This window comes from Vreelandella mediterranea, assembly GCF_970647075.1.
In genome coordinates, this window is record NZ_OZ310198.1 from 1639926 (window position 1) to 1697185 (window position 57260).

Consider the following 57260-nt stretch of genomic DNA (forward strand, 5'->3'; position numbering starts at 1 on the left):
AGTTGAAGAAAATTGGATTAGTGGGTGGGCTAGGCTGGGTGTCTACACTCGAGTATTACAAACATATAAATATTTTGACCAATCAAGAATGTGGTGGCCACAAAAGTGCCCACCTCTTAATCGAAAGCCTTGACGAGGGATTGTTTCTCGAAAATCAAAATAACGATCCAACAGAAAAGTTGTGCGAGAAAATGATTCTCGACGCTGTAGAGGTGCTTGTTTCAGGAGGCGCGGAGGTGGTTGCGTTATGCGCGAATGGGTTACACCGTTTTATGTGTTCTATAAAAGCCAGGTATGACGTCGAATTGGTGGATATTAGAGATGCAACTGCTAAATCCGTTCAAAGAATGGGGTTGGATCGTGTGGGTCTTATGGGCGTACAAAAAACCATGGAAACAGAGTTCTATAAAGGTGTTCTTCAAAGCTCTGGCATTGAAACCATAGTGCCCGGGCCGTCCTCTAGAAAGTACGTTCATCAGAAAATCGTATCTGAATTAGTGCTAAATGAATTCAGTGAAGCAACAAGGCATGGTTTTTTATCCGTCATAGACGAATTGGTTGAGCAAGAGGCGCAAGGTATAATTCTAGGTTGTACTGAAATCCCATTGTTAATAAAAAATTCAAAGTATAAGGGTGTTCCTTTGTTTTCAACGACGGAAATTCATTGCCGTGAGATAGTGGAAAGAGCACTCCATTAGTATCGTCCTTACGAGGTTTTAAGACGGGCTTCCAAAGCGGGGTGCTATAATTCTTAATTGAATGGGGTGGTGAGCGTGTTTATAGCCGCTTGATCGGTAGCGGGTGGCCGTCCTCGAAGATATCGACTTACGAACGAATCGATCCAAAGAGCCGCTCATGCCTGCCATTCCTATTATTATCATCTCATTGTTCTTCTTTCTCGGCGGCGTCGCGCATTTCGTACTGACCGATATCTTCGTTCTGGCCATGCCGGATTATCTGGGCTATCACCGCGAGCTGGTGTTGATCAGCGGCGTGTTCGAGCTTTTGGGCAGTATCGGCATTCTGGTTTCTCGAACTCGGCGGCTGGCAGGTTGGGGGCTAATCGCGCTGATGGTGGCGGTGTTTCCCGCCAATGTGCATATGGCGCTGCACCCCGAGCAATTTCCGGCCATTCCCCTGTGGCTTTTGTATCTTCGCTTGCCGCTGCAGGCGCTGTTCATCGGCTTCGTCTGGTGGTCCATCCGCCGAAAGAGCGTCGAATGAAGGACGTCTGTTTCTTTGCGTATTTCGAAGAGAAATGACCGTTCAGCTGTGAGCGCAAATGAAATCGTTCTGGCATGAACAGACACATGCATTAGGCTGAAAGCATGAGGCATTTCATCGCTTCCAGCCCTTATGCAGCTTTCTGGAACCTTGATCGGCCTCTTAAGGCGGCCCGGGGCCCTCGGGGCGCCCACCTGCAACGTGCCATCAGGAATAGATCACCATGGCGACGAAATCGAAAGGTAACGGCGGCGGGAAATCCACTAACACGAATGCCCCGATAAGATCGATCGCTTGCGGGTCGGAACGGCTGCTGATGGCCGCGCTCGAGCGAGGCGGCAATTGCCTGGAAACCGGCCGGTACCTGGTGAGCTATCGCGAGGGGATGCTGGATGAAGGGATCAAGGTGCTGAAGGATCAGCAGTTTCGCGTAGCCGATGCGCGGGATTTCAGCGAACAGGTGGCCAACCTGGAAGAGGCGGGCGATGCGGAAGTGATGGTGTTTCCCGAGCTGGGCGTGGCGCTATTGGGTGGCGATGCGCTAGAGCTGCGGGAGATGCGCAGCGACGACAAGCTGTTCGCCCAGAGCGCCATCGCATCGATCGAACCGGAGTACTTCACGTTTTCGGAAAGCGCCGAGTATCTGCGGGGCTTTCTACGCGCGGCCAATGCCATCGCCGAGGACCTGGGTCAGCTCGACGAACAGGGCAGCCAGCCCTTCGAGCCGGGCGCCGATGAAGTTACCTGGGGGGTGGCGCAGTGCCGCGTGCCCCAGAGTGCCTGGACCGGTGCCGGCATCAAGGTGGCGGTGCTCGATACCGGCATCGACCCGGGGCATCCGGATTTTGCCGGCCGCTCGATGTTCGGGCGCTCCTTCGTCGGTGAACCCGTGCAGGATCTTCACGGCCACGGTACGCACTGTATCGGCACCGCGTGCGGGCCCCGCGCGATGAATGGGCGTACACCCGCTTACGGCGTGGCCTCGGCCGCCGAGATCTACGCCGGCAAGGTGCTGACCAACTCCGGAGGCAGCGCCGGGGGGAGCGTGCTCTCGGGGATGAACTGGGCCGTCGCCAACCGCTGCGAGGTGATCTCCATGTCGCTGGGCGGTCAAAGCCCGGTGCAAACGGCGTTCACCCGTGCCGGGCAAGCCGCGCTACAAAGCGGCTGCCTGCCCATTGCCGCGTCGGGTAACGAAGGGGCGCGTACCGGCTCCCCGGCCAATTCGCCGACCATCATGTCGGTGGCCTCGCTGGACCCGAACCTCGCTCGTTCCAACTTTTCCAACTTCGGTAAGGTCGAGATTGCCGCCCCGGGGCGGGACGTGTTCTCCGCCTGGCCTCGGCCCCAGAATTACCGCACCATTAGTGGCACCAGTATGGCCACGCCTCACGTGGCGGGCTGCGCCGCGCTCTGGGCGCAGTCGGATGCCTCGCTTCGCGGAACCGAGCTATGGCAGCGGCTGGTCGCCTCGGCGCGGCGTTTGTCCGGCTCGCAAGCTTACGTTGGTGCGGGGCTGGTGCAGGCGCCCTGAATGCAGGGATAATGACGAATACAAGAGCCACGGCGGCCGCGCTCGGCGCGGCCGCTTACGTAGTGCCGGGAGGTCACGATGCAAAAAGTCGAGTTCTGGATCGTTACGCTGTCGAGTGAGTACTCGATGAGTGATATGGCGACCCATTTGCAAGAACAGGGGCTTCAAATCAAGGAGCAGTTGGATGCAATTGGCTGTATCACCGGCGAGGCGGACAGCGCCGCGGCGGAGCGTATTCGCTGCCTGGAGGGCGTGATCGATATCGCCCCGGATACGCCGCTGAATATCGGCCCGCCGGACGCCGACCAGACCTGGTGAAAATACCTCGACCAAGACTTAACCCGCTAGACTGATGGCACGCCACTTTTGCAGACAGACACGTCAGACAGACACGGATGACCGCCATGACCCACGACTGGCTCGCCTTCGCCAAGTCCCTTCGCTCGATCGCCCAGACCGGGCAGACCTACACCACCAACAAGTACGAGCTGGAGCGCTACCGGCAGCTCGAGACGCTGACCAACCAGATGTTTGCCGTATTGGGTGATGTGCCCGTCGAGAAGGTCGAAAACCTGATCATCCCGGACAAGGGCTACGCCACGCCCAAGGTGGACGTGCGCGGCGCGGTGTTCGATGAAAAAGGCCGGGTGCTGCTGGTGCGCGAAATCAAGGATGGCCTTTGGACGCTGCCCGGCGGCTGGGCGGATGTGAACGAAGGCCCGAGCGAAGGCGTACTCAAGGAAATCTTCGAGGAGTCCGGGTATCGAGCGAGCAACCCGCGCCTTGCCATGCTCAAGGATCGAAGCCTGCACCCCTACGCTTACTACTCGCCGGATCACATCTATAAGCTGTTCTACGTATGCACGTTAGAAGGCGGCGCATTCGTGGCCAATAACGAAACCGATGCGGCGGCGTTTTTCCCTCTCGATGATTTGCCGCCGCTTTCCGAAGGGCGCACCTTGCCCACCGATATTCATGAGTGCTGGACGTTTGCCGAATCCGGCGCGCCGGGGATCTACAGCGACTAACCCGCGCGCCCATTCCTGGCGTTGGTGCTAAAGCTTTTCCAACACGTCGAAGTGATCGCACCCGGCGATATCGTTTCGCGTGACCTCTACGCCCGCCGCCTCCAGTGCGGCGACGAAATTGGCGGCCTGCTGGTGAAATGCGGGCGGGTCGTTTTCGGCAATCACCACTTGGCAGGGCGGTAGCCCGCTTAGCGGGCCAAACTGAGGGCTGAGCGCCCGCGCCTGGGCGTGGCTCAGGTCAAGCGGGGCATTCACGTAGGTATCGACCAGCGGTGTCAGATCAAAAACGCCGCTGACCAGCACCAGCTCATCGATGGGAACGCCGCTGCGGGCGGCCACCCAGTAAGCCAGTTGGGCACCAGCGCTATGTCCGCCCAGGGTGATCGACCAGGTCCCGCCGCTTTCTGCAAGCCCTTGATACGCGGCCTCCAGGCCTTGAATACACTGCTCGATCATCGCCTCGATAGTGGCGCCGGGCGCCAGCTCATAGCTGATCGAGGCAAACGCCATGCCCCGGGCCAGGTAACGGTGAGCGAGAAAGTCCGTGGCCGTGTTGTCGAGCTCCTGCCAGTAGCCACCGTGAATGAATACCATCAACGGCCAGGGGCCTTCGCCCTGGGGGAGGAAGAGGTTGAAACACGCCGCGGGGGAGTTGCCTGGGCTGATCGTCACCGGACGGTGATGGGCTGAGAGCTCGCGCCCGGCGGCGGCCTGACGGGCGAGGGTGGCTTCGAAATCCCGCGCGAAGTGGCTCGGGGAATAGGCAGTATCCTGGCGTGTCTTACTCATGTCGTTCTCTCAGGTAACGGCGCCGCGCACGTGAAACTGCGGGTCCTTGTACTCACCGCTTTCGACCACGTCGCGAAACTGGCCGGCAGCTTGCCATACGTCTTCATAGCTTAGGTAAAGCGGAGTGAAGCCAAAGCGCATCAGGCCGGGCTCGCGGTAGTCGCCGATCACACCGCGGGCAATGAGCGCCTGTACGATGGCGTAGCCGTTTTCAGTATCGATCAACGAGATCTGGCTGCCGCGGCTTGCGGCCTCAGGGGTAATGTCATCGATGCCGTGGGCCTTAAAAAGATCGCCCAGACATTCACGAAACAGGTCCGTCATCGCGAGACTTTTTTCGCGCAGAGCCTGCATGTCGACATCATTCCAAAGCGCCAGCGAGGCCTCGAGCGCCGAATAGGCAAGGGCCGAGTGGGTGCCGGTACGAAAGCGCGATATGCCCCCGGCGGGGGTGTAGTCGGTTGCGAACTTGAAGGGCTCTGCGTGGCCGTGCCAGCCGGAAAGCGGCTGCCAGCCACCATCCTGAATGTCGCCTCTGACGTAAACGAAGGCCGGCGCGCCCGGGCCGCCATTCAAGTATTTGTAGGTACAACCGACCGCGAAGCGCGCACCGGTTTCGTTAAGCTCGACGGGCAAGGCCCCGGCGGAGTGGGCGAGATCCCAGATGACCTCGGCGCCCTGGGCGTGGATGAGCTTCGTCGTTGCGGCCATGTCGCGCAGCTTGCCGGTACGGTAGTTCGCCTGGCTAAGTACGACCACCGCCACCCCCTCGAGGTGCTCGGCAAGGTCCGCATTTTCGGGGAGAAAGCGGTGCTCGAGGCCACTCACCTGGCAAAACCCCTGGGCGATGTAGCCGTCGGCCGGGAAGTTGCTCTCCTCGGAAAGCACCGCCTGGCGTGTCGCCGGGGCTTGCCTGGTGATATAGCCCAGCAATTTGAAAATATTGAGCGTGATATTGTCGGTGACGATCACTTCATTTTGGCTGGCGCCGATGACCGGGGCCAGTAGGTTACCCAGGCGCTCCGGGGCGTCGAACCACCCCTGGTTCCAGCCCTTGATCAGCTCGTCGCGCCATTGATCGAGCGTATCGCCCACGGCTTTTCTGGCCGCCTGTGGCTGGGCGCCTAGCGAGTTGCCGTCAAGGTACAGCATGCCCTCGGGTAGAGCGAAGTGCCCCTTGAAGGCGGCCAGCGGGTCGTTGCGATCGCGCTCTTGTACACTTTGCAGGCTTACACCGTTATAGCTATCACTCATGACACATCTCCTGCTAAATCGAATAGCGCTTCTTTCAAGGCTTTCGCCTTCGGAGTCAGATCGTGGTTCTAACGCTCCAAAGCTCGGGGAAGAACTGCAAATCCAGCGCCTTGACGAGATAATTGACGCCTGCAGTGCCGCCGGTACCGCGCCGGTAGCCGATAATGCGCTCCACGGTTTTCATATGGCTGAAGCGCCAGCGCTGGAAGTTGAATTCTACGTCCACCAGCTTTTCGGCCAGCTCGTAAAGGTCCCAGTACTGCTCGCTTTGGCGATAGATCTCGGTCCAGACTTTTTCGACGTCCGGACTCGCCTGGTAGGGCACGCTCCAGTCACGCTCGATTTTATCCGCCGGTATGGCGAAGCCGCGCCGCGCTAAAAGCTGCAAAACGACATCGTAAATGCTCGGCGCGTGAAGCGCGTCCTGCAGCTTTTGGTAGTGTTTGGGTCTGGCGCGGTGCGCCTCGATCATTTTGGCGTTCTTGTTACCCAGCAAGAATTCGATTTCACGGTACTGGTAGGACTGAAATCCGGAGCTTTGGCCGAGGCTGTCGCGAAAACTCGCGTAGTCCGCCGGGGTCATGGTGACCAGCACTTCCCAGGCCTTGATCAGTTGCTCTTGAATACGCGCGACCCGGCTGAGCATTTTGAAAGCGGGCGACAGATTGTCCTGGGCGATGTGCGCCGCGGCGCCCTGGGCTTCGTGCAGGCAAAGCTTGATCCAGAGCTCGGACACCTGGTGAATCACGATGAACAACAGCTCGTCGTGCTCATCGGATGCCGGGTTCTGGCAAGCCAGCAGTGCTTCCAGGTCCAGGTACTGGCCGTAGCTTATGTCCTGGTCCCAATGAATGGCTTCGTTATCGACAGCGTTTTTAGACGTGGTCATGAGGTTGTCGCCTTGGCAGCGGTGAGTGATTGCGCCTCGGGTTCGCCCAAATCCCAAAAGACCCCCACGGCCATTTTGAGCCCTTGCTCGACGATGGTTTCCAACAGGTGCTCGTTCGGCGCGTGCTGATTACAGGAAGGGTAGGAGTGGGGCAGCCATACCGTGGGCAGCGTTAGCACGTCGGCAAAGCAGTGGTTAGGAATGGTGCCGCCCAGGTTGGGAAGAATATGAATGGGCTCGTTCAAGGTCTGCTCGGCGGATTTGGCGACGAAGCCGACCCAAGGGTGGTCGGCGTCCAAGCGGGTGGCGGCGTAACCGCCGAGCATTTCAAGGGCCACCTCTTCGAATCCGTGCATGTCCAGGTGCTGGCGTAGACGGTCTTCGATCGCTTTCCAATCGGTGCCTTTCACAAAGCGCAGCTGTAACACCGCCTCGGCAAGTTCCGGAATCGCGCCCACCGGTTTATCCGTACGCCCGGCGCTCAGCCCCAGAATCTCCAGCGTGTTGGCGCCGTACAAGCGCTCGCCGCCGCTGAGCGCGCGCTCACCCCAGCAGGGGTTGATAACGGGGTCGAGGGCGCCGCCGCCGACCGGCAAATGGCGGATCAGCTTGCCCACACCATCGGTAATGGCTGGCGCTTTCATGAAGTCGGCGAGCACTTCGCCCTTTTGTGATACAAGCGTGGCCAGGGCGTTACTCAGCACCACCGCGGGGTTGGTGATGACCCCGCCCCAGTTACCCGAGTGGCGCCCCCCGTTGCCGGTGTTGAGCGACAGCTTGAACTGGAGCACCCCGCGCGAGCCCAGAAAGAGTGTGGGCATGTCGTCGCGAATACGCGGGCCGTCCGAGGCGAGAAAAAGGTCCGACTTGAGCGCATCACGGTAAAGGCGGCAGGTCTCCTCGAGCCCCGGCGAGCCGATCTCTTCGCTCATTTCAAAGAGTATTTTGACGTTGTAACCAAGCTTGCCCTGCCGCGCCTTGAGGGTCGCTTCAAGTGCGGTCAGGTTGACGCTATGCTGGCCCTTGTTGTCCGCCGAGCCGCGGCCATAAATGTGGCCATCGATAAATGTCAGCGCCCAGGGGTCGATGTCGCTGGACCACTGCGTTTCTTGACCGTCGGTCACATCGCCGTGCCCGTAGAGCAGAAGCGTCGAGAGCGACGCATCCTCGATACGCTCGCCGATTAGCAGCGGCGGCATGCCCTCTTTGGGGTTATCGATCACGCGGCAGGTGAAGCCAAGCCCGCTCAAGAAGGGCTCGATCTCGTCATCCAGGTAGCGCTCGAGCATCTTTTTACATTCGGCGTTCTGGCTCACCGTGCGCATGGCGACTCGCCGCGCCAGAGTTTTGTAAAAGTTGCCGTTCGAGAGCTCTTCCAGGGCCAAGTGGATGGCATCTTGCCGGTTCGAGCAGGCGCTCGTTTTGGCAGGTTGTTGCTCAATCGAGTGCGCAATCGTCATGGCGGGCCTCGGCTAAAGGGGCAAGTAAGTACGAGAAGCCTAGTGCTTGCTCCGATTTGCCACAATTATTAATATATCAAGTTATATTTATGTTAATTAGAAACCATTAGTGCCTTGCCAGGCGCGTTCTCATAATGGGCGATGACCCAGGAGTGGCCATGCTGGAACTCAACTTACGCTACTTTCAAAGCGTGGCTAAAACCGGCTCGCTTTCCGCGGCGGCGGAAGAGCTGCACGTGGCGGTATCGGCAGTTAGCCGCCAGATCACCAACCTGGAGCAGCGCCTGGAGCTAAAGCTCTTTATCCGCCAGCCCCGGGGGATGGCGCTGACCGAAGCGGGGAAGCTGCTTCAAGCCTACGCACTGCGTAATCAGTTGGAGCTCGAAAGCGTGGTCGACGAGATGCGCAGCGCCACCACCCGCCAGCGCCAAACGATTAGCGTGGCCTGTCCGGACGGCATGGCGTGGCACTTTCTGCCCAGCGTGATTGCCCGCTTTATCGGCGAGCATCCCGAGATCGGCTTCGATCTTCAGGTGGTCGAATCCGCGCGCGCCTCGGAGCTGGTCAAGCAAGGCAGCGTGGATATCGCGCTGACCTTCAGCCTGTCGGTGGATATTGGCGTGCAGGTGGTATCGAGTCACAGCGCGGCGATTAGCGCGCTGATGTCTGCCCAACACCCTTTGGCGCAGAAGCCCTCGCTCCAGGTAAAGGATTTGAGCGACTACCCGCTGACCATGTCGGTCACAGGCTCGACGGTGCGCCATCTGTTCGACGTCGCGTGCAGTCTGGCCGGTGTCAAGCTTCACCCAAGCGTTGCCTGTAATACCCTGGGCGTCACCTGCACGATGGTCAGCGAGCATCCGGGCATGATCGGGCTTTGCAGTGCGGTGTCGGTCAGTGGTCGAACCCAGGAAGAGGGCTTGGTGCTAAGGCCGTTCGAGGAGCCCCAGCTTTCACAGCGAAGTCTTCAGGTACAGGTCATGGCCGAGCGCCAGCTTCCGGAGCACATCGAAACGTTTTTGCGGTTTTTGGAAGAGCAGCTGGCAAAGGCGGGGGAAACACCTTCGCCGGGGCTTACCTGACGAAGGTGTTTTAGGGGTAGGCAGGCGCTTGCGTTAAAACGGACCGTAGTCGATGGCCACGGCCACGCCCACGAAGAGCGCCCCGGTCACGACCCAAAGCGACACCAGCGGCAGGACGAACTTGAACCACTCCACGTAGGAGACCCGAGCGATCGCCAAACACGCCATCAGTGTGCCGGAAAGCGGCGTGACGATATTGGTGACCGCATCGCCCAGCTTGAAGGTGATGAACGTGGCCTGACGGGTCACTTCGAGCATGTCGCCGATGGGCACCATGATCGGCATCACGATCGCCGCCTGGCCGGTGCCCGAGGTGATCAAGCCGTTGAACAGCAGGTTGAAGCCATAGAGAAGTTCCATCGCGACGACCTTGCCGTGGCCATCCAGCGAGGTCGCCACGCTATGCACGATGGTATCGATTAGCTCCGCCTGCCTGAGCAGCACGATCACCGCCGCGGCCACCCCGATGACCAGCGCCCCGTAAAGTACCTCGCCGGCGCCGGCCATCAATCGCTTGATAAAGGCGTTGGGCGAGATTCGGGCGATCACCGCGGTGAGCACACCCATCATCAAAAAGGTCGCGGAGAGCTCGGGAATGCTCCAGCCGTGGTTGAACGCGCCAAAAATGAAAAAGCCGAAGCCGAACACGAAAAGCGCCAGCACCAGCTTGTGGGTCAACGTAAAGGTGGTGGCCTCTTCGGGCTGCTGGCTATCCTGCGCCGCATCGACGAATTCCGCGCCCATTACGCTGGCCGCCGGGTCCGCTTTGACGCGCCTGGCGTAGCGGCAGATATAGGCGGCAGTCATGCCCAGAAAGACGACGAAAATCACCCCGCGATACACAAAGCCGGAAAACAGTGGAAGCTCGGCGATGGTTTGGCCGGTCACCGTCACGGTGGGATCGAAAACGCCGGCACCGAAGCCGGCGTAGGAGCCCAAAAAGATGATCGCCACGCCGACCACCGGGTCGAGTTTCATCGAGCGGGCCAAATAGAGTCCGATGGGAATAAAGGCGATGGCCAGGTTGGCGCCCACACCGACGGAGGCAAGGGTGGCGAAGGTGGCGCAGAAAATGAAAATAAGCACATTCTGGCGGCCTTTCGCCAGCGCGATCAGCCGGTGTATACCCGCACTGATCGCCCCGGTGGATTCGATCACCTTGAGCACGCCACCGACGATCAAAATCAGAAATATCAGCGTCGAGGCCGCCACCAGACCGTTATGCATGGCGGTGAACAGGTCCATCACGTTCAGCGAATCGGCACTGATATAGCGAAAGCTTTCGGTATCGACCTGGGTCAGGCCGTTTTCGACGGTTCTTTCATAGGTACCGGCAGGCACCACGTAAGAGGCGACGAGCACCAGCACCATAAAGCCAAATAAAATGATGAACACATCCGGCATGACGCGTTTTTTCTTGCCCCTGGCGCTTGCCTCGGTCGAACGCAACGTCTCTTTCATTTATCTCTCCGCTTCCAGCGTTGTGGTTTTAGTGTGCAGGCATGCTTCGGGGATTTTTAATTATCATTGCACGTAAGGGCGGCCCCCCCTGGCATCAGCCCTGCGTAGGTAGCCGAAAAGGCCAGCAGGCTAGACGCTAAAAGAGGGTAACCATTTACGTGCGGTTTATCCAAAAGGCCGTTAAACGGCGGGCGGTTGCGCCGCAGGTTGCCGAAAATCAAGCTACCAGGTAAGCCAAAGGGCGGCAATTGTGTATTTGACAAGCCTGCTTTCTGTTTTATGCAAGCGAGGCCTCTAAACCCTGCGCCGCTACTGGTCAACCCTCAACGTGAAACCTAAAAGCGCGTTAGCCGTCTCACAACATACTTCGCGTTCGGGCGCTCAACCGTAGGCTATAAAGGCTCGCTATGTCGTCTTCCGTTTATCTTTTACTGGCTGATGCCGTACTCATCGTTCACGTACTGTTCGTTGCGTTCGTGGTGGGCGGCTTACTGGCCGTTTACGTCGGGCGTTTGTTGGGCTGGCGCTGGGTGCGCAATCGCAGGTTCCGGCTCGTGCACCTGGGCGCGATTGGTTATGTGGCCGTTCAGGCCTGGCTTGGCCTCGTTTGCCCGCTTACCCGCCTGGAAATGGCGCTGCGCTTTGAAGCGAATCAAGCCACCTACGCGGGCGCCTTTATTCAGCACTGGCTGCAAAGCCTTATTTACTACACTGCGCCGGCCTGGGTCTTTGGGTTGGTGTACTCGGTTTTCGGCGCGCTGGTGCTGGCAAGCTGGTGGGCCGTACCGCCTAAAGGAAAACCCGCCGGCACACGGCAGGATTGTAATAATAATCATTATTAATTTAAGCTTAACCTTTATTAATACATAGGAAAGGACCTGGCTATGGCCGTAAGTTCGAAAACGGTAGGGATTGTCGCAGGCGCGGTCGTCGTGGTGGGGGTGGGCGGTTATCTGGGCGCTCAGGCGTTCGTGGGCAGCGAAGTAGAGAAGTCGCTGGAGCAGGCCTTTACAAGACTTGATGCCTCGCCCTCCTGGCGCGTCACCGATGTTCACATCGACAAGTCTTTGTTCGATACCCGCGCCACGGCGACGCTCGAGATGGTGGCTTACGAGGGCGTGACCGCCGATGTCGATTTATTGGTCGATCACGGCGTTTTTCAAAGCCCGGTGACCGGCACCATCCTGCCAAACGAAGCGCTGTTCAGCGGTGTCATCGACATCGATATGGTGGCCTCATTAAGCGGCGTAGAAGGGCAACTGAGCGCCGATACGCTTGGTCTTCTGGAGGCCGACGGCGAGATCAATGGCGCGGTCATGGATTTATCCTTCAATGACGAGCAGCGCTGGCGCTTCGACCTTCGAAGCGACGATATTCTGTTGACTGACCCGCCCACCGAGATGACCTACCGACTAATCTCGCCAAGCGCTACGATGGACGCGCGAGAGAGTGAGGAGGGTGTCCTTCGCCAGCGCCTGCACATACCGCGCCTTGAACTACTGACCCAAGGGGTGACGCTTTATATGGCGGATGTCGCGTTCGAGGCGGTTAACGAGCGTATCGATGATACCTCCTTGATGAACCAAAGTGCCTATTTGACGGTGGACGATATGGGCGTCGACGACACACCCATGGGCCGTTTCTCGCTCAATATGCCCGCGGAAAATCTGGACATGCAGGGCCTGCAGGACTTCTCAAAAGCCTACTTGCCGTTGGAGCAGATGCAGCAGACGCGGGAGGAGGACCCAAGCGCCGTGGACGAGGCGCGCTACCGCGAACATCTGATCGGCGCCATCGAAGGCGGCTATGAGATTTTGAATAAAAGCCCGACCCTGGCCATCGACCCGCTGGAAGCCCATATCGTGCTGCCGGAAATGGGCCTGGATTTCAAACCCCGCCTGACGGCGCAGATACGCTTCGATGGCGAGGGCCTTTCCAAACAGGCGCTTTATAGTGCGGTGAGGGATCGCGACTTGGCGTTGCCGGCGGCGGTAGACGAAGGAGCCGATACGCTAACCGAGGCGCAGGCCCTCGAGCAGCTTTTCGAACGCCTTTACATGAGCGTTAGCGTGAGCACACCCCCTGAAGAGGCCATGATGCTAATCCCCATGCCGTTTAGTTTCATGCTCGACCCGGCGCTCGAGCAGCAAACGCTGACGGTCGAGCGCGGCGAGGTCACCCTCAACGGCGAGACGTTGATGTAGTTTGATGATACCCGCCCGGGTGCCCCCGTCATCCACCTTCGATCTGGTGAAAACATGGGGTGCTCGGGGTGCCAGGCTTTCAGGACAATCCCCAAAACTATTATATGGATTTAAGTTTTTTACCTGCGCTTGCTAAGTAGTGCGATGATGCAATGACAGCAGCTCTTTTGGCATGCAAACGTCGCGCTTGGGCGTCGTCTTGCCGCCTCGTTTCAATCGACCAGGACAAGGATCCATCATGGTAGCCACTCTTATTATCGCGGCGATTATCGCGATCATCGTCTTTTACACCATCAGTGTTTATAACAAGCTCGTCTCGCTGCGCAATCGCTTTCAAAACGGCTTTGCGCAAATCGAAGTACAGCTCAAACGTCGCCACGACCTGATCCCCAACCTGGTGGAAACCGCGAAAGGTTACCTTTCCCACGAACGCGAGACCCTGGAGGCGGTCATCCAGGCGCGCAACTCGGCGGCGTCCGGGCTCCAGGCGGCGGCGGCCAACCCGGGAAGTAAAAAAGCCATGGCCGAGCTTGGCGGCGCGGAAGGGGCGCTTACCCAGGCGATGGGTCGGCTCAACGTGGTGATGGAAGCCTACCCGGACTTGAAAGCCTCCCAGAACATGCAGCAGCTCTCGGAAGAGCTGACCAGCACCGAGAACAAGGTCGCCTTTGCCCGCCAGTCGTTCAACGATGCCGTCATGAGCTACAACACCTACCGCCAAAGCTTCCCGCCGGTTGCGATAGCACCGATGGTCGGCCACGGCGAGGACGCCGCATTTTTGGAGTTCGAGGACAGCGCGCAGATCCAGTCCGCGCCCGAGGTATCGTTTTAAGGCGTTTTACAAGGATGATGATGCATGGATTTCTTCACGGCGCAGGACGACGCCCGGCGTAAAACCGGGCGGCTGGTCATATTATTGATAGCGGCCGTCATGGCCCTCATCGTCGTTACCACCCTGGTGGTTACGCTCGTTGTTTATTTCATGGGCGATCAGGGGACGGGTCAAACCGAGCTGACGGCTAATGGCTTGCTGGCGGCACTCTCACCTGAGCTAGTGGGTATGGTAGCGCTTGGCGTGGTTGCACTGGTGGGCTTTGGCGGGCTGTTCAAGCGCTTTCAACTGCGCCGCGGTGGTGGCCGGGTCGTCGCCGAATCGCTGGGCGGCAGGGAGATCGACCCCGCCACCGAGAACGCCAACGAGCGCCGTATTCTCAACGTGGTCGAAGAGATGGCAATTGCCTCGGGTACGCCGGTGCCGCCGGTGTATCTTTTACAAGAGGCGGGTATCAACGCCTTCGCCGCCGGGTTCGATACCCGCGATGCGGTGATCGGGATTACCCAAGGGGCAATCGATCATTTGAGCCGCGACGAGCTTCAGGGCGTCGTGGCTCACGAGTTCAGCCATATCCTGCACGGTGACATGCGTTTGAACATGCGCCTGATCAGCGTGCTTCACGGCGTGCTCTTGATTGGCCTGTTGGGCTATATCCTGCTGCGCAGCACAGCCTTTCGCGGGCGCTCCATGCAGCGTACTAACGACAATAATGGCAAAGCGGCGATTGTTTTAGTGGCCTTGGGCGCCGCGCTCATGGTGATCGGCTACGCGGGCACGTTTTTTGGCAACTGGATCAAGGCGGCAGTGAGCCGCCAGCGCGAGTATCTAGCCGATGCATCCGCGGTGCAGTACACGCGTAACCCACAGGGAATAGGCCACGCGCTGATCAAGATCGGCTCGAGCAGCCGCGGCTCGCAACTCGACACCGCCCAGGCAAGCGAGTATAGCCATCTGTTTTTTGGCCAGGGCTTGAAGGCTGGTTTTACGCGCTTGCTGGCCACCCACCCGCCGGTCGAAAAGCGCATCCGGCGCGTAATGCCAAGCTGGAACGGCGCCTTCGATGCGTCGTTGAGCGCACCCACCGCCGGCGGCGCTACCTCCGGGTCGGCCTCCTCCCGGGCTGCGGGCTTTACAGAGACCGGGCACGCGCAAAGCAGGGGCACGAGCATGACCGGCGCTTCGGCCCAGGCGGCCATTACGGCCATGGGCCAGCCGGGGCCGCGCCATCTTTCCCAGGCGCGTGCGACCCTCGATGCGCTGCCAGCGCGGATCAAAGCGGCCGCCCAGGACCCCTATGGGGTGCGGGCGCTGATGTACGGGCTGTTGCTGAGCCAGCAAAACCAGGTGCGCCAGGCGCAGCTCGAGCTTTTAAAGCAGTCCGCCCAGCCGGATGTCTACCGCGCGGTGATGAGCCACGCCGGTGAGATTCTGACCCTAAGAGACGAGCTTCGCTTGCCGCTGATGGAGCTTGCGCTGCCCGCGCTCAAGAGCCTTTCCGAGAGCCATGCAAACCGCTTTAGTGACTGTATCAAAGCGCTGGCCGAAGCCGATGGCCAGATTAGCCTGTTCGAGTGGACGCTTTATCACTGGCTGGTTCATCATCTGGGCCTGACCAAAAGCGCGGACGGCCCGGCCAATCGCAAGCTCACCGATTTACACAACGAGTGCCAAACCCTGCTTGGCGTATTGGCAAGCGCCGGGCAGGATGATACCTCGGCCATCGATGCGGCTCTCAGCGCCGCCGCCCAAGAGCTGCCTTTTGAGCTGGCTTTGAGCGCCAACGTCGATGACCGGCGTGCGCTAAGCCAGGCGGTGAGCCGGCTGCGCCGCCTGAAGCCGCAGCATAAATCGAAGCTCTTGCAGGCCATGGCTCGCTGTATCGAGCACAGTGGCGAGATTCGCCCGGCGGAAGCCGAGCTGTTTCGCGCCACGGCGGACATGTTGGGCGCCCCGGTACCGCCGCTACTCATCGAGCCCTGATCTGGCTAATGGGCCAACGGCCGGGTGTTATACCCGGCCGTGCGTCGGGTTTGGTCAGGCCGGTTCAGGTGCCGCCACTTTGCACAACTTTTCTTGCAGCGTATCGACCAGGCGCGCGACATTTTGCGTCGCCTCGGCAATCGATGCCGCCAATACCTCACCTCCCGCTTCCTGGCCCTCAATGGCAATGGTGTGAATGTGGGTAATACCCATGAATTCGAACGCCGTGGCCAAGTGGGTTTCAAGGTGGTTCATGTGCGCCATTTCTTCGCCTGACGCCATGTGCATTCCCCCTCTGGCCGCCAGTATGACCACATGGCGTTCGCGCTCGCTTAGTGTGCCGGTATAAGGGTCGAGCGGTTGGGTCGTGTCGATATCCACCGTTCGACCGGCCCTGATGGCCTGGTCGACCCACGCCTTGAGAGGGGCCGGCATGCCGAAGTTATAAAGCGGCGTACCGATCACCAAGAGGTCGGCGGCGATCAATTCATCGACCAGCTCATCGCTTTCCGCCAGCGCCTCGTTCATCCAGGGCTCGCGGCGCGCTTCAGGCGTAAAGGCGGACGCTATCCAGTCGTGGTCAATATAAGAGGGTGGGTAGAGCCCTAAATCGCGGTAGGTGACAACGTCTTGTGGCTGGCCACGTTGCCAGCGCTCGACGAACCGATGCGATAAATAGCGGCTATGAGAACCGCGAGGGTCGGTACCCGCGATGCCGGGCCGGGCGCTGATATCCATATGCAGAACGTGGGACATGAAGGGACTCCTTTTATGAATTGTGTTCATCTATGATTAACGACATAGCCAGCATAGGCCGGCGCTAATAAGCCGGAAAAACGACCTTTTTGTTCAGCAACAGATGAGATGAATTCATCCATGAGGAAACGTCGTTTACCCTCGTTATCCGCGCTTCGGGCCTTTGAAGCTGCGGCCCGGCACGAAAGCGCCAAGCAGGCGGCACTGGAGCTTTCGGTCACGGCGACCGCAATCAGTCACCAGATACGCATTTTGGAAGAGGCGCTGGGTATGGCGCTGTTTGTGCGCAAGCCAAGAAAGCTCGAGTTGACGCCCCGCGGCCGCGCGTTGTATCAGGTTTTGGAGTCGTCCTTCGATGCCATCAGCCATACGATCGAGCGGCTAAGATCCATACCCGAGCGCCAGGCCATCACCCTGACCACGACCCCGGTGGTCGCCGTGCGCTGGCTACTTCCCTGGATCTACCAACTGCGTGCGTCCAGCCCGGATATCGATCTGCGTCTGCATGCTTCTCACGAGCCCGTGGCCCTGGATGGCATAACCGCGGATATCGCCATTCGCCACGGCGACGGGCGCTGGCCGGGGCTAATGGCCAAAAAGCTGTTCGATACTACCTTGCTGCCGGCCTGCAGCCCGGCCCTTGCCCGGCGTCTGCAAGCGGACATAGCGGCGTACCCGCTGATTCACTTTCGACCCCAGGGCGTTATCGTATCGCCCATGGACTGGCCCGGTTATCAGAAGAAAATCGGTATGAAAGAGCTGGATATTGTCGCCGGGCTGGCGTTTTCCGACGAAAGCCACGCCATTTCAGCCGCCGTGGCTGGCCAGGGCGTGATTCTGATGAATCGTCAGTTGATCGAAGAGGAACTGGCCGAGGGGCGCCTGGTTCAGCCCTTTGGCGAGGAGCTTGAAGATCGGGCGTACTTCCTGGTTTATCCGGAAAGCCGCCGTCTTGATCCGGCCCTATTAGCCGTTATCGAATGGGTTATGGCGGTGTCACAGGAGGCGGCTCGAATACCGAAGTAAGACCCAAATTTTATACCGTTATATTGTTTAGGCCATCCGAACATACGACGTCTTACCTTGCGCCTTTACTGAAAAAGGGTCATCAAGACAGGCGATTGAGACCCGTTCGTTTTACTGAGTCTTCTTACGCGTCGCGGTGGTTTTGCGCTTGGTGTAGCGCTTTTTGGGTTTGCCGGCAGTGCGCTTGGCCGGGGTGGCCGCTTCGCCCTGGGCGCTTTGCAAACTTTGTCTTAGTTTGCCCGCATCGCTTTGGCCGAGCAGCCCGCGCAGGTCGTCGACCAGCGCTTGCTGAAAGGCGCCGGCGTTGTCCTGGCGTTCGGCAATACCGCTTAGGCGCTGCTCCCAAAGCGCGGTGCGCTCCGGCGTGCTCACTGCGCTGGGTAGGGCCGCAATTAGCGCGGTGCCCAATTTTGTGGCGCGCAGCGCCTTCTGTTTGCGCACCAGATACCCACGCTGCACCAGGGTTTCGATGATACCGGCCCGGGTTGCCTCGGTGCCGAGCCCGTCGGTGTCGCGAAGCGTACGGCGCACCTCCACATCTTCCACGTAGCGGCCGATGTTCATCATCGCCTTGATGAGGCTGGCATCCGAAAACGGCTCCGGCGGGCGGGTCTCTTTCTCCTCGACACCGGCATTCACGACCTGACAGGTTTCGCCTTGGGTAAGCGGTGGTAGCGGCGGGGCGTCTTCTTTGGTAGTAAAAAGCGGCTTCCAGCCGGGGTCGAGCACGCTCTGGCCTCGGGCGCGAAAGGCTTCTCCCAGAATCTGAAACTCCGCCTTTACCTCAAAGGTTTTGAGCGGCGGGTAGAACTGGGCCATTACGTTGCGCACCACCAGGCGAAACACCTGGCCCTCGGTTTCCGAGAGCGCGGAGAAGTCCGCCGGTTTGCCGGTAGGCGCGAGCGCGTGGTGGGCGCCGACCTGCTTGTCGTTCCAGGCTTTCGAGCGCAGGCTGAAATCCGCGCCTTCTAGCCATTTCGCGAGGGTTTCATCGTTTTGACAGGCCCCGGTCAGGCTGCGCTTGGCAAGCGGCAAGTGCTCTTCGGGCAGGTAGCGGCAGTCCGAACGCGGGTAGGTAATCAGCGTGTGGCGCTCGTAAAGGCGCTGGCACACGTCCAGCACGGCCTGGGCCGAGAGCCCGAAGCGCCGCGCGGCGTCCACTTGAAGCGCCGAGAGCGAGTAGGGCAGCGGCGCGTTCTGGCGCTTTTGCTGCTGGTCGAGTTGGGCAAGCGTGCCCTGAGCGCCGGGGAGCTGGCTCGCCAGGGCGTCGGCGGGGCCGCGCTCGACCAGTCGGCCCTGGTCGTCCAGGGGCTGGCGCTCGGTGGGTGCCCACCAGGCGCGCAGTTGGCCCTGGGTCACTTTGAGCTCGGCCCAGAGCGGATAAAACGGGTGGGGCTTGAAATCGCGAATGGCGTTGTCGCGGCGAACGATCAAACCCAGTACCGGGGTCTGCACGCGACCCACGGAGAGCACGCCGTCGTGGCCAGCCTGGCGGCCGGTGATCGTCCAGGCGCGGGTCAGGTTGATGCCATAGAGCCAGTCGGCCCGGGAGCGCGCCTGAGCGGCCTGATAGAGCGGCTGAAACTCCTGATTGGGGCGCAGCCTGTCGAGGGCGCGCGCCACCGCCGGGCGGTTAAGGTCGTTCACCAAAAGCCTCGAGACCGGGCCGCGGTAGTTCAGGTACTCGATCACCTCCTGCACCAGCAGTTGGCCTTCCCGGTCAGGGTCGCCGGCGTGAACCACCTCACTTGCCTGCTTGATCAGCTTGCGAATCACCGCCAACTGACCCCGCGCTTGGCTGCGCGGCGCCAGTTTCCAACGGCCGGGTACGATGGGCAGCCGGTCCAGGCGCCACTGTTTGTCTGCCGGGTCGTAACTCTCCGGTGGGACCTGCTCTAAAAGGTGGCCCAGACACCAGGTCACGGTGGTATCGCCGCATACCAACGCGCCGTCCTGGCGCCGGGCGCTGCCCGGCAGGGCATCGGCAATCGCCCGGGCGAGGCTGGGTTTTTCGGCGATAATCAAGCGCATACGCGAAGGGCCTTCGAGTGATCAGAGCGCTCCATGTTAGCAGAGTCGACCCCGACACTCGAAAGCCCAAAAACGCTTGGGGCGTTACCCACCTCCGCCTGGCGGCGGCGCTAGAACTTGACCTCCATGCCGATACCGAATAGATCGTCCCGGGTTTGGCCGTCGACGTTCACGCGGTCAACGTTGTATTCGGCGTATACCTTGGCTCGGGGGATCGGCTGGTAGGAGACGCCGAACACGTACTCGTCGACACGCCGGCCCTGGTAGGCCAGGTCGTCCTCGGCCTCTTCATTGTTGTAGCCCGCCATGATCAGAAATTTGCCCAGCTCATAAGCGGCGGCCAGCTCATAGAAGTGGCTGGAGAACGTCTGATCGTTGGCGGCGTTCATGGTCTTGTAGCCGTTGAGGGCACCAACGTAGAACGGGTCCAAGCGCCAGCCTACGCCCAGCCCCCAGCTGGTCATATCGCCCAGTGTGTCGGTGGTGCCTTGAAAGCTTTGGCGCTCATAGGCGCCGACGAAGTCGATTTCGTTGTCGGTGGTGTAGCGCGCCGAAAAGCTGTATTGGTAGTCGCGATCGCCCACGCTGGTTTCGCGAGGGCGGCGTTCGTCCTCGAACACGTAGCTGCCGCGTAAATCCCAATTACCGACATCGTAGCCGAAGGTCAGCTGGTCATCCTTTTTACTGGCAAAGGGTTTGATGCCGTTGATCTTGTTGTCGTTGGCCGAGGAGCCGTACAGCTCGAAAATATCCGTAACGTCGATGAGCTGGCTGGTCGAGCTTTTCGTCCGGCCGATGGCCATTTCGAGCTGATCCTGGTAGCGAAAGCCAAGCCAGGCGTAGCGAACGTCGATGCCGTCGGTCTTGGCATCGTTTTCGTCCTCGGCGCTAAGCTGCCATTCGAGCTTACCCAAAAGGTCCAGCTCATCGGTAAAGCGGTACTTGAACTGGGGACCCAGGCGCGCCTTACCGTCGCCGCCAAAATGCAGGCGCCTTGCCGGGTTATCCTTGTCGTACTTGAAAGCGCCGGCTTCGTATTGCACTTTGCCGCGCAGATCGACCCGAAGGTCCTCGTCCTGGTAAACGATGGCCGCGTGAGCGCTCTGAAAAGCCGCAATGGCAACCAGTAGGGCGGTGAGTGAAGTCTTCATGTTCGTATCCCTTGATGAAATTTGGGCAGCAAGTGGCCGCTCCATTGATCGAAGGATCAAAAGAGGGCGTGGTTATCAATGTGTTAATTCGTTGGGTTAAGGGCGCTTACTTGTTAAAAATCGTTTTTTAGCGCCTCGATATCGTCTTGTAGGGTGTTGCCCAGGGCGATTCCGCTTTCCTCGACCTTGTCGGCGTAGTACGCCTTGACGCTTTCCCACTCGTAATACGGGTAGGCCGTCGTCGCCACGGGAAACGCGACTTCGCGTTCGTTGTGCAGCATCTTGACCAAGAGCTCGCCGCTGTTTTCGTAAAAGATCCACTGAATATTGGCCGCCATGGCCGTGATTGCTTTGCCATTCCAGGTCGTAATAACCCGCGCCGGGTCGTCCTGGCTTTCATCGGCGCCCTCGATTTCAAGGTACGCGGCTAGCGGCATAATCATTTCCGCGTGGGTAAAGTTGAAAATGCCGCTGGCGCTATCCTCTTCGAGCGCTTGGTCGGTCGACGTGATCAGCTCCTTGACCATGGGGGCGGCAATTTCCCGAGGCAGGTCGCTCGTGGTGAGCGAGGGGCCCTTGGCGTAGAAGGCGTCCATCAGGTCGAGGTCTTCGTACCAGGCCAACTGCTCTTCGCTGAAGTACTGCCCGAAGTCGAAAGCCCCTTCGCGGGCGATGTTGGGCGAGATGATGTAGAGCTGGTAAAGATTGTTGGCGGCGTCCGTGGGGGTGGCGAGCTTGACGCGGCCTTTGGCGTCCTCCAGGGCGAATTCGCCCTGCGCCAGCTCCTCGAACAGTTCGTCGTCGATGAACTGCTCGAGAATATCCTGGGCGAAGTCGCGGGTCTCTGGCCGCCCGTCGAGGTACGCCTCGAGCACCTGCTGCCATTCACCGTCGCTTTTGTAGTCGCGATACCGGGTCGCCAGATCATAAGGTCTTAGGTAAGGGTCGCGGCCTTTGGCGTACTGCTCGGCGATGATCGGCGGGGTGGCATCGCCGAGCGCGCTTTGAAGCCCTGCCAGGAAGTGGTCGCGGCTTTGCGGGGTCCGGTCCTTGTAGGTGGCGTGGGCAAGGATCGGGCGACCCTGTTCGAACAGCGTCGTGAACTGATCGCCCAGACGCTCGCCTATTCCGTAAAGCTCCTCGCCGCCGAGGATCGAGAGTTCGCCGTAAACGCCTTCTTCTACCGCCATGAGGCGGGCGATTTGCTGGCGAAGTTCGCTTCCGGCGGCGGTGAGTTGGCCGCGCTCGTCGGCCAGGGTGAGCAGATCGAAAAGCGTTTTATCGTACTTGGCGCTTGAAAGGTGGCGCGAGCCGTGTCGGCCCACGTACTGGATAAACACCGGCTGGTAGCCTTCCGGGGCCGGGGTGAGGTCGGCGGCCACGTAATCGTAGGGCGACTTGGTGCTGAAGTAGGTCGTGGCTTTAGCGTTTTCATCGTTTGCCTGGACTTGTGCCAGGGCCTGGGTAGCGGCCAGGCCGCAGCAGAGCGCGGCGGCGCCCACGGACCAGTGAGTCAACTGCATGGGAAATCTCCTTTGGCGAGTCAATGACGTTATGTCGTTTTGGGCATACGGATGATGCGTGGCCGTTTTTAAAGGCACAGCGGGGCCCCTTCGCCGCGTCATGGCGAATAAAATCAAGGTGTTGAGTTTTTTAAACGGTGGTGGCTAGCCTGGCCGGATGGTGTTACGCCACACCGGTCTTGCGGGTAGCTGAATGGTCTGGCCCGCCACGCGCTCGTCCGCCAACTGCTGGGCCACTGAGGCCGCTATCTCCTCGACCGGGTGATGAAACGTGGTCAGCCCATAGCTTTCCCAGTTGGCTTGCTCGATGTTGTCGAAGCCCATCACGCACACATCGCGCGGGATATCGAGCTTGAAGGTGTGCCGGGCGGTATCCAGAAAGCCGCAGGCGAGTAGGTCGGTGGTGCATAGCACCGCGTCCGGGCGTTTGGCGCGGCCGAGCAGCTGACGGGCGGCTTCCTGGCCGGTGGCGTAGCGGGTGGGGCCTGCGCGCACCGTGGTGACGGCAAGCCCCGCTTCGTCGATGGCTCGAATGAACGCCTGCTCCCGGGCGAGCAGGCTGGGGGTGCCGGCTGTCGAGGTGACGAGCCCAAAAGAGCGGCAGCCCGCGCGATAGAACAAATCGAAAGCCTCTTGCATGGCCTCTTCATGGCCCAGGGTAATGTGCACCGGGCCATCGAAGACCTGGCCACGGTTCACCAGCACGACGCGCAGCCCGCTTTGGATACAGGTCTGAACGAGGGATTCGGCCGGTGCGCCGGAGAGCACCACGACGGCGCTCGCCCGGTATTGCAGGGCCTGATGAAGGGCGCTCTCGACGGCCTGGGCTTCTCCAGAGGTATTGATCAGCATGACCGCCCGGCCAAGCGCCTGAATATGGCGGCTCACCGCCTCCAACAGGCTCGAGAGAAACGGCGAGCCAAGATGGTTACCGACCAGGCATACCGGCCGTGAACTCTCCTGGGATAGCCCGCGCGCCAAGTGGTTGACGTGGTAATTGAGTTCGGCGGCGGCGGCGAGCACCTTTTGGCGCGTCTCGTCGGAAACGCTGGCGCCGTCGGTGAACGTGCGCGATACCGCCGAGCGCGAAACGCCCGCCAAGCGTGCGACTTCTTCCGCGCTAGCAAACTTGCGTGAGCTGCTCATCGGGTGCTCCCTGGCGCAACAAAGTGACCTGGTCGGCGGCGATGCGGGCCGCCTCCAGAAGTTCCGGCTTGGGCGTTTCGAACCACTCGTCCGGATGCAGCTCGCGCTTTTGGCGCACGTGGGCCACCGCGCTTTCAAGCGTGGGGTAGCGGCTGGGCAGCTCCAGGTGCAGGAATAGCGCCACCAGCGTGACCGAGCGGCTGCGTCCTCCGCGGCAGTGAACCAGCACGTTGCCTTTTTCCCGCAGCGGGTACGAGGGCTTGTCCGGCATGACCTGGTCGAGCGCGGCGCGAACGATGAAGTAGCCCGCCAGTATCTGCTCGTGGGGGTTGCCGGGGCCATCGATCATGCCGATCTTATAGTAGCGAAACGCGCCGGTGCCGTGCGTTAAACCGCCAGGCGCCGGGGCTGGCCCCGGTTCGACCAGGTTGATGTCGAGGTTGACCGCGCAGTTGATCACGGTCGTAATCCCGCGCTCGTGAAGTAGCGCTGGCTGGCTGGCAGCGTCGCTGTCGCCGATATAGAGGGCGACGTTTCGCCCGGGCAGTTCGGACTCGATCAGGCTCAGGGGCGGGCGCGGGTAGTGAATTTTTGTCATGCGATTTCAGGCTCTTCGAGTTGACTGCAGTGGGTTAGGGAATCCGCGATACCCGGTGCCGCGGCAAGCACCGGGCCGCCCCGGTCGAGGGTGCCGGCCAAAGAGAGGTACGGCTGGGTCACGCCGCCGGCCTCCTTGACCATGAGAAGCCCCGCCAGGCTGTCCCAGGGGTTCATGTGCTGCTCGAGATAACCGTCGATACGGCCTTCGGCCACCCAGGCCAGCGCCAGGGCGCCGGACGCCCCGCGGCGTATATTGGCGCCCTGGCTCAAAAGCGCTTTTTGCACGCTCAAATAGTCGTGCAGGGAGGTTCGCGTCGACCAGCCCATCTCGATCGTGGCGGCGGTGAACGTATCGGTATCGGCGACGCGAATCGGGTCGCCGTTTTTGTAAGCACCTTGGCCGCGCTGGCTGAAATAAAGCTCCTGGGTGCAGGGGTTGTAAATAGCGCCCAGCTGGGTTTTGCCCTCATCCACGAAGGCGATACACACACAATAATGCGCAATGCCTCGGGCGTAGTTGGCGGTCCCGTCGATCGGGTCGACGACCCAGGTCGCGTCGCCCGTGAACTCACCGCCCGTTTCTTCGCCTAAAAAACCGTCCTGGGGAAAGCGCTCACAAAGCGCGTCACGAAGCGCTCTTTCGACCAACGTATCGGCTTCGGTCAAAAAGTCCTGGGGCCCCTTGAGCGTATAGCGCCCGGGCGTACGGTTTTCAAACAGGCGGTGTGCCGTAAGGCCCGTTTGCTGAATGACCTCTTTGAGAAATTCGGCGCGGGCCGTCAGCGCGTGTGACGAAATGGGCATAGTAGTCCTTGGCATTAACGTTTTGAGCATTGTGTCTTGTTATTGAGCCGCCATTTTTAAGATAGCGTTTTAAAGTTGGCTTCAACGACGGTAGTTGAGCATCCAAAGATCCTGCCACTCCTGCCGGTTATCCCAGTCGTCGATGGCGGTACTCGGCGAGTAGTCGAATAACTGTGCCTTGAAGGCGCCAATACCCGACGGCTCTTGCGCGGGTAAAGCGATATCCGAGCGGGTCGAAATTTTTCCATCCACGGCCTGGGGGGCGATGCCTTCGGCGGTCAGCAGGTAATGAATGAAGAGTTTGGCGGCGTTGGGGCTTTGCGTGCCGCTGGCGATCAGCCCGATCGAAGGGTAGGTCCAACCGATCCACGGGGTCAGATCCTCGCAGATTCCAAGCTTCATGCCGTTGGCGTTTTCGCGAAACTTGGCGGTACTGGTCAAACCGATAAAGCTGTCTTGCTGGTCCGGTGAGCCTACCGCTTCGGCGGCGTTGGAGTCCGAATCGGTGAGCAGCGGCGCGTTGGCCGCCAGCGCGCTGACCCAGGCCGCGGTGGCACTCTCTTCGCTTTCGTCGAGCGGGTGGCCATAGTGCGCCTCGAACGCCTCGGCCATCGCCTGGTCGCTGTGCTGCGCCATCTGGTTGAACCAGTCCACGTAAGAGGGCTTACCCAACGGGTCCTGCATGGTGACATGGCGCGCCCACTCCGGGTCGGTCAATGCCCAGACGTTGTCGATAGGACAACTCTCGTGTAGCGCGGTGTTATAGGTCCATACGTTGGGCGCCATGACGATCGCCAGCGGGTCGCGGTAGCGCTCGCTGACCGTGTCGGCCATCTCCTCGGGAAACCAGTTGAAGGCGAACCCGGTCTCGAGCAGTTGGGCCACGGCCGCCGGGGCATCGGCCAAAATGGCCACGTCGGTTTGGATGTTGTCAGCCTGCGCCTCGCGAATGATCCGCTCCAGCGTATGGGGCGCCTTCGACTTGACGCCTTCGGCTCGAACGCCGTACTTGGCGGAAAAGTTGGCCGCTTGCTCGACGATCTTGCCGGTCGAGTCGTAGACCGTGATGGCCGGCTCCTCGCGCGCGGCGGCGATGAGTTCATCGAGCGAACCTGGCTGTTCGGCAAAGGCAAGTGGCGTTGAAACGAGACTAACGGCCAGGGCGATTCTGGTTAGCGTGCGCATGATCAATTCCTTTAAACGGCGTGCATGTAAGAGGCGGTGGAGGCGCTGTCGGGCGCCGCGTTGGCTTTTAAAAGGTGAGGGCGTTCGAGGCGGCGGCCGTGGTGGTCAAAAAGGTGAAGATGCTGCGCCTGGATATGGCAGTAGGTGGCCTCGCCGGCCTTTACGCCGGGGCGCATTTGGGTCGAAAGGTGTAGCGTTTGGCCTTCCACCTCGAGCTCCAGTATCCAGCTGCCGCCGGTGGGCATCACGTTTTGCACCCTGGCCGGCAAGGCACCGGCTTGTCCGGCACCGGCCAGGTGAATGTCTTCCGGGCGTATACCCAGGCTGTGCGTGGGTGGCTCCCCATTGAGCCGGCGGCCCAAACGGGACGCGGCGGCGACCTGGTTGATCGGCGGGTTGCCGATAAACTCGGCCACGAAACGGTTGGCGGGGCGGGCGTAAATATCGTCCGGGCTGCCGACCTGCTGAAGCGTGCCCTTGCTCATGACGGCGATGGTGTCCGCCAGGGTCATGGCTTCCCACTGGTCGTGGGTGACGAAGACGATGGTGGTATCGAAGGCCTGATGAAGGCGTTTGAGCTCGGCGCGCATTTCGATGCGCAGCGAAGCGTCAAGGTTGGAAAGCGGTTCATCCAACAGCAGTACCCTGGGTTTCAATACCATCATACGAGCGAGCGCCACGCGCTGCTGCTGGCCACCGGAGAGCTGCGACGGGTAGCGTTTGGCGTAGGCGGCGATGCCGAGCTTTTCCATGACATCTTGGGTGCGGGCGCGCTGCTCGCGCTCGGGCAGCTTGCGAAGACGCAGGCCAAAGGCGATATTCTGCTCGACACTCATGTGTGGCCAAAGCGCGTAGCTTTGAAAGACCAGCCCCAGCTCGCGTTTTTCCGGTGCGACGAAGCATCCCGCCTTGGGCGAGTCGACCAGTTGGCTGCCAATGAAGAGCTGGCCCTGGCTCAGATGCTCGAGACCGGCGATCATGCGCAGCAGGGTGGTTTTGCCGCAGCCTGAAGGGCCGAGCAGGCACATGAAGTCACCGTCTTTGATCGTCAGGTCGATCGTGTCGACGGCGATCGTTTGGCCGCCGTACTGCTTGCCAATGGCGTCTAGCGTGATAGTCGGCATGATTAATGCTCCAGGCCCTGGGCCAGGCCCGTTTTGGTTAATTTTTGCGTCAGGATCGTGCCGCCCCAGGCGAGCAGGGCGATCATCAGGACAACGGCGTTGGCGGCCTGGGTGTAGTTGTAATCCACCAGCCGAAGTGAGTAGGTGGTCAGCACCTCGGTAGCCGGTACCGCCAGGATAATGAACAGGCTCACCCCCTTGATGCCGGAGATGAAGGGCAACACGATGCCCACGACCAGCGCCCCTTTTTGGATGGGAACGATGATGCTGACCATGCGCCGCCACCAGGTGGCGCCGGCGATCTGCGCCGCCTCTTCCGGCTCCTTGCCAAGCTGGGTCATGGCGGAAATCCCCGCCCGCGAGGCAAACGGCATTTGATCGGCAATCAGGGCGAGCATGAGAATCAGCGAGGTGCCGTAAAGCGCCGGCACGGGTCCGCGCTGTACCGCAAAGAGCGAAAGCGTGGCGGCGGCGAACGCGATACCCGGCACCAGGTAAGGCATGAAGGTGAGCTGGCGCAAACCGCTGGCAAGCCAGCGCCAGGGCGTGCGCGTCACGACATAACCCACCAGCAAGCCCAGCAAGCCCGCACAGATGGAGGCGCTACCCACGATACGAAGGCTATTGCCGGTGGCCGACCAAAACTCTGGCGTGAGCAGGATGCCGTTTTGCAGCGCGATCGTATCGAGGCCGGTGCCGATCCAGTAATCCAGCGTGAAGTTGGCGGCGTTGAAGCGCCCCGGGATATGCATGACTGTGGAAAGAAAGAGCGTGAGAAGCGGCAAGACGACGCCGATGATAAACAGGAAGGCGGCAAGCAGGGTGGCCGGTAGGCGCCAAATGCCCAGCGGGCGGCGGCGCTGCATAGCGCCTTTGCCCCCCAAAGTGACGAAGCGGCGCGCTTCGCGCATCAGGTATAGATCGATGGTCAGCGTGATACAGCCCAGCACCATGATAGCCCCGGCCAGTACGGAGGCCACGCCGGTTTGGCGCGAGGAAATGGACCGAAAAAGCGACGTCGAGAGCGTATCGAACTGCACCGGCAGGCCCAGAATATAAGGTACGGCGAATTCGCCCAGCGCATCGGCCAGAATCAGCACCATGGCGGACATCAGCGCCGGGCGCATGAGCGGTAAAATGATGCGAAACGCCACGGTAGTGCGACCGGCGCCCATGATCCTCGCCGAGTCCTCGAGCTGGGAATCGAAGCGGCGCAGGGCGTTTCCAAAAAGGAGTATGACCAGCGGAATATAGTGCAGCGCGAGTATCAAAATCATGGGCACCGCGCCGTAGGCCAGCCAGTCCGGCGAATCATAACCCATGGACTCTACCCAACCGGGCTGGCCACCCATCGAACGGTTTTTAAAAAGCGTCGTCCAGGCAAGGGCGAAGGTCCAGGTGGGCAGCATGAAGGGCACGATCAGCGCAGTGGCAAACCAGCGCCGACCCCAAAGGTCGGTACGGCTCAAAAGCCAGGCCATGACGCCCCCCACGACCATGGCGATGCTCATGGCGCCAATGGCAACGCCCAGGGTGTTGAGCAGCGGCTGCCAAAACAAGCGGTGGGAAACCGGGGAGGTGAATACGCGTTGAAGATAGTAGAGCGTAAAACTGCCCTGCTCGGTGCCGATGCGCTTGGCGTCGCCAAAGTTGACGTTGACGGCGTCCAGCAAAATCGACAGCACCGGCGCCAGGATCAGGTAGCTGAACGTGGCCAATAAGCCCAAACCCAGCAGCGTCGCTGGATTTTTCAAGCTCAGCTGCAACGCTCGGTAACGGGGGAGCGGCGTGTGAATCGACCCGGCCATGAGTAGTCCTCGTAAACGCGATTGACAGCCGACGGCATCGGCCCGATATAAAACGCATTCTAGGAGGCGAACGTGACAGTACGTTTACATTTGCACATACGTGCAAATTTATTTCCTTTAAAATAAATTAATTAAAAACAAACAGTTAATATGTATATCGGTGTTGGTCTTTAATCTATTAAAGAGAATTTTGCACCTAAGCACGACCGGCCTCGATGAATGAAAGGTGTTTTGGTCAGCGCCTTTAAAAAGCGGCCGGGCGCTGGCGAAGTGTGCTATGAGCTACGCTAGAAGAAGTATCGCGGATGCGGTATCTCCGGTGTCACCCCTTCAAAAAAGGATAGGAAGCTATGCGCGATCGCGGAAGAACGCGGCGGTTGATGGGCCTGGGCGCCCGTACCGGCGGGGCGATGCTTAAAACCCGGCTGGGCGGCCAGGCGGACTGGCGCTCGCTCGGGGAGGCGTTGTTCGAAGGGCTTTCCGAGCTCAAGGGCCCGGCGATGAAGATGGCGCAGATGATGTCCCAGTGGGACGACCTGCTGCCGCCGGATTTGGCCGAGGAACTCGCCAGGCTACAGCGCCAGGCCGAGCCGATGCCCTGGCCGCGCATCCGCGAGGCGCTGGTGCTTCAGTACGGCGATTTGGACGCCCACTTTAGCGAGATCGAAGAGCGGCCCTTCGCCAGTGCCTCCATGGGCCAGGTACACAAAGCGGTGACGCTCGACGGCGAGACGGTGGTCTTGAAGGTACAGTACCCCGGCCTTGCCGAGGTGCTGGAGAGTGACCTGGTGCAATTGCGGCGCATCATGCGGCTGGGCCGCTGGTTCAAGGTGCCCCAGGCGCGGCTGGATGCGATGTTCGAGGAGCTCGCCGCCGGGCTACGCGACGAACTCGACTATACCGCCGAGGCGCAGGCGCTGGCCCGCTACCGCGAGCGCTACATAGACGAGCCAAGGCTGGTGATCCCGGAGCCCGTCATGGCGCTTTGCGGCACCCACGTGCTGGCCATGCGCTTCGTCGACGGTACGCCGCTGCGCGAGCTGGAAAGCGCTGACGACGCCACCCGCCAGAAGGTGGCGCAGGTATTGGCGGACTGGATCACCGAAGAGCTATTCACCCATGGGGAGCTTCACGCCGACCCCCACGCGGGCAACTTCGCCGCCGACGCGCACGGGCGGTTGGTGATCTACGATTTCGGCGCGGTGATCCCCGTGCCCAGGGAGCGTCTTGCGGCGATGATGGCGCTTTTGAAGGCTACGTTGGACCAGGACCCGATGGCGATGGACGAGGCCATGGTGAAGATGGGCGGCCGCCAGGGCCAGGGCGCGCCGCTCACGCTTTATCGCGAAGCGGCGGAAAGCATTACCCCGCTTTTTGAGCCCGGCGAGCAGGACTTTGGCGATGTGCGCGTACACCAGCGCCTGCGTGAGCTTTCGCCCAAGGTGTGGGGCGCAATGGACCGCCTTCAGCCCCCGGCGGACACGCTGCTGCTTTCCCGCGCGCTCAACGGCCACTACTGGAATCTGGTGCGCCTAAAAGCGCGCCTGGACATGCACGAGCGTACCCGGCCGCTTTTAAACTGGGCCGACCACGTGCCGCCGACGGCCTCTTAACGCTACCGTGACGAAATAGCGAAATGACTCTTGAGGTGTGCGTTTGACACGGGGCGGTCGAGCCGGCGCTCGACGCACAGTAACAGTCGTTCAGCGCCCCGCCAATCCTCCTGCGAGAAGCCCCGTGCTCATGCTAGACTATGGCGCTTTCTAAACAGTGGAGTTGGCAAATGCTGGCGGTATGGGTCGATCAACTGCTGGGATTCGCCTCAGGGGCACTCTCGGCAATCAGGCAGCAAGAGCACTATCCGGATTTCATGACCTGGGTTCGGGCGCAGGGTGCTGAGTACTTCAACGGCGATATAGCGACCGCCCAGGCGCTGGCGCCGATTCTTTGGTCGCAAGCACCGCTCGAACGTCTCGAATTCGCAAGCGAGCCGCTGGCCACACCCGGGCGCAACGAGCCCTGCTGGTGCGATTCCGGGCGCAAGTACAAACAGTGCTGCCAGCGGGTGAGTTTTCCCACCGAGATCCCCGGCCAGGTAATGTGGATGCTTTCGCTCAAGGAGTGGAAGGGTGCCACGCTCAAGGCCGCCCTCGATAGCCATCACGCCCCGGCCCAGGCACTTCTCGAAGCCGGGCTGATCGCGGCCGAAAGCGGCCAGAGTGGGCGCGCCATGCAGATTCTCGAGTCGCTTTTCGATGGCAGCGACTGGTCGCGCCTGCCCGACCAGGCCGAGCCCGCCTTCGAGATTCTGCTCGATATCTACCAGGAGCGCGGCTTCACCCGCAAGCGCGCCGACCTGCTCGACGACGTGATGGAGCGCGGACCGATGTTTCTGCGCGGCGTCGCGCTCGAGCGGCTTTGTTTGATGCACCTGGATAACGACGACCTGGACAGCGCCCGCGGCGCGTTCATCAAAGCGATGCAGGCGCTGCCCGACTCGCCGACGCTTGCGTATATCGAGGCGATGCTGTTGCTTCACGAGGGGCACGAAGAGGAGGCTCGCGAGCGGGCCAATTTCTGGTATCGCCGGCTGGTGCGCCAGGGCGGGCTCGACGAAGAGCAACTCGAGTTTCTCTCGGCGCTGGCCGGTAACCCCGGCGCCACCCTTGCCGACCAACTTTTGAGCGCCGAAGAGGACCTGGCGACGCCGCTGATCTCGCTACAGTCGCTGTTAGCGGCACTGCCGACCGCGCCGAAGCTCGATCTCAAGGCATCACAAGACGATACGCGCCTTTATTACACCACCACCGCCCGCGAAGAGACCCTCTTTGCCGCCTGGCACGAGCAGTTCCAGGTGTGGGTCGATGACGACGTAGCGCTTGGCTTTCGCGACGACCCCTGGGGCAACGCGGTGGAGTGGATGTCGGCGCTTTGCGCCAACCCGGAGTGGCTGGATTCGCCCCAGGTGATGCAGGATGTCACCCTGGCGCTGACCAGCCGCTTCGGCAGCCTCCCCTGGATGGCGCCGAGCCTACTGGAGCCACTGGCGGTGCGCCTTTCGCGCTGGCTGGAGCAGGCCCGCGCCGCGGGTGGCGGTAGCCTTTGCTGGGACGACGCCCAAAACGTCATGCTGCTACGCACCGGCCTTGCGCTGGTGGTAGGCATGGAGCGCGGCGCCCGCCAACACTCCCGGGAGCTTGCCGAAGAACTGCTGGCCATCGACCAGGAGGATAGCCTCGGGCTCAAGGAGCTGGTGCTGGACCAGCTCTTGCGCGATGACCGCAACCGCGAAGCGCTGACGCTTACCGAGGAGTGCGAGAAAGACGACGGCTCCCAGGTGTTGGGGCTTTTGATGGGCAGAACCCTGGCACTTTATCGGCTGGCCGAGCACCAGGCCGCCGAAGGCGCGCTGGATCAAGCCGTGGCCCACAACCGCCACGCCCTGGAGCTTCTCTGCGCCGAGAGTCCCAAACCCTCGCTGCCCCACGCGGATGGCCAGGTCGACCCGGGCTCGCGGGCAGAGGCCTGGCAGTATCGCACGCTGATGCGCGATCAGTGGCGCACCACGCCGGGTGCGCTGGACTGGCTTTTAAAGCACCGCTAACGGGGCGTCTCGAACAGCGTCTTGTCCTTGTTGACCCAGATTGCCAGCAGCACCGCGGGTAGCCCTAAAAGGGTCGCCACCAGGAAAAAGGTGGCGTACCCCTGGGCGCCGACCACCAGACCGCCAAAGCCGCTCAAAAACTTGCCCGGCAGCGTCATCAGCGACGAGAACAGCGCGTATTGAGTGGCGGTGTAGGCCTTCGAGGTCAAACTCGATAAAAAGGCGATAAAGATGGCGCTGGCCAGGCCGTTGGCCAGGTTGTCGCCGATGATGGTGACGACCAGCATCGGCAGCTGGTCGCCGATCAGCGCGAGCGCGGTGAACAGCAGGTTGGTCACCATCACGAAGGCGGCGGCGCCGATCAACAGCGGCTTCACCCCGTAGCGCGCCACTAAAAGCCCGCCCAGAATCCCGCCGACAATGCTCATGGCGATCCCGAATATATTGGTCACCGCGGCGATCGTTTCAAGCGAAAAGCCCAAATCGATATACAGCGGGTTCGCCATCGAGCCCATGGCCAAATCGCTGATACGAAACACCGCGATGAAGGCTAAAAGCCCCAGCGCCTTGACGCCGAAGCGGCGAAAGAAATCGATGAACGGGCAGACCACCGCACCGATCGCCCAGGCCACAAGGCGGCGGCGCCATTTGGGCTGGCCGCGGCTTTGGCGAAGGTAGGCGCGCACGCTGGGCTCGTGTACCAGTTGAATGGTCAATGAGGCGCGTTTGGGTTCTGGTCGAACCAGCACGGCCAGCACGCCCACGCCCATCAGCGCCGCCATCGCCAGGTACGCCACCTCCCAGGAGTAGTGCGAAGCGACATAGAGCGCCCCGGCCCCGGCGGCAATCAGCCCGCAGCGGTAACCGATGATGTAGGTCGACGACATGGCCGCCTGCAGATCGTCGCTGGCCGACTCGATCCGGTAGGCGTCCACGGCGATATCCTGGGTCGCCGAACCAAAGGCGACCAGCAGCGCAAATGCCGCCACGAACCCCAGGTTACCCACCGGGTCGATGCCCGCCATGCCGACAAGACCGGCGGCGATCGTCACCTGGGCGATGAGCATCCATCCTCGGCGCTGGCCAAAGCTGCGCGTCAGCACCGGAAGCGCCAGCCGGTCGACCACCGGCGCCCAGAAAAACTTGATCGAATAGAGAATGCCGATCCAGGAGAAAAAGCCGATGGCCGCCACTTCGACCCCATCGCTTCTAAGCCAGGCCGAGAGGGTGGAAAACACCAGCAAAAAGGGCAGCCCCGCGGAAAACCCCAGAAACAGCATGGTGATTACCGGCGCGCAGAAGTAAACGGCCAGGGCGCTTGTCCAGCTGCGCCTGGGAGTAGGGGATACCATGGTGATAGGACTCCAGAAAAAGCCGTTAACGGTGGCCTTGGGAAAACGCGGCAGGATAAACTGGCCGCCTGAAAGAGCCGATAGCTTACCGGAGAGGAGTTTTCCGTGTCGATTACGTCACACCAGGTCGTCAGTCTGCATTACGTATTGAGCGACGTCCCCAGCCACGGCCAGCCCGAAGTGCTCGATGATTCCCAGGTGCGTCAAAAGCCTTTGGAATACCTTCATGGCCACGAGAACATTTTGCCAGGTCTCGAGCGTGCTCTCGAAGACAAGGCCCCAGGAGATGCGTTCAGCGTCACCCTTGCGCCCATCGAGGCTTATGGTCTGCGCGACGAGGCGTTGGTCAAAACCGTGAGTCAAACCGCTTTTAGCGGCGCCGACCTTACCCCGGGCAGCCGCTTTCAAACCGAAGGTGAAGCGGGCCCGCAAATCGTGACGGTGCTCGAAGTCGAAGGCGATAAGGTCCGCGTGGACATGAATCATCCGCTAGCGGGGCGCACGCTTGCCTACCAGGTGAAGGTACTCAGCCTGCGCGAGGCAACCCGGGCCGAGCTTGCCAAGGGCCATCCGCTACCCCCGGGAACCGAGCACAAAAAAGTCGAAGATCGCAAGGTCCTTTGAACGATGCACTTTAGAAGGGCTTAACGGCTTAAAACGTGACCGAGATCACGGTTTTCAAAGCCGATGCCCGTTAAAGTATTTGAAAGCGTTGGGCACGCAGTGTCTCTATGGTGTCGCTGCATGTGTGCATTTGCTTTGTCAGGGGGAAGGCGTCGAGCCTTCACTTAGCCGGCCGGGGAGGCCGGCTTTTTTTTGCCTATCGATCCTGGATCTGCGCGCGCAATAGGGCGTATCAAGTGGGGCCCAATGGAGCGTTCACCGCGGCGAGCCTATTGATAGCGCATGATATCACCATGCATCGGCGCCAACCGGCCGAGCAGGTCGTTGCGCATGCCAAGCGGTACCCGTTGTGCCTGCAGTGCGGCGTCGAGATGCTCGACGAGTCGATTGAAATGGGCGTCGGTGATGCCCATGTTTTGGTGGGCTCGCTCCATGGGCGGGCCCTCGTAACGACAAGGGCCGCCACTGACCTCGCAAAACTGGCTAGAGAGTGCGTCGGCCAGGTAGTCGATATTGGTATTGGCAAAAAAGCCGACGAGTGCCGGGTCATCGGCGATGCGGTAAAGAAAATTCTCGACCACCGCGTCGATCGTGGCTTCACCGCCCATTCGATCGAAAAGCGTTTCAGGTGGGGAGCTTGCCGCACAGCTTGCAAGTGTCAATACACCGGCAAGCGCTACTGCGGCAAAGAAGCCAGAGCGAGCGCGGCGTTGGTTTTTCGAGCGTGTCATCGAGCCCCCTTTAAAAAGCTGCCTGAAGTGAAAGATAGCCGCCGCGCTGGGAGGGCAGGCCGGCGATGCTGCCAAGATCAAGCCAGGCGCCGGTCACCGACACGTGCTTGTTGAAAAAGTAGGCGCTGTAAATGCTTTGCCAGTCATTTTCCTGGGCCACGCTCAGGTTGTCGGGTTTTTGGCGATACTCGGTGCCCAGAACCCATTGCGGGGTGATGAAAAGCCCTACGCTTCCCTCCGCTACCCACTGGCGCCCCCCATCATCGCCGCCAAAACCCAGCAGCCCGCCCTGGTTGGCATCGGTGTTGCGAAGCGTTGCATTGAGCAAAACGTTACGCCCGGCCACCGCCCCAAACAGCAGCTTACTGGCACTCAAATAACCATCGTTGCCTTGTGTACGGTGGGCACCTAACGCCGTGGGGGTGCTGCCATCCACCAGGCGCTTGTGCTGAATGCCCGCGCTCCAGATACCCCAAGGGTGATAGAGCACATCGCCCCATAAGCGCAGCTTGAGGCCATAAATATCCTGTTCCAGCTGGCCGCCCAGGGTTTGTAGATCGAGGGTTTGGCGCGCGTAAGAGACCTCGACGCGATCGTAAATATTCGCGCTGGCGCCCAAGACCGTCAGGCGGTAATCGTCGAGCCATGCCCGGGAGGCCGCGGTCGTCACCCCGATTTCCTCGGCGCTCGCCGTACTGGAAAGTACTGCCCAGGGCGATAACCCGCCCCCGGCGGCGCCTTCTATGGCGCTAACGCCCCCGGTGCCGATAATACGGCTACCGGCCCAGGCGTCGGTTGCCGGGAGCGCCAGGCTCACCGCCGCAAGGCTTGCAAGCCACCAGGGCGCGTCCAACAACCGCTTCATCGAAGCCTTTATGCAGGCAAAGGCAGGTGTGATGGCCGATACGGATAAGTAGTCCATCCAGAAGGTCCCTTCAGTGTATTAGACCGATCAATCGGGCAAGGGGAGCGAGAGCGTTTCGAAATTATCCAGCCACCCCGTCAGCGCCTCGCTTGGCATCGGTTTGGCGATCCAGTAGCCCTGCAAATAGTCGCAGCCAAGCTTGCTCAAAAGCTCGGCACTGGCAAGGTTTTCGACACCTTCGGCGACCAGCCTCAGCCCCAGGCTATGTCCCATTTCGATGGTCGAGCGGACGATAGTGAAATCATCAGCTTGGGTATCCAGGGCGAGCACGAAGGATTTATCGATTTTTAGTTCGTTCACCGGTAGGCGTTTGATTTGGGCAAGCGAAGAGTAGCCGGTCCCATAGTCGTCGATCGCGATCGAGAGCCCCAGGCCTGCGAGTTCGAGCAGCGTTCTGGAGGCGATGTCCACATCCTGCATGACCGCACTTTCGGTCACCTCGACGCTCAGCTGCCAAGGGGTGAGCTGGTAGCGATCCAAAAGCGCCGCGATGCGCTCGCAAAGGAGCGGATCCATGACGTCGCTCGTGGAGAGATTGACCGCCACGGACAAGTGGTAACCGCGCTGTTTCCAGTCGTACAGTTGCGCACAGACGTGGGAGAGCATCCATTGAGACAGCATGCCGATATGGCCGGAGCGCTCCGCGAGCCCGATGAATTCGTCCGGGGGAATGAAGCCAAGATGGGGGTGTTGCCAGCGCATGAGCGCTTCGCATTGATTGACTTGGCCCGTTTGCGTAGTGGCCTTGGGCTGGTAGGCCATCCAGAGCTCACCGTTGTCGACGGCCCTTTGGAGATCGCGAATCAGGGTGAGCTGACGCTGGTGCTGCTCGTCCTGGCCCGTTTGATAGCGTTGATGCGTGCAGTGCGTGCGCTTGGCGGTATCGAGCGCGACATCTGCCCGGCGCAATAAAAGCTGGGGGGTGTCGCCATGTTCGGGATAGTTGACTTCACCCGCACAAAGCGAAGGCACGATAGGCGATTTATCGAGGGTGATCGGGTGACAAAGCGTCTCGAAAAGGGGGGTTCGTCCGCTGGTGCTGCTGGCCTGACGGTCAATCAACAAAAGTTCGTCGCCGTCCAGCCGGTAGGCGGTGCTTTCGATAGCCTTCTGGTTTTGCAGGCGCTGGGCCAATGTCACCAGTACGTTGTCGCCCACCGCGTAGCCAAAGGTGTCCTTGATATCGCGAAAGTTGGCAATCGCCAAACGCATGAGAGTGAAGGCGTTGCCGCTCTCGATGGCCGCGCGGATATCTTCCTCTGCGCTAACCCGGTTGGGGAGGCCGGTCAGCAGGTCGTGGCGCGACTGGTAGTGGAGCACGGCTTCGCGCTTTGCAATCTCGTCTTGCATGGTAAGCAGGGTCACAGCGAGCTGACGGGTCTCGCTAGGTTGATTGCCCTGGTCCAGGTCGGTGACGCGCTCGCCTTGGCCAATGCGCTTCGCGGCCAGGGCGAGCGCCGTAAGAGGTTGGCTCATGCTGCGGGCGCTCCACATGGCCACCAGCGTCGTGAACAAAAGTATCAGCGCCACGATACCCAGAAGCTGCCACCATAGGGAGTGGTAAGCACCCAGCAACTCGTTGCGTGATAGCTGCAAAAGCACGTGGGTTTGATAGGTGTCGCTTGCGTAGAGGGTGCTGGCGTAGGAGAGATACTCGTCGTCCGGGGTCATCTGGCTCGTGTTGGCGTACTCGCCGTCCCTCAGCTGTTCGCGGCTGCTGCTTGCAAGTTCCATCGCGACGGGCCCCGGGAGCGAGCTTGCCAGTTCACTGATCCGGTCGCCTTGATAGGTAACGACGTTGACATCGAGGCCGGTCAACGCCTTGACCTCGTTGGTGACCGTTTCGTCGATCAAAAAGCCCATGCCCACCCAGCCGATTTGGTTGGGCGCGCGAACCGGCAGCAGGGCGAACTCGTAGGGTTGGCCGTCGATGACCACCACACTGACCGCCGAGCCGTTCAAATTGGCGCGCTCGAAAAGCTGAGGAAAGGGCATTTCACTGCCTTGCGCGTGATGACTACTCGCCAGAATACGCCCCTCGAGGTCGCTAAGAAGCACCGTATCGGCGTTGGCGCGGGTGCCGTGGTTGACCAGCACCGAATAAAGCGTTTGATTATCCTGGGTGGACACCGCGCTTTTGAAACCGAAGTCGCCGGCGAGAATGGCAATATTCTGGCTGAGCTGCTCGCCACGCGTCGCGAGCAGCTGATGAAAGACGTTGGCGCCCACCTCGAGGCGCTGATGGCCCTTGGCAATGATGTCGTTTTGCGTGGCGCGAAGAAACGCCGCGCCGGTGGCAATCTGCGACACGAGCACGACGGCGAGCAGGACCAGCATCAGGCGTGTGCGAAAGCGCATGGCATCCTCGAGCAGATAGCACCTGTGGACACCAGCCGATAACGAATCATCATGACATCAGCTCCCGGTGGCCTGCCTAAAGCGTTCTTGAAGCGGCGAAAGAGAAGGTGCCACTGGGGGTAGCGCGTTAAGCTCGAGGCGAACGTCCAGCGGTGCGTGCTGAGTAATCTCGCCTTCCCACCAGACTTGTTGGCGGTCGTCCAGCTGCGGGTGCCAGACCCGAACGCGGTGTCCCCCCGGGGGTAATTCGGGAAGATGCAGCACACCGTCAGCGCCGGTTTTTTGCACGTAGGGCGCCTCGCTTACCACGATGAACGCCTGCATATTGTCGTGAATATTGCAGCCCAGCACGACGATACCTGACTGGTCGAACTCGATGGGCGGCGGCGTTTCCTGCAAGTAGAGGTTGAGTTCGAAGGTCTTGGCCGGTGAAAACGAATAAACGTGGTGGCGCGTCGTATCCTGATTAGGAAACGAGACGAAGCTTCCCACGGGCACGGCCAGCACCCGAGGATGAAACGCCGCATTGCGTTGATAGATACGGCCTTCTTCGGTGGGTGTATCCGTTTGATAGGGGGCGTAAACCTCGACCACCGCATCTTCGAGCGGCTGGCCACGGGTATCGCTAACCGTAATGACCGCCCCGTAGCTATAAGAGGCCATCGCTAAAAGCGTCAGCACAGCGGCGCGTGCCGAACCTGCAAGGATACGACAGGTGGATAATGCCACAAGGCCCCCAGTTTAAATTGAGAAATAATGAACTTAATAGTGTGTCGCTTGACGTGAAAAGTCATGCTATCCGTTTAACGATAAGCCAACTTAACTAAAAAAAGTACTAGAAAGAAACGGGCCTTGAGAGAGGAGGCTGGCAGGTATGTCTAACAGGTACGTATAACGGGTAGGTATAAAAAGGGCGTGAGGCCGCTATGAACGCTAGCGCCAGGCGGATTGCCAGGCGCGCATTACCCGCTCCGGGTACCAGGTTTTGCCCTGGCTTCCGTTATAGCGGGCCAATGCCCGGGTAAAGTCGCCCCCTTCTACGGCCAGGTAGTGGGCCAGAATCGTACAGCCGTAGCGAAGGTTGCGGTCAGGATGGGTCAGGTCGTCCATGGGCAGGCCAAGCTCGGCTACCCAAAAGGGCATGATTTGCATCAAGCCCACGGCGCCAGCGGTGGAGACCGCTTCCTGTTTGAAGGCGCTCTCCACCTCGATCAGCGCAAGCACCAGGCTCGGGGGTAGCCCGGCCAGATGCGCCTCCTGGTAGAGGCGGGTCAACAGAGCGTCGCGCTCGGCGGGGTCGGCAATGAACCTGGCAAGCGGCGGGTGCATTCGCGCTCGCCACTGGCGCATCTCGGCACTCAACGCGTGCTGCTCGGCACGGCCCGCGGCCTCGAATGTCGAGCGAAGCGGCGCCTCGGCCACGGCGACCAGCGGCGATAGAGCAAGGCATAGCGCGCTCGCCCCTACCAGGCGCCACCGCCGCGCCGACACGCTCACGGCCGGTTAGCGGCCGGCGCGTTCGTTTAAAAACGCGGTGATCTGATCCTGGGCCACCATGGTCGCCTCGGCGTCGCGGCGGCCCTTGTACTCGAGCTCGCCGTTATCCAGGCTGCGATCGCCAATCACGATACGATGCGGTACGCCCATCAGCTCCAGGTCGGCAAATTTTACCCCCGGGCGGGTATCGCGGTCGTCCAATAGTACGTCGAAACCGGCCTCGGTCAACGACTGGTAGAGCGCCTCGGAGGCTTCGCGCACGCGCTGTGATTTATGCGCGTTCATGGGCACCAGCGCGACGTTGAACGGGGCGATGGCATCGGGCCAGATGATGCCGGCGTCATCGTGGTTTTGCTCGATGGCGGCGGCCACCACGCGGGTGATGCCGATACCGTAGCAGCCCATCCAGGGGTGGCTGGTCTTGCCGCTGTCGCCCAATACCTTGGCGTCCATCGCCTCGGAGTATTTCTGGCCGAGCTGGAAAACGTGGCCGACTTCGATGCCGCGCTTGATCGAAAGCGACCCTTTGCCGTCCGGCGACGGGTCTCCTTCGACCACGTTGCGCAGATCCGCCGTCTGCGGCAGCGCCAGATCACGCTCCCAGTTGATGCCGAAGTAGTGCTTGCCTTCGATATTGGCGCCGGCGCCGAAGTCGGACATTAGCGCGACGCTGTGATCGATGATTATCGGCATATCGAGCCCCACCGGGCCCAGTGAGCCAAAGCCCGCGCCAGCGGCGGCGCGAATCTCCTCTTCATCGCCCATGGTCAAAGGGCTTGCCACCTCGGGCAGGTTTTCCGCTTTCACTTCATTGAGCTCATGATCGCCGCGCACCAGCAGCGCGATCAGCCCGCCTTCAGCGCCGCGTACGATCAGTGTTTTCACGGTTTTTTCGATAGCAAGGCCGTGCTGCTCGACCAATGCGGCAATGGTCTTGGCGTTGGGCGTGTCGACCAGGTGCATTTGTTGGCTCGGCGCGTCGCGCTTGGCGTCACTGCCAAGCGGGGCGGCCAGCGCTTCGGCTTTTTCCATGTTCGCGGCGTAGTCGGATTCGTTGGAGAAGACGATATCGTCTTCGCCGGAGCTTGCCAGCACGTGAAACTCGTGAGAGCCGGTTCCGCCGATCGAGCCGTTGTCGGCGATCACCGGGCGGAAATCGAGCCCCAGCCGGGTGAAGATACGCGTGTAGGCGTCGTACATGTGCTGGTAGGTTTCGCCGAGCGAGGCCTCATCGCTGTGGAAGGAGTAGGCGTCCTTCATGATGAACTCCCGCGAGCGCATGACGCCAAAGCGCGGGCGAATTTCGTCGCGAAACTTGGTTTGAATCTGGTAGAAGTTAACGGGCAACTGCTTGTAACTGGAAATTTCCCGTCGAACGAGGTCGGTAATGACCTCTTCGTGGGTCGGCCCCACACAGTAGTCTCGCTCGTGGCGGTCCTTGACGCGCAAAAGCTCCGGGCCGTACTGCTCCCAGCGGCCGGACTCCTGCCACAAATCCGCCGGCTGAACCGCGGGCATGAGCACTTCCTGGGCGCCGGCGCGGTCCATCTCTTCACGTACGATGCGCTCGACCTTGCGCAGCGTGCGCAGCCCCAGCGGCAGCCAGGTATAAAGGCCCGAGGTCAAACGGCGAATCATGCCGGCGCGCAGCATCAATTGGTGACTCACGACCTCCGCATCGGCCGGGGTCTCTTTTAGTGTGGCAATCAGTAGTTGGCTGGCGCGCATGAGCGAGGAATTTCCTTTAGGGTCGGTAATACGTTGAATGATTGCATTGTACGGGCAAGCGGTAAAGGCGGCAAAAATTAAGCGCCGTGCCAAAGCGTTAGCGCAATTATGCTAGACTGGGCCGCTTTAAATGGTATAACCGGTTTATAGCCAGGCCATTTTTTCACTTTTTCAGGAAGGGCATCGATGAAACAGCTCGTACACCGTGGTTTGAAAGGCGCCGTCATAGGGGGTCTGATCATTAGCTTGAGCGGTTGCGGGACGCTGTTTCACCCGGAGCGCAAGGGCCAGCTGAGCGGCAACGTAGACCCGGTGGTGGCCATCGCCAACGGCGTTGGGCTTTTGTTTTTCATTCTGCCCGGCGTGATCGCCTACGCAGTGGACTTCTCCAACGGTACGATCTACTTGCCCAGCAATTCGAGTGCCTCTATCGATACCTTCAAGCTCGACGACTCCCAGGATCTGGCTTCGCTCGAGCGAATCCTTTCCGACAAGGCCGGCCAGCCCGTCAACCTGCACGACGAGCTCTTGATCATGGAAGAGGTCGAAAGCCTGGATGAAGCGCTCGCCCTGGTGCGGATGTCCGGCGTCATGGACGACGAGCGCCTTAGCACGCTTTAAAGCGCGCGCCGGGCAAGCTTTAACGTGATAAGCCCGGCCACCAGCCCCCAAAAAGCGCTGCCAATACCCAACAGCGTGATGCCAGAGCCGGTCAGCAAAAAGGTAACGATCGCGGCGTCGCGCTGATCGCTTTGTGCAAACGCGCCGGCAAGCCCCCCACTCAATGTGCCCAACAGCGCAATTCCGGCAAGTGCGATGACCAGTGCCTGGGGCAGGGCCGTAAACAGCCCGGTCACCGTCGCCCCGAACACGCCCATCAGGATATAAAACACGCCCGCCGCCACGCCCGCCGTGTAGCGCCGGCGCATATCTGCGTGGGCGTCCGGCCCGATACACACCGCCGCGCTGATCGCCGCCATGTTCAGCGCAAAGCCGCCAAGCGGTGCCAGCAAAAACGTCGCCGCCCCAGTCCAGCCGATCAACGCGGAGCTATTGGGCTGATACCCCGCCGCGCGCAGTACCGCCACCCCGGGCAGGTTTTGCGTGGCCATGGTGATGATGAAAAGGGGGATGCCGATGCTGATCAGCGTGGTGGGTGCGAAAGCGGGCGGGGTCCATACCGGTAGCGCCGGGGCAAGCGGGATGCCCGCCATGTTCACCTGGCCCAGCAAAAGCGCGGCGGCAAGCCCCACCAGCAGCACGACCGGTACGGCAAGCGTTGGCCAAAGCCGCCGGCCCGCAAGCCAGGTGACCAGCATGATCAGCGGTAACAGCCACTCGGTTTCCATCACGCTAAAAAGCTCGAGCCCGAAGCGCAGCAAAATGCCCGCCAGCAGGGCCTGGGCAATGGCGTTGGGAATATGGCGCATCAGTCGCTCGAAAAGCCCGGTTACACCGCACAAAGTGATCAAAAACGCCGAGAATAGAAACGCGCCGATCGCCTCGTTGATCGGAATGCCAGGCAGGCTGGTCGCCAAAAAGGCCGCCCCGGGCGTGGACCAGGCGGTGAGGAGTGGCATGCGGTAGCGAAGCGACAGCCCAAGCGAGGTCAACCCCATACCGATACCCAGCGCCCAAAGCCAGGAGCTGATCTGTGCCGCCGTCGCGCCCGCCGCCGCGGCGGCCTGAAAGACGATGGCCGCCGAGCTCGTATAGCTAATGACCACCGCCACCAGCCCCGCGGTAACCGTGGAAAGCGTGGTATCACGCCAAAGTGAGGGGCTAGCAGGAGTAGAGTGCTCGGGGGTCGTCATGGCGGGCCTTTAATCGTCGGTATACGTTATAACGCACAAAACGACGCTACCATTGTGCGCTATAGCGCACAATGGTTGTCGAGGCGTTCACCACGCCCGCCTTTGGGGGAATTACCTATCCCGGCGTATGGGAAGGGTCGGGAATGCTTGGAAAGCGCGGCGGGTTATGGAGCATGTAGGCGTGGCACGCGCGCAGCACGCGTATATCGTCGAATTTACCGCCGGCAAGCTGAAAGCCCACGGGTAGCCCTTCGTTGGTAAAGCCGCAGGGCACGGAAGCCGCTGGCTGCTGGCTCAGGTTGAAGGGGTAGCTAAACGAGGCCCACTCTTCCCAGTCGCGCATGTCGCTGCCCGGCGGCACTTCGTGGTTGGCCTCGAAGGGAGGAATCGCCACCGCCGGGGTCATCAGCAAATGGTAGTTCTGGTTGAAATACTCGAGGCGCTGAGTGATGTAGGCGCGCTCGTTGAGCGCCCGGAAAAAGTCCAGTCCGCTCCAGCCTTGTGCCTCCTTGGCGTTGGCCACCAGGCCCGGGTCGAGCAGTTCGCGCTGCTTGTCGTCCAGTTGATCCCACTGGTGAAGCGAGGCGGTGAACCAGAGCTTGCGAAAGGTATCGATCGCCGGGCTCAGGCCCGGGTCGACCTCGACGACCTCCGCACCCAGCTCGCTCAACACCTTGGCCGCCTCACGCACTTTTTCCGCCACCTGGGGGTCGACGTTGACATGACCAAGATCCGGTGAAAAGCCGATACGCAAACCTTCCAGGCTCTTGTGCAGGTCTTCGCCCCAGCAGTCGGGCTGGCCCCGAGTGGCGTAGGGGTCGCGGTAGTCGTAGCGGCCGATCACGTTGAGCATGCTGACCGAGTCTTCTACCGAGCGGGTAAGTGTGCCCAGGTGCGAAAGGCTGGGCTCCTTGGCCGGTGGCCACTGAGGCACCCAGCCGTAGGTGGGCTTGAAGCCGAAGGTGCCGGTAAAAGCGGCGGGAATGCGAATCGAGCCGCCGGAGTCGCCGCCCTGGTGCAGTACACCCATATTGAGGGCCGCGGCCACCGCAGCACCGCCGGACGAGCCGCCTGGTGTGAGCCGCGTGTCCCAGGGGTTGGTGGTGGCGCCGAATACGCGGTTATCGGTCACCGCTTTCCAGCCAAATTCCGGCGTGTTGGTTTTGCCCAGAATGATCGCCCCGGCTTCGCGCAGCATACGCGCCGGTGGGGAGTCGGTATCGCACACCTTTTTGGTGGTGGTGAGCGAGCCTTCCCGGCACGGCATGCCCGCCACCTGGGCCAGGTCCTTCATCGACACCGGCACGCCATCGATGGGGCTTAACGGTTTACCCTGGCCCCAACGCCTGGCCGAGGTCTTGGCGGCGCTTTCGGCGCCCTCGTGGTCCACGTGAACGTAGGCGTTGACCTCGTCATTGAAGCGATCGATACGCTCCAGCGCGGCGCGGGTGGCTTCAAGGGGCGAAGCCTTTTTGTTTTCGAAAAGTTTACGAAGCGAATGGGCATCCATTAAGCCTAAATCGGTCTCGCTCACAACGACTCCTTGTCTGATTCTTCTCCGGGTTTGTACTTTGTCGGCAGTGAAGCCGATATAAGCCTAGCAAGTAATGCCGAGGGCGCAAGACGTCCGGTTTTTCGTTCTTAAACGTGCCCAACCGAGGCGTTTTAAGGGAAAGGTCCTGATGGTTTATCGTGATTATCAATGAATATTAAGGTTATTTAGTGGCTTTGTTATATTAGGTTACTTACAACCCTGGGTTTAAAAGCCAATATGGCCTGGGCGGATAAGGATATTCGCCAGGGAGTATCGAATCAGGAAGATTTCCAGGGAGGCGCGGGCAGGATGCCCGCGATGTTCACACGGACGTCGCAGCAAAGCCCGGCCTCATGGCCGGGCTTCTACGTTATGGCCCTGCGCATTAATTAATGGGGGGCAAGGCATCAAATTTCCTTGGCCAGGCTTGGCGGGGCTTGATCCAGGTGCAGGTACGTTGCATCGAAGCCGCTAAAGGCTTTCATCCTTTCCCAGTCGAGAATTTTCATGCGTTTGCTTTCCCAGAAAATCAGCTCTTCAGCGCGGAGCTTGCTCACGACGCGGCTGGTATGTACCGGGGTGATGCCCATGGCCTCGCCTATTTGCTGCTGGGTCAGCGGAAGGTAAAACGAATGATCGCTCGTTAAGCCGGCCGCCCAGGAGCGAACCAGTAATTCGCAAAACAAATGGGCCATGCGCTGGTCGGCCCGCCTGCCGGCAATGTTGAAAACCCATTCGCGTAAGGTGGATTCATCGACGAGCATCGACCAGAAAAGAGCGCGCGCAATCCGCGGGTGGTGTTCGTAGATTTTTTCGATATTGTGCTTGGGAATAGACGTGAACGTCGAGGGCACCACGGCGCATATGGAGTGATCCATTTGCTTTATGAGGGTGATATGCACATCGCACGCGTCGCCGGGTACCAAAAACGCGAGCGCTTGAAACTTGCCTTCTGCACTTACTTTGTAGCGCGTCGCCCAGCCTTCGAGCAAAATATTGACTTCGTAGGGTTTATCTACTTCTTGTATGAGGTTTTCGGACTTTTTCAGGGTTCGGATGGGGGTTACATAACCTTCGAGTGCGCTGACTTCCTCTTTAGAAAAAGATTGGAAGTTTTCCAGCTTCTTAATGAAATTTTTGAGCAAAAGGAGTATCCCTGGAAGGTGCATTCATCAAGCACTTACGTTTATAAGCCTAAAAAACAATTTTGTAAAAACATATATTTAATAAAAAATTTAACATTGTTTAATGTTTTTAGGAAGTGAGTTTTTGTTTTTAAAAAAGGATACTAAAAAATGAGACTTAAAGCGGTTTTTAAATTCTTTGGAATTTAGGTTTTTTATGCGATTAAAAAGGAGAGGGGTATATTTTAATATTACCGGCGCGCCATTGATTATATGAATTAAATTGGGTGGCATTTTAATTTCAGTGCTGCGTTTATAAAGACGCTATCGCTTTTTGCGTGCGGTCGGATACTACATCAATGGCCAAATCAGGCCGATGCTGGGCCTCGCCTTGGCGCCTTTTTTTATCGCCTGTCGAGATTAGAAAAATGAACTGGCGTGTAGTAAAACGTCGTTTTCACAGGAGAGATCGATGACACGCGAATCACCCGCCATTGCCGGTTACGTTGCCAGTACCGTTAAACGGCTACGCAATGCACGGGGGTGGAGCCTGGGTCGCGCTGCCACGCAAACCGGTGTGAGCAAGGCGATGCTGGGGCAAATCGAACGCGGCGAATCGAGCCCGACGGTGTCGACTCTCTGGAAAATCGCCAGCGGGTTTCGGGTGTCGTTTTCCACCTTGTTCAATGGCTCGAAGCCCGCTCAGGGCGAGCTCGAGCGTGATAGCGGGGAGTCGGTGTGGGGGCATGATAGTGCGGGCATGCAGGCGCGGCTGCTGTTTCCGTTCGATCCGCTTTTGGGCTTCGAGATGTTCATGATCGAGCTTGCCCCGGGGGCAATGAGCGAATCCGCGCCCCACGCAAGCGGGGTCGTCGAGCATATCGTGGTTATCGAGGGGGAAATGGAGCTGCGCATCGACGAACGCTGGCAGTGCCTGAAAGCCGGCGAGGGGCTGCGGTTTTTCGCCGACCGGCCCCACGCCATGCGCAATAGCGGAGCGGCGAGGCTTCGCTTTCACGACGTCATTCATTACTTGCCCGGCGCGGCTTCGGGCAACTGAGTACGCAGCCAGCGGATCTCTTCCGGCCAGTTTTCTGGCTCGACGGTTTCCAGTATCAGGGGGATATCGTCGGTGCGAGCGTCCTGAATAATGGTCGTGAACGCCTCCAAACCAATGTTGCCCTTGCCCAGGCTATGGTGGCGGTCCACTCGGCTTGCGAACTCGCTTTTGGCGTCGTTCAAGTGCATGCCGCGCAGGTAGTCGAACCCCACGATGCTGCCAAGCGCGTCCAGGGTTTGCTCGGTGGCCTTGGCGTCGCGCAAATCATAACCGGCTGCGAAGGCGTGGCAGGTATCGATACACACGCCCACGCGGGTTTTGTCCTCGACGTTTTCGATAATCGTGGCCAGGTCCTCGAAGCGCCAGCCCAGGTTGGTGCCCTGGCCTGCCGTATTTTCGATCACCGCGGTTACGCCTTGGGTTTGTTCGAGCGCGATATTGACCGACTCGGCGATACGTAAAAGGCAGTCGTGCTCGCTGATCTTTTTCAAAAAGCTGCCCGGGTGAAAGTTCAAAAGCGTCAGCCCCAGCTGTTCGCAGCGCTGCATCTCATCCAAAAACGCCGCCCGGGATTTCTCGAGGCCTTCCGCCTGGGGGTGGCCCAGGTTGATCAGGTAGCTATCGTGGGGAAGAATTTGGTGAGGCCCGAAGCCCTGCGCGTCGCAGGCTTTTTTGAATGCCTGAATGGCCTCTTCGGTGAGCGGCTTGCCTTTCCACTGGCGCTGGTTCTTGGTGAACAGCGCAAAGGCGTTGGCGCCGATCTCGACGGCGCGGTGTACGGCCTGGTCCGGCCCGCCGGCGGCACTGACGTGGGCACCGATATACTTCATGACGTTTCCTTACTGGGACGTGGTTTCGCCCATTATGCGTTATCCCGGTGATCCAAAAAACGTTTGAAAAGCGCCGGTTGATCGGTAATCGCGCTCGCAATCCCCCAGGCCCAGCGGGGCTCGAAGGCGCTGGGGTCATTGGGCGTATAGCAAAGAAGCTGATAGCCGGCCCCGACCATTGCCTCGGCCTGGGGGCGTTTCAGGCGTGCCCAGTCCGGGTGAATACTAAACGCCTCGAGCTCTTCGCATACCGCCTGCCACCCCTTGGGGATGCTTGCGAACAGCACACCCAGCGCGAGGGCCTCGCTACCGGCGAATTCACGGCAGCGGCGCAGCGCCGCCATATCGAAGGAAGAGACGATAAGCCGCTCGGCGGGAATTTCATTCAAAAGCGTAGGCATTACCGCGTTGACCAACGCGATCGGGTCGCGGCCCTTATTGACCTTGATTTCCAGGTTGACGCCCATGCCGAGCTCGTTTAAAAGCGCCAGCATTTCATCCAAGGTGGCCATTTTTTCACCGGTGAAGCGGTCGCAAAACCAACTGCCCACGTCCAACCGCTTGGCGGCTTGTAGACTCAGGCTTGCAAGCCCGCCGCGCCCGTCGGAGCAGCGCCGGACATCGGCGTCGTGCCAGATCACCGGCGTAGCGTCGGCCAGCAGCTGCACATCGAGCTCTACCCAGGTGGTGCCGGCGTTGTAAGCTTCGCGCACGGCGGTCAGGGTGTTTTCCGGGGCGGCGGCAGAGTAGCCGCGGTGGGCGATCAGCGCCGGTAACAAAATGCCTGGATTCGACATGGTGTATCCGTAATAGTGTTGGAGTAAAAGGCCAGTCTAGCATGGGCGTATGACAGCGCGATGGCTTCGCCAGAAGGCTTGATTTATCGCCTCTGACGCGGTTGGATAATGCAAGGTAGTCGATCGTTTAATCACCCGATGAATAAGGGAGTGTTCGTTTATGGCCAAGCGGATCGAGTTTGCAACCACCGGTGCCTCGCAAGTGCTCGAGGTAAAGGATGTCGACCCTAAAGCGCCGGGCAAGGGCGAGGTTCGTATTGCCAACAAGGCCGTGGGGCTCAACTTTATCGATATCTACTTTCGTACCGGGCTTTACCCGGCGCCCTCCATGCCCTCCGGGCTTGGCACGGAAGGGGCCGGCGTGGTGGACGCGGTGGGTGACGGCGTGAGTCATTTGAAAGAGGGCGACCGGGTGGCCTACGCCCAAGGGCCGCTGGGTGCCTACGCCGAGCTTCATGTGCTCCCCGCCGACAAGGTCATCAAACTGCCCGAGGGTATCGACTTCGAAACTGCCGCGGCGAGTATGCTCAAAGGTCTGACCGTTCAATACCTGCTGCGCCAAACCCAAAAGCTCGAAGGCGGCGAGACGATTCTTTTTCACGCCGCCGCCGGTGGGGTGGGCTCCATTGCCTGCCAGTGGGCGAAGGCGCTGGGCGTGAAGCTGATCGGCACGGTGAGCTCGAAGGAGAAAGCCGAGCTTGCCAAGGCCAACGGCGCCTGGGCGACGATCAACTACGCCGAGGAGAACGTGGTCGAGCGCGTGCGCGAGCTAACCAATGGCCAGATGTGCGACGTGGTTTACGACTCGGTGGGTAAAGATACCTGGGAGATGTCGCTTGACTGCTTGAAGCCGCGCTCGCTGATGGTGAGTTTTGGCAATGCGTCGGGGCCGGTCGATGGCGTCAACATCGGTATTCTCAATCAAAAGGGCGCGCTGTTCGTGACCCGGCCAAGCCTTAACGGCTATGCCGACACCCGGGAGCGCTTCGAGCAGATGTGCAGCGAATTTTTCGAGATGATCGAAAGCGGCAAGATCAAGATCGACGTGGCCAATCGCTACCCGCTCGAAGAGGCCGGTAAGGCCCAGGATGCGCTGCAAAGCCGTCGAACCACTGGTTCTACCATTCTTCTTCCCTGATCCTGGGTTGGAGATTTTCGAGAACAAAAGCCGCCCTGGGCGGCTTTTGTCGTTTGAACGCGGCGGCTTTGAGGGTTATCGGTCGGTATTTTCGTAGACCATATCGAAAAAGCGCTGCTCGATGTGGCTTGCCTCGACAAAGGGGGCGCGCAGGCTCTCGAAATCGCGCTCGGCACCGACCCGGTTGAGCTCGGTACGTAAAAAGTCCACCCAGCGTACGAAATCCTCATCGCTATGAATCACGATCCAGTCGCGGTGTTCGGCGCGTTCGGGCAGCGGCTGCTCGGCGCGCTGGGCCCAATCGAGATAGAGCCATTCAGCCACCACCAGTACGACCAGAATCAGCGCGTAGTCCTGGGATTGGCAGGCCTTGTCCATAAGCGCAATGAAGGCCTGGGTGGGTTCGGCATGGGGTGGGTTGCGCCACTGCGCCTCGGCGACGCCGAGTGCCTGAAAGGCGTTGATGAAATAGCGGTACTCGCCCCCGGCGACGATGGCTAGCTGGCGCGCGTGGGTGAGCCGCGCCTCGGGGTCATCCGCGGCGCACACCGCCGCGCCCAGTAAACGTACGAAGGTATCGCAAAAACAAAAATCTTGAACCAGGTAGCGCGCGAACGCGGGATCGCTGATGTCGCCGCTGATCAGTTCATCGACGAAACGATGGTTAACCGAGGCGTCCCAGTAGGGGGCGGCCGCTTCGCGCAAACGTTGACACAAATCCATATAAACGTCCTTTCAGTGGTGGGGGCTTTGGGGGCTCGCTCAGTGCCCGATTGGTCGGCTTAAGTGTAAGCGCGGCAATGGGCCCGCGGTAGCCGGTTTTAAAGCGGTGCCGACATTGGCGCCCCGGCTATGAATACCCTATGGCTTCGCCCGCTAATTAATAAGTTAACTTGCGCCGTGTTTTGGGTTAAAAGATCAATAGATTACATACCACGCGGCAACCGTGCCAGGTGGTAAAAGGAGACGTTGTTCAATGGCGATCGAGTCGCTCGGACTGGCCCCCAGTACGCTCATTTTCATCATCCTGGCACTGACACTGGCGGCGTTCATTTGGGGCCGCTTTCGCTATGATCTGGTCGCGCTGACCGCGCTTTTGAGCTCGGTCATGGTGGGCCTGGTGCCGGCGGATGCGGCTTTTTCAGGTTTTGGCCACCCGGCGGTGATTACCGTCGCTGCGGTGCTGGTATTGAGCCGCGGTTTCGAGCGCTCCGGGGTGGTCGATATCATCGCCCACCAGGTCATGAAGGCCGGTGAGCGCCTGATGCTGCAGCTTTTGGTGCTGGTGGGCACGGTCGTGGTGCTCTCGGGAATCATGAATAACGTCGGCGCTTTAGCGCTACTGTTGCCGGTGGCCATGCGCCTGGCGCGCGAGCACAATACCTCGCCTTCACTTTTGCTGATGCCCCTGGCGTTTGGTTCGCTACTAGGGGGGCTGACGACGCTGATCGGTACGCCGCCCAATATCATTATCGCCGCATACCGGGGCAACATTACCGGCGAAAATTTCAGCATGTTCAGCTTCTCGCCGGTGGGCGTGGCAGTGGCACTGGCGGGCCTTGCCTTTATCGTACTGCTGGGATGGCGCTTTACCCCCAAGCGCAATAGCCAGGCAGGCTCTGCGGACATGTTCGATACCGCCAACTACCTGGTCGAACTAAAAGTCGCCGAGGAATCCAAAGCCAACGGGTTAACGCTTCAACAGCTTCGCGACGAGTTGGACGAAACGATCCCGGTGCTTGCCGTGGTGCGCGATGATAGCCGCCTCGCGGGTTACTCGTTTCACGGCGTGCTCAAGCAGGGCGATATTCTATTGCTCGAAGCCGGCCCGGACGAGCTTCAGCTACTGGAGGACAAGGTCGGTTTGAGTGCCGTGGCGGAGCTTGACCAGGACGCGCCGGAGGGGCAAAAAAGCCAGGGTGAAGAAGAGTCCGACCCGCAGGACGACGAGCCGGTCGATACCGAAGGCCTGCAGCTTGTCGAAGCGGTGGTACGCAATGATTCGATGATGATCAACCGCAGCGTGCGCCAGCTTCGCCTCAACCATCAGTTCGGTCTTCATCTGGTGGCCGTGGCGCGCGATGGCGGCCGTTTGAAGCAACGCCTTCGCGATATCCGCTTTCAAACCGGCGATGTATTGCTGCTCCAGGGCAGCGAAAAGGAGATTGGCTACAGCCTCTCGACGCTTGGCTGTCTGCCGCTTGCCAATCGTGAGCTGCACTTGGGCCAGCCGCGTAAGCTTGCCGTGTCGTTGGGAATTTTTGCGCTGGCCATTGTCGCCATGTTGTTTGATTTGCTGCCCGCCGCGGTCGCCATGAGCTCGGCGGCGCTGGTATCGCTTTTGATCGGCGTGCTGCCGCTTCGAGAAGGCTACCAGGCCATCGACGGGCCGGTGATCGTACTGCTGGCCGCCATGCTGCCGGTGGGCGAGGCGCTCGAAACCAGTGGTGGGGCGGACATCATCGCCAACGCGCTTTTATACTTTGGCGCCGATTGGCCCGTCGTCATCTCCCTCGTGGGTCTTTTCATCCTGTGTATGCTGCTCTCCAACATCGTCAATAACGCCGCCGCGGCGCTTTTGATGGCGCCGATCGCGGTGAGTTTGGCAAACGGCTTCGACGTCTCTTTAGAACCCTTTTTGATGGCCGTGGCGGTTAGCGCTTCCTGCGCCTTCCTGACGCCTATCGGGCATCAGTCCAATACCCTGGTGCTCGGCCCCGGCGGCTACCGTTTCAGCGACTACTGGAAGCTGGGTCTGCCGCTTTCGATCGTGGTCATGGCCACCGCTATCCCCGTAATTCTGCTAGTGTGGCCTTTATCCGGCTAGACGCCTGCATTTTTGAACCCGTGAACACGGCTAGCCGCGCGATAGCGCGCCTGGCCACCTGTATAAAAGGCTCGGCCCATGAATCAACAGTACCGCCAGGACGCCATTGTCGAACTGGTACGCCAAAACGGCTACGTGAGCATTGAGCAGCTTACCGAACACTTCGCCGTCACCCCGCAAACCGTTCGTCGTGATCTCAATACGCTCTCCGACGAGGGGCGCATCCGCCGGGTACACGGGGGAGCGGGGGTGGAGTCGAGTACGGTGAATACCGCTTACAGTACGCGTAAAACCCTCCATCTGGGTGAGAAAGAGCGCATTGCGCAGTGCGTGGCCGCGCACATTCCCGACCACGCGTCGCTTTTCATCAATATCGGTACCAGCAACGAAGTGATCGCCCAGGCGCTTTTGGAGCACAAGGGTCTCGAAATCATCACCAACAATTTGAACGTGGCCGCTATTTTGCAGCGTAAAGAGGATTTTTCGGTGATCATTGCCGGCGGCCAGGTACGCTCGCGCGACGGCGGCATCATCGGCGAGGCGACCATCGACTTCATCAATCAGTTCAAGGTGGATGTCGGCATCATCGGCATTAGCGGTATCGACGAAGACGGTTCGCTCCTCGAGTTCGACTATCAGGAAGTGCGCGTCGCCCAGGCCATCATCGCCAACTCGCGGCGGGTGTACCTGGCGGCGGACTACTCCAAGTTTCACCGCAACCCGGTGGTTCGCCAGGGCAACATTGCCCAGCTCGATGCGCTATTTACCGACCGTCAACCGCCAGAGGCCATCATTAAGCTACTGGGCGAGCACGGTGTAGAGCTGCACGTTGCCTGAAATACGCATCGGTTTCCTGAAACGCTATTTCAAATAGTTTTGAAATAGGGCGTTTAAACGCCGCCACGTAACCACATTGGCCGATTATATTTAAAAAGTATTGAACGTCGCTGTTGATCCTAAAAAGCCGTCACGCCAGTGGCGGCTTTTTATTCGATTTAATGACGCGTTAACGCACTTTTTTATAGCACAACGCCAATAAAACGATCGTTTGAAAGTAATCGACATAAATAGCGCTCAACGAGTGTTGGTGTAGTCGAGTTACAACCCCGGCCCCTGCCAATGATTGATTGTCGGCGTTATCGGCGTCGGCCATAGTCACTTCATGGCTTTGAATAACGCATCCCTCAAAGCCCGGCGCTTGGGCTTTATAAGCCAATGCGCCTCATTAGGACACTGCGAGGTCTACCGCCCCGCGGGCGTCGGCGCCTCACCCCAGGGCGCTCGAAAACTCTTTTAAACCCGTAAGCGGTAACAACGTCAAGAGGTGGTTTATGAACTGTATCGAATTGAATCAACAAGCCGACCGAATCGCCAGCACGTTCAGCAAGCAAGAGCTTGCCAAACTGGTACTGGCACTTAAAAGCCAGGGCGAGTCACTTCAACAGGCGGTCGAAGTGATCGACACGATCGATACGCGCGCGGGCTACTCGATGGAACAGGCCTGGGAAGAAGTGCTTGCCCAGGATTCTCAACTGATCGTCGAAGACGAAGAATAGACGTGTCGAAGACCAAGAGTCGAGTAGTGACCAGCGCGGTAACTAAAAAAGCCCCTTGAAGGGGCTTTTTTTATCGAGCGCTTTATAGAACTTTAATGGCTCAACTCCGCCGGCGGGTGGGTCGTGTCCGGATTATTGTCGAAGTAGGCATTGAAGCGCGCCTCGGCATCGTCGCCAAACAGTACCTCGCAGGCCTTTTTGAGGCCTTCGGAGCGCGCCAGTTCGTCGCGGTGGACCACCAGCGACACCTTGGCGCGGCGACGCAGGAAGTCTTCGAGCTCGGTGATCATTTCATGATCGCGGGCGTACTCGAGCTCGCAGCGAATGTATTCGGTTTTCTCGATGAGGATCTCCGCCTCGGTGGGGTCGGCCTTGATCTTGTCGAGCATGGCGAAGGCATCCAAACCGTAGCGCCGCCACAGCCGTGAAGATAGCTTCTCCGTCGAGGTGGCTGGGGTCAGTTGATCGAGCTCCATCTCGCTTGCTTGCTGCATGAACGACGCTTTTACATCATCGCTTGGCTCGCCGTACCAAAGCTTGTTGGGAGCGCTCAGCTCGACCCCGAGTCTGGTTAGCTCGTCGGCGATCTCTTCGCCCACGTTCAAGCAATCGGTCAGTTTGCCGCCGAAGATGCTGATGTGGGCGCTCTCTTCGTGGGTGTCGATCACGTGTTTGCGCGAAAGCTGCAGGAAGTCGCGCTCCTCGTCTTTCTCGGCTTTAACCGCCAGCGGGCGCACCCCGCACCGGGTAGAAACGACATCGTCCTGGGTGAGCGGCGATTTAAGCGTCAAACGCGAGTTGATATTTTCGAGAACGAACTGAATATCTTCCTGGGTGACCTCCGGGTTGGGGTGCTCCATGTGCGTATCCGTGGTCCCGATGCAGGTACGGTTGCCCATGGGAATCACGAAGAACAGCCGCCCGTCGTTGGCGAAAAACGCCAGTACGCGCTTGGTCTTGGTCAACTGCGGCACGATTAGGTGGATACCCTTGGAGTACATGTGCTGGTGCGAGGTGGTCTGATGGGTCAGCGCGTTGTGTTCGTCGACCCAGGGGCCGGCGGCGTTGATCAGCACTTTGGAGCGAATTTCGAAGGTGGCGCCATTCATCGCATCGCGGGCTTTCGTGACCCACACGCCGTTTTCACGCTCGGCACCGAGCGACTCCACGTAGTTGACCGCCACGGCGTCGAACTTCATGGCCTGACTCACGAAGTTGAACACGAAGCGGGCGTCGTTATCGTAGAGGTAGGCATCCGAGTACTCGAAGCCGCCTACAGCACCTTCGGTTTGAATGATCGGCTCTTCCTGTTTGATGTTTTTCGGCGATAAAAGGTTGGGGCGCTTGGTGAATCCGTTACCCATCAGCCAGTAAAGCCAGGTGCCCGCCCATAGGTAGTACGGGGAATGGCGAAAGCCCTTGGTAATGGTCGTGAGAAAGCGAATTTCCTTGACCGTAGACGGGTAGCTTTTGATCAAATGGTTACGGCTTTTACAGAGTTTGCGCACCAGCCCGAAGTCGTTGGACTCCATGTACTTGATACCGCCCCACACCAGGTTGGACGAGTGCATGCTGGTGCTGCCGGCGAAATCCCCGCGGTCGATCAGGGCGACTTTCGCGCCTTTCCCCGAAAGGGCAGCGGCGGCGGCCGCGCCGTTGATGCCGCCGCCGATAATCAGCGCGTCATACTCTTCATTGGGCAGCTTTTCGAGATTGCGAGATCGAAGCGTCATAGCGGTTACCGTCAGGTTTAGGCGTGGGGCCGAGGCGTAAAGCCGCGCTTTATTTTCAATAACGAAACTATAGATGATCGATTCCGAACATTCAACGCGTTTAGCCCTGGGTGGGTCACTTCAGTAACACCAGTAAACGAGGGTTCGAAACTCTTAGAAAAGAGCAGCGTACGTCTCGTACGCGACAGCTCGATGACGTGCATAAAAAAAGCCGGCCCAAGGGCCGGCTTTACCGTTTAGTAGCGTTTGAGCAGCGGGCTTTCTATTTGATGCTGGCCTCTTCGCTAACGGCCGGGGCTGGTTTGGCGGCCGCGTTGTGGTTGATCAGCGTCGACTTGTTGGTCGCGAACTCGTCGTAGGCGAAGTCGTCCACGGTGAGCATCTCCAGCACCTCTTCTTCGAAGACGCGCATGAACTCGGCGTCCTCTTCACTAACGATACCCGATTCCAGGCCCGCTACGACACGCGCTTCCGGATGAAGCGCGGTTTGCGGTAGCTCGCCTTTGGCGTAGGCCTTGTTGACCGTGCGATAGATCTTCTCGGCGCGCTCGTAGTCCACCAGCAGGGCGTTGTAACGCGCCAAGGGGTTACGCTGTTCACCGTCGTCCTGATCCCAGGTGTTATGCAAAAGCTTGGTGCGCAGCGCGCTGTGAGTCGAGACCCGGTGAGCGATATCGCGGGCGAAATCGTCGTGGGGTTTGTCCCAGCGCCGGCCAGAGGGCATCACCACGGCATTGAGCACCTTGCCAAGCGCGCGGTTGGGCAGGTTGTCGAAGATTTCGACGAACGCCTGCTCGGCGCGGTGGAGCAAGAAGCGGCAGCTATAGTGCAAGAGCGCCTCTTCACCTTCGACCTTGTCACCGGCCTGCCACTGCTTGAGTACCATGGAGGCAAGATAAAGGTTGGAGAGCACATCGCCCAGGCGCGCCGAGAGCATTTCGCGCTTTTTAAGCGCCGAGCCCAAACTTGCCATGGCGGCGTCGGCGCACAGGCCAAAGCCTGCCGAGAGCCTAGCGATATCCTGGGCGTAGGCAGCAGCAGGGGCGTCAAACGGCACGCCGGGTTTGCCAATGCCGATGCCCAGGGTCAGGGCGCGGGCAGCATTACCGAAAATCAGCCCGGCGTGTTTGAAGA

50 protein-coding genes (1 of these 50 only partly in view) are annotated in these 57260 nt (G+C 60.0%); 20 read left to right on the plus strand and 30 right to left on the minus strand.

What is annotated here, in order from left to right:
- The first annotated feature begins 2 nt into the window (after nt 1–2).
- From ACWFVE_RS07690 to ACWFVE_RS07710, 5 genes are all read left to right on the plus strand, one after another.
- Nucleotides 3–698, plus strand: coding sequence for an aspartate/glutamate racemase family protein (locus tag ACWFVE_RS07690; protein ID WP_447528690.1), 696 nt, complete (start codon nt 3–5; stop codon nt 696–698).
- Nucleotides 699–855: 157 nt separating this feature from the next.
- Nucleotides 856–1224, plus strand: coding sequence for a DoxX family protein (locus tag ACWFVE_RS07695; protein WP_447528691.1), 369 nt, complete (start codon nt 856–858; stop codon nt 1222–1224).
- Between the two features lie 223 nt (nt 1225–1447).
- Nucleotides 1448–2758 carry a S8 family serine peptidase gene (locus ACWFVE_RS07700; protein WP_447528692.1) on the plus strand — a complete coding sequence of 437 codons (1311 nt, stop codon included), beginning with the start codon at nt 1448–1450 and terminating at the stop codon, nt 2756–2758.
- A gap of 78 nt (nt 2759–2836) precedes the next feature.
- Complete coding sequence (locus ACWFVE_RS07705) at nt 2837–3076, plus strand: hypothetical protein (RefSeq protein WP_447528693.1); 240 nt, start codon at nt 2837–2839, stop codon at nt 3074–3076.
- An 86-nt stretch (nt 3077–3162) separates the two neighbouring features.
- Nucleotides 3163–3786, plus strand: a complete 624-nt coding sequence (locus ACWFVE_RS07710) for an NUDIX hydrolase (protein ID WP_447528694.1) — start codon at nt 3163–3165, stop codon at nt 3784–3786.
- A gap of 27 nt (nt 3787–3813) precedes the next feature.
- Here ACWFVE_RS07710 and ACWFVE_RS07715 read toward each other — a convergent pair whose 3' ends face one another.
- The 4 genes from ACWFVE_RS07715 to ACWFVE_RS07730 are packed head-to-tail and all read right to left on the minus strand — an operon-like array spanning nt 3814 to nt 8178.
- The gene (locus ACWFVE_RS07715; protein ID WP_447528695.1) at nt 3814–4575 is read right to left on the minus strand and encodes an alpha/beta hydrolase; all 762 of its coding nucleotides are present in this window, start codon (nt 4573–4575) and stop codon (nt 3814–3816) included.
- Nucleotides 4576–4584: 9 nt separating this feature from the next.
- The gene (gene kynU, locus ACWFVE_RS07720) at nt 4585–5829 is read right to left on the minus strand and encodes a kynureninase (protein ID WP_447528696.1); all 1245 of its coding nucleotides are present in this window, start codon (nt 5827–5829) and stop codon (nt 4585–4587) included.
- Between the two features lie 55 nt (nt 5830–5884).
- Nucleotides 5885–6718: a tryptophan 2,3-dioxygenase gene (gene kynA / locus ACWFVE_RS07725; RefSeq protein WP_447528697.1), complete on the minus strand. Its 834-nt coding sequence runs from the start codon at nt 6716–6718 to the stop codon at nt 5885–5887.
- Nucleotides 6715–8178 carry a M20 family metallopeptidase gene (locus ACWFVE_RS07730; RefSeq protein ID WP_447528698.1) on the minus strand — a complete coding sequence of 488 codons (1464 nt, stop codon included), beginning with the start codon at nt 8176–8178 and terminating at the stop codon, nt 6715–6717. The genes kynA and ACWFVE_RS07730 overlap by 4 nt, the downstream gene beginning before the upstream one ends.
- Nucleotides 8179–8336: 158 nt before the next feature.
- Here ACWFVE_RS07730 and ACWFVE_RS07735 point away from each other — a divergent pair, with 158 nt between their 5' ends.
- Nucleotides 8337–9260 (plus strand): LysR family transcriptional regulator, encoded by a 924-nt coding sequence (locus ACWFVE_RS07735; protein WP_447528699.1) that lies wholly within the window; start codon nt 8337–8339, stop codon nt 9258–9260.
- Nucleotides 9261–9293: 33 nt separating this feature from the next.
- Here ACWFVE_RS07735 and ACWFVE_RS07740 read toward each other — a convergent pair whose 3' ends face one another.
- The gene (locus tag ACWFVE_RS07740) at nt 9294–10721 is read right to left on the minus strand and encodes a YfcC family protein (protein ID WP_447528700.1); all 1428 of its coding nucleotides are present in this window, start codon (nt 10719–10721) and stop codon (nt 9294–9296) included.
- Nucleotides 10722–11128: 407 nt separating this feature from the next.
- On the opposite strand from ACWFVE_RS07740, the gene ACWFVE_RS07745 reads away from it, so the two are divergent.
- From ACWFVE_RS07745 to ACWFVE_RS07760, 4 genes are all read left to right on the plus strand, one after another.
- On the plus strand, nt 11129–11563 hold the full coding sequence (locus ACWFVE_RS07745) for a DUF2784 domain-containing protein (RefSeq protein WP_447528701.1): 435 nt from the start codon (nt 11129–11131) through the stop codon (nt 11561–11563).
- A 42-nt stretch (nt 11564–11605) separates the two neighbouring features.
- Nucleotides 11606–12925: a DUF945 family protein gene (locus ACWFVE_RS07750; RefSeq protein WP_447528702.1), complete on the plus strand. Its 1320-nt coding sequence runs from the start codon at nt 11606–11608 to the stop codon at nt 12923–12925.
- A 238-nt stretch (nt 12926–13163) separates the two neighbouring features.
- Nucleotides 13164–13757 (plus strand): LemA family protein, encoded by a 594-nt coding sequence (locus ACWFVE_RS07755; RefSeq protein ID WP_447528703.1) that lies wholly within the window; start codon nt 13164–13166, stop codon nt 13755–13757.
- Between the two features lie 24 nt (nt 13758–13781).
- Nucleotides 13782–15740, plus strand: coding sequence for a M48 family metallopeptidase (locus ACWFVE_RS07760; RefSeq protein ID WP_447528704.1), 1959 nt, complete (start codon nt 13782–13784; stop codon nt 15738–15740).
- A 54-nt stretch (nt 15741–15794) separates the two neighbouring features.
- On the opposite strand, the gene ACWFVE_RS07765 is transcribed toward ACWFVE_RS07760, so the two are convergent.
- Nucleotides 15795–16496: an FMN-dependent NADH-azoreductase gene (locus ACWFVE_RS07765; RefSeq protein WP_447528705.1), complete on the minus strand. Its 702-nt coding sequence runs from the start codon at nt 16494–16496 to the stop codon at nt 15795–15797.
- Nucleotides 16497–16616: 120 nt separating this feature from the next.
- Between ACWFVE_RS07765 and ACWFVE_RS07770 the strand changes: the two genes are divergently transcribed.
- Nucleotides 16617–17522, plus strand: coding sequence for a LysR substrate-binding domain-containing protein (locus tag ACWFVE_RS07770; RefSeq protein ID WP_447528706.1), 906 nt, complete (start codon nt 16617–16619; stop codon nt 17520–17522).
- 111 nt (nt 17523–17633) lie between these two features.
- Here the strand turns inward: ACWFVE_RS07770 and ACWFVE_RS07775 are convergent, their stop codons facing one another.
- From ACWFVE_RS07775 to ACWFVE_RS07815, 9 genes are all read right to left on the minus strand, one after another.
- Entirely contained in the window at nt 17634–19553 is a 1920-nt protein-coding gene (locus ACWFVE_RS07775) for a DNA topoisomerase III (RefSeq protein ID WP_447528707.1), read from the minus strand.
- Between the two features lie 110 nt (nt 19554–19663).
- Nucleotides 19664–20704: a porin gene (locus ACWFVE_RS07780; RefSeq protein ID WP_447528708.1), complete on the minus strand. Its 1041-nt coding sequence runs from the start codon at nt 20702–20704 to the stop codon at nt 19664–19666.
- A gap of 113 nt (nt 20705–20817) precedes the next feature.
- Nucleotides 20818–22227: a histidine-type phosphatase gene (locus ACWFVE_RS07785; RefSeq protein WP_447528709.1), complete on the minus strand. Its 1410-nt coding sequence runs from the start codon at nt 22225–22227 to the stop codon at nt 20818–20820.
- A gap of 144 nt (nt 22228–22371) precedes the next feature.
- Complete coding sequence (locus tag ACWFVE_RS07790) at nt 22372–23373, minus strand: LacI family DNA-binding transcriptional regulator (RefSeq protein ID WP_447528710.1); 1002 nt, start codon at nt 23371–23373, stop codon at nt 22372–22374.
- A complete protein-coding gene (locus ACWFVE_RS07795) occupies nt 23348–23971 on the minus strand; it encodes a dual specificity protein phosphatase family protein (RefSeq protein WP_447528711.1) in 624 nt (207 codons plus the stop codon). The genes ACWFVE_RS07790 and ACWFVE_RS07795 overlap by 26 nt, the downstream gene beginning before the upstream one ends.
- The gene (locus tag ACWFVE_RS07800) at nt 23968–24777 is read right to left on the minus strand and encodes an inositol monophosphatase family protein (protein ID WP_447528712.1); all 810 of its coding nucleotides are present in this window, start codon (nt 24775–24777) and stop codon (nt 23968–23970) included. Before ACWFVE_RS07800 ends, ACWFVE_RS07795 begins: the two co-directional genes overlap by 4 nt.
- Nucleotides 24778–24858: 81 nt before the next feature.
- Nucleotides 24859–25962: an ABC transporter substrate-binding protein gene (locus ACWFVE_RS07805; RefSeq protein ID WP_447528713.1), complete on the minus strand. Its 1104-nt coding sequence runs from the start codon at nt 25960–25962 to the stop codon at nt 24859–24861.
- Between the two features lie 11 nt (nt 25963–25973).
- Nucleotides 25974–27086 carry an ABC transporter ATP-binding protein gene (locus ACWFVE_RS07810; protein ID WP_447528714.1) on the minus strand — a complete coding sequence of 371 codons (1113 nt, stop codon included), beginning with the start codon at nt 27084–27086 and terminating at the stop codon, nt 25974–25976.
- Between the two features lie 2 nt (nt 27087–27088).
- Nucleotides 27089–28894, minus strand: a complete 1806-nt coding sequence (locus ACWFVE_RS07815; protein ID WP_447528715.1) for an ABC transporter permease — start codon at nt 28892–28894, stop codon at nt 27089–27091.
- Nucleotides 28895–29244: 350 nt separating this feature from the next.
- On the opposite strand from ACWFVE_RS07815, the gene ACWFVE_RS07820 reads away from it, so the two are divergent.
- The gene (locus tag ACWFVE_RS07820; protein ID WP_447528716.1) at nt 29245–30507 is read left to right on the plus strand and encodes an ABC1 kinase family protein; all 1263 of its coding nucleotides are present in this window, start codon (nt 29245–29247) and stop codon (nt 30505–30507) included.
- Between the two features lie 170 nt (nt 30508–30677).
- The gene (locus ACWFVE_RS07825) at nt 30678–32498 is read left to right on the plus strand and encodes an SEC-C metal-binding domain-containing protein (protein ID WP_447530511.1); all 1821 of its coding nucleotides are present in this window, start codon (nt 30678–30680) and stop codon (nt 32496–32498) included.
- Here the strand turns inward: ACWFVE_RS07825 and ACWFVE_RS07830 are convergent.
- Nucleotides 32495–33850 (minus strand): AmpG family muropeptide MFS transporter, encoded by a 1356-nt coding sequence (locus tag ACWFVE_RS07830; RefSeq protein WP_447528717.1) that lies wholly within the window; start codon nt 33848–33850, stop codon nt 32495–32497. The two genes, ACWFVE_RS07825 and ACWFVE_RS07830, sit on opposite strands and share 4 nt — an antisense overlap.
- Before the next feature lie 105 nt (nt 33851–33955).
- On the opposite strand from ACWFVE_RS07830, the gene ACWFVE_RS07835 reads away from it, so the two are divergent.
- Entirely contained in the window at nt 33956–34474 is a 519-nt protein-coding gene (locus ACWFVE_RS07835) for an FKBP-type peptidyl-prolyl cis-trans isomerase (protein ID WP_447528718.1), read from the plus strand.
- Nucleotides 34475–34743: 269 nt separating this feature from the next.
- Here the strand turns inward: ACWFVE_RS07835 and ACWFVE_RS07840 are convergent, their stop codons facing one another.
- The 6 genes from ACWFVE_RS07840 to ACWFVE_RS07865 form a co-directional block, all read right to left on the minus strand.
- Entirely contained in the window at nt 34744–35205 is a 462-nt protein-coding gene (locus ACWFVE_RS07840) for a group I truncated hemoglobin (RefSeq protein WP_447528719.1), read from the minus strand.
- Nucleotides 35206–35215: 10 nt separating this feature from the next.
- Nucleotides 35216–36127, minus strand: a complete 912-nt coding sequence (locus ACWFVE_RS07845; protein WP_447528720.1) for a DUF3034 family protein — start codon at nt 36125–36127, stop codon at nt 35216–35218.
- 30 nt (nt 36128–36157) lie between these two features.
- Nucleotides 36158–38488, minus strand: coding sequence for a putative bifunctional diguanylate cyclase/phosphodiesterase (locus tag ACWFVE_RS07850; protein WP_447528721.1), 2331 nt, complete (start codon nt 38486–38488; stop codon nt 36158–36160).
- 57 nt (nt 38489–38545) lie between these two features.
- Nucleotides 38546–39217: a Cupredoxin gene (locus tag ACWFVE_RS07855; RefSeq protein ID WP_447528722.1), complete on the minus strand. Its 672-nt coding sequence runs from the start codon at nt 39215–39217 to the stop codon at nt 38546–38548.
- A 204-nt stretch (nt 39218–39421) separates the two neighbouring features.
- Nucleotides 39422–39979, minus strand: a complete 558-nt coding sequence (locus tag ACWFVE_RS07860; protein WP_447528723.1) for a transglycosylase SLT domain-containing protein — start codon at nt 39977–39979, stop codon at nt 39422–39424.
- Between the two features lie 12 nt (nt 39980–39991).
- On the minus strand, nt 39992–41713 hold the full coding sequence (locus tag ACWFVE_RS07865; RefSeq protein ID WP_447528724.1) for a proline--tRNA ligase: 1722 nt from the start codon (nt 41711–41713) through the stop codon (nt 39992–39994).
- A 186-nt stretch (nt 41714–41899) separates the two neighbouring features.
- On the opposite strand from ACWFVE_RS07865, the gene ACWFVE_RS07870 reads away from it, so the two are divergent.
- Nucleotides 41900–42334 (plus strand): hypothetical protein, encoded by a 435-nt coding sequence (locus ACWFVE_RS07870; RefSeq protein ID WP_447528725.1) that lies wholly within the window; start codon nt 41900–41902, stop codon nt 42332–42334.
- On the opposite strand, the gene ACWFVE_RS07875 is transcribed toward ACWFVE_RS07870, so the two are convergent.
- The 3 genes from ACWFVE_RS07875 to ACWFVE_RS07885 form a co-directional block, all read right to left on the minus strand.
- Entirely contained in the window at nt 42331–43527 is a 1197-nt protein-coding gene (locus ACWFVE_RS07875) for a benzoate/H(+) symporter BenE family transporter (RefSeq protein WP_447528726.1), read from the minus strand. The genes ACWFVE_RS07870 and ACWFVE_RS07875 overlap by 4 nt on opposite strands.
- A 115-nt stretch (nt 43528–43642) precedes the next feature.
- A complete protein-coding gene (locus ACWFVE_RS07880; RefSeq protein ID WP_447528727.1) occupies nt 43643–45061 on the minus strand; it encodes an amidase in 1419 nt (472 codons plus the stop codon).
- A gap of 407 nt (nt 45062–45468) precedes the next feature.
- A complete protein-coding gene (locus tag ACWFVE_RS07885) occupies nt 45469–46206 on the minus strand; it encodes a Crp/Fnr family transcriptional regulator (RefSeq protein ID WP_447528728.1) in 738 nt (245 codons plus the stop codon).
- A 451-nt stretch (nt 46207–46657) separates the two neighbouring features.
- On the opposite strand from ACWFVE_RS07885, the gene ACWFVE_RS07890 reads away from it, so the two are divergent.
- Nucleotides 46658–47245 carry a helix-turn-helix domain-containing protein gene (locus tag ACWFVE_RS07890; RefSeq protein WP_447528729.1) on the plus strand — a complete coding sequence of 196 codons (588 nt, stop codon included), beginning with the start codon at nt 46658–46660 and terminating at the stop codon, nt 47243–47245.
- On the opposite strand, the gene nfo is transcribed toward ACWFVE_RS07890, so the two are convergent.
- Complete coding sequence (nfo, locus tag ACWFVE_RS07895; RefSeq protein ID WP_447528730.1) at nt 47215–48075, minus strand: deoxyribonuclease IV; 861 nt, start codon at nt 48073–48075, stop codon at nt 47215–47217. The genes ACWFVE_RS07890 and nfo overlap by 31 nt on opposite strands.
- A 32-nt stretch (nt 48076–48107) precedes the next feature.
- On the minus strand, nt 48108–48872 hold the full coding sequence (locus ACWFVE_RS07900; protein WP_447528731.1) for a glycerophosphodiester phosphodiesterase family protein: 765 nt from the start codon (nt 48870–48872) through the stop codon (nt 48108–48110).
- A gap of 160 nt (nt 48873–49032) precedes the next feature.
- Between ACWFVE_RS07900 and ACWFVE_RS07905 the strand changes: the two genes are divergently transcribed.
- Nucleotides 49033–50010, plus strand: coding sequence for an NADPH:quinone reductase (locus tag ACWFVE_RS07905; protein ID WP_447528732.1), 978 nt, complete (start codon nt 49033–49035; stop codon nt 50008–50010).
- A gap of 75 nt (nt 50011–50085) precedes the next feature.
- On the opposite strand, the gene ACWFVE_RS07910 is transcribed toward ACWFVE_RS07905, so the two are convergent.
- On the minus strand, nt 50086–50733 hold the full coding sequence (locus ACWFVE_RS07910) for a TenA family protein (RefSeq protein ID WP_447528733.1): 648 nt from the start codon (nt 50731–50733) through the stop codon (nt 50086–50088).
- Between the two features lie 253 nt (nt 50734–50986).
- On the opposite strand from ACWFVE_RS07910, the gene ACWFVE_RS07915 reads away from it, so the two are divergent.
- The 3 genes from ACWFVE_RS07915 to ACWFVE_RS07925 all read left to right on the plus strand — a co-directional run bounded on the left by ACWFVE_RS07915 (nt 50987) and on the right by ACWFVE_RS07925 (nt 54393).
- Nucleotides 50987–52837, plus strand: a complete 1851-nt coding sequence (locus ACWFVE_RS07915; RefSeq protein WP_447528734.1) for an SLC13 family permease — start codon at nt 50987–50989, stop codon at nt 52835–52837.
- A gap of 78 nt (nt 52838–52915) precedes the next feature.
- Complete coding sequence (locus ACWFVE_RS07920; RefSeq protein WP_447528735.1) at nt 52916–53674, plus strand: DeoR/GlpR family transcriptional regulator; 759 nt, start codon at nt 52916–52918, stop codon at nt 53672–53674.
- A gap of 494 nt (nt 53675–54168) precedes the next feature.
- Nucleotides 54169–54393, plus strand: coding sequence for a hypothetical protein (locus tag ACWFVE_RS07925; protein ID WP_447528736.1), 225 nt, complete (start codon nt 54169–54171; stop codon nt 54391–54393).
- Nucleotides 54394–54485: 92 nt separating this feature from the next.
- Here ACWFVE_RS07925 and ACWFVE_RS07930 read toward each other — a convergent pair whose 3' ends face one another.
- Together ACWFVE_RS07930 and ACWFVE_RS07935 are read right to left on the minus strand one after the other, a co-directional pair.
- Entirely contained in the window at nt 54486–56126 is a 1641-nt protein-coding gene (locus ACWFVE_RS07930) for a glycerol-3-phosphate dehydrogenase/oxidase (protein WP_447528737.1), read from the minus strand.
- 262 nt (nt 56127–56388) lie between these two features.
- Nucleotides 56389–57260, minus strand: partial view of an acyl-CoA dehydrogenase gene (locus ACWFVE_RS07935; RefSeq protein WP_447528738.1) — the 3' end only. 1618 nt of this gene lie beyond the right edge of the window; the window shows 872 of its 2490 coding nt (coding positions 1619–2490); its start codon lies off the right edge, out of view — the gene reads right to left on this strand; the stop codon is at nt 56389–56391.

Bases quoted from the DNA above. Each gene is read 5' to 3' on its own strand.
- ACWFVE_RS07750 (WP_447528702.1), top strand. From the start codon at position 11,606: ATGGCCGTAAGTTCGAAAACGGTAGGGATTGTCGCAGGCGCGGTCGTC.
- ACWFVE_RS07765 (WP_447528705.1), bottom strand. From the start codon at position 16,496: ATGTCCCACGTTCTGCATATGGATATCAGCGCCCGGCCCGGCATCGCG.
- nfo (WP_447528730.1), bottom strand. From the start codon at position 48,075: ATGAAGTATATCGGTGCCCACGTCAGTGCCGCCGGCGGGCCGGACCAG.
- ACWFVE_RS07830 (WP_447528717.1), bottom strand. From the start codon at position 33,850: ATGGTATCCCCTACTCCCAGGCGCAGCTGGACAAGCGCCCTGGCCGTT.
- ACWFVE_RS07705 (WP_447528693.1), top strand. From the start codon at position 2,837: ATGCAAAAAGTCGAGTTCTGGATCGTTACGCTGTCGAGTGAGTACTCG.
- ACWFVE_RS07925 (WP_447528736.1), top strand. From the start codon at position 54,169: ATGAACTGTATCGAATTGAATCAACAAGCCGACCGAATCGCCAGCACG.
- kynA (WP_447528697.1), bottom strand. From the start codon at position 6,718: ATGACCACGTCTAAAAACGCTGTCGATAACGAAGCCATTCATTGGGAC.
- ACWFVE_RS07790 (WP_447528710.1), bottom strand. From the start codon at position 23,373: ATGAGCAGCTCACGCAAGTTTGCTAGCGCGGAAGAAGTCGCACGCTTG.
- ACWFVE_RS07815 (WP_447528715.1), bottom strand. From the start codon at position 28,894: ATGGCCGGGTCGATTCACACGCCGCTCCCCCGTTACCGAGCGTTGCAG.
- ACWFVE_RS07745 (WP_447528701.1), top strand. From the start codon at position 11,129: ATGTCGTCTTCCGTTTATCTTTTACTGGCTGATGCCGTACTCATCGTT.
- ACWFVE_RS07845 (WP_447528720.1), bottom strand. From the start codon at position 36,127: ATGGACTACTTATCCGTATCGGCCATCACACCTGCCTTTGCCTGCATA.
- ACWFVE_RS07770 (WP_447528706.1), top strand. From the start codon at position 16,617: ATGAGGAAACGTCGTTTACCCTCGTTATCCGCGCTTCGGGCCTTTGAA.
- ACWFVE_RS07735 (WP_447528699.1), top strand. From the start codon at position 8,337: ATGCTGGAACTCAACTTACGCTACTTTCAAAGCGTGGCTAAAACCGGC.
- ACWFVE_RS07910 (WP_447528733.1), bottom strand. From the start codon at position 50,733: ATGGATTTGTGTCAACGTTTGCGCGAAGCGGCCGCCCCCTACTGGGAC.
- ACWFVE_RS07700 (WP_447528692.1), top strand. From the start codon at position 1,448: ATGGCGACGAAATCGAAAGGTAACGGCGGCGGGAAATCCACTAACACG.
- ACWFVE_RS07850 (WP_447528721.1), bottom strand. From the start codon at position 38,488: ATGCGCTTTCGCACACGCCTGATGCTGGTCCTGCTCGCCGTCGTGCTC.
- ACWFVE_RS07825 (WP_447530511.1), top strand. From the start codon at position 30,678: ATGCTGGCGGTATGGGTCGATCAACTGCTGGGATTCGCCTCAGGGGCA.
- ACWFVE_RS07875 (WP_447528726.1), bottom strand. From the start codon at position 43,527: ATGACGACCCCCGAGCACTCTACTCCTGCTAGCCCCTCACTTTGGCGT.
- ACWFVE_RS07805 (WP_447528713.1), bottom strand. From the start codon at position 25,962: ATGCGCACGCTAACCAGAATCGCCCTGGCCGTTAGTCTCGTTTCAACG.
- ACWFVE_RS07870 (WP_447528725.1), top strand. From the start codon at position 41,900: ATGAAACAGCTCGTACACCGTGGTTTGAAAGGCGCCGTCATAGGGGGT.
- ACWFVE_RS07820 (WP_447528716.1), top strand. From the start codon at position 29,245: ATGCGCGATCGCGGAAGAACGCGGCGGTTGATGGGCCTGGGCGCCCGT.
- ACWFVE_RS07810 (WP_447528714.1), bottom strand. From the start codon at position 27,086: ATGCCGACTATCACGCTAGACGCCATTGGCAAGCAGTACGGCGGCCAA.
- ACWFVE_RS07755 (WP_447528703.1), top strand. From the start codon at position 13,164: ATGGTAGCCACTCTTATTATCGCGGCGATTATCGCGATCATCGTCTTT.
- ACWFVE_RS07840 (WP_447528719.1), bottom strand. From the start codon at position 35,205: ATGACACGCTCGAAAAACCAACGCCGCGCTCGCTCTGGCTTCTTTGCC.
- ACWFVE_RS07930 (WP_447528737.1), bottom strand. From the start codon at position 56,126: ATGACGCTTCGATCTCGCAATCTCGAAAAGCTGCCCAATGAAGAGTAT.
- ACWFVE_RS07865 (WP_447528724.1), bottom strand. From the start codon at position 41,713: ATGCGCGCCAGCCAACTACTGATTGCCACACTAAAAGAGACCCCGGCC.
- ACWFVE_RS07795 (WP_447528711.1), bottom strand. From the start codon at position 23,971: ATGACAAAAATTCACTACCCGCGCCCGCCCCTGAGCCTGATCGAGTCC.
- ACWFVE_RS07780 (WP_447528708.1), bottom strand. From the start codon at position 20,704: ATGAAGACTTCACTCACCGCCCTACTGGTTGCCATTGCGGCTTTTCAG.
- ACWFVE_RS07760 (WP_447528704.1), top strand. From the start codon at position 13,782: ATGGATTTCTTCACGGCGCAGGACGACGCCCGGCGTAAAACCGGGCGG.
- ACWFVE_RS07905 (WP_447528732.1), top strand. From the start codon at position 49,033: ATGGCCAAGCGGATCGAGTTTGCAACCACCGGTGCCTCGCAAGTGCTC.
- ACWFVE_RS07920 (WP_447528735.1), top strand. From the start codon at position 52,916: ATGAATCAACAGTACCGCCAGGACGCCATTGTCGAACTGGTACGCCAA.
- ACWFVE_RS07775 (WP_447528707.1), bottom strand. From the start codon at position 19,553: ATGCGCTTGATTATCGCCGAAAAACCCAGCCTCGCCCGGGCGATTGCC.
- kynU (WP_447528696.1), bottom strand. From the start codon at position 5,829: ATGAGTGATAGCTATAACGGTGTAAGCCTGCAAAGTGTACAAGAGCGC.
- ACWFVE_RS07710 (WP_447528694.1), top strand. From the start codon at position 3,163: ATGACCCACGACTGGCTCGCCTTCGCCAAGTCCCTTCGCTCGATCGCC.
- ACWFVE_RS07715 (WP_447528695.1), bottom strand. From the start codon at position 4,575: ATGAGTAAGACACGCCAGGATACTGCCTATTCCCCGAGCCACTTCGCG.
- ACWFVE_RS07890 (WP_447528729.1), top strand. From the start codon at position 46,658: ATGACACGCGAATCACCCGCCATTGCCGGTTACGTTGCCAGTACCGTT.
- ACWFVE_RS07740 (WP_447528700.1), bottom strand. From the start codon at position 10,721: ATGAAAGAGACGTTGCGTTCGACCGAGGCAAGCGCCAGGGGCAAGAAA.
- ACWFVE_RS07800 (WP_447528712.1), bottom strand. From the start codon at position 24,777: ATGCCCATTTCGTCACACGCGCTGACGGCCCGCGCCGAATTTCTCAAA.
- ACWFVE_RS07730 (WP_447528698.1), bottom strand. From the start codon at position 8,178: ATGACGATTGCGCACTCGATTGAGCAACAACCTGCCAAAACGAGCGCC.
- ACWFVE_RS07900 (WP_447528731.1), bottom strand. From the start codon at position 48,872: ATGTCGAATCCAGGCATTTTGTTACCGGCGCTGATCGCCCACCGCGGC.
- ACWFVE_RS07915 (WP_447528734.1), top strand. From the start codon at position 50,987: ATGGCGATCGAGTCGCTCGGACTGGCCCCCAGTACGCTCATTTTCATC.
- ACWFVE_RS07695 (WP_447528691.1), top strand. From the start codon at position 856: ATGCCTGCCATTCCTATTATTATCATCTCATTGTTCTTCTTTCTCGGC.
- ACWFVE_RS07785 (WP_447528709.1), bottom strand. From the start codon at position 22,227: ATGCAGTTGACTCACTGGTCCGTGGGCGCCGCCGCGCTCTGCTGCGGC.